Source organism: Amycolatopsis vancoresmycina (assembly GCF_000716785.1).
GTDB classification, from domain to species: domain Bacteria; phylum Actinomycetota; class Actinomycetes; order Mycobacteriales; family Pseudonocardiaceae; genus Amycolatopsis; species Amycolatopsis vancoresmycina.
The window spans coordinates 166,643-222,537 of record NZ_JNYY01000002.1 but is presented as its reverse complement, the minus strand read 5'-3'; the positions used below and the strand labels follow the sequence as shown (position 1 = coordinate 222,537).

The 55,895-nt window shown below is 71.1% G+C and carries 56 protein-coding genes and 1 tRNA gene (2 of these 57 running past the window's edge); 41 read left to right on the top strand and 16 right to left on the bottom strand.

Annotation, left to right across the window (positions count from 1 at the left end; translation table 11 throughout):
* The 4 genes in view from OO60_RS06605 to OO60_RS06590 are tightly spaced (each overlapping or abutting the next) and all read left to right on the top strand, a layout consistent with a single transcriptional unit that may run on beyond the window.
* Positions 1–470: the 3' portion of an ABC transporter permease gene (locus tag OO60_RS06605; RefSeq protein ID WP_003068987.1), read on the top strand. 178 nt of this gene lie to the left of the window's left edge; only the last 470 of its 648 coding nucleotides appear in the window; its start codon lies beyond the left edge, outside the window; its stop codon occupies positions 468–470.
* A complete protein-coding gene (locus tag OO60_RS06600; protein WP_003068983.1) occupies positions 463–1,629 on the top strand; it encodes an ATP-binding cassette domain-containing protein in 1,167 nt (388 codons plus the stop codon). Before OO60_RS06605 ends, OO60_RS06600 begins: the two co-directional genes overlap by 8 nt.
* Complete coding sequence (locus OO60_RS06595) at positions 1,626–2,408, top strand: ABC transporter permease (protein WP_003068980.1); 783 nt, start codon at positions 1,626–1,628, stop codon at positions 2,406–2,408. Before OO60_RS06600 ends, OO60_RS06595 begins: the two co-directional genes overlap by 4 nt.
* A complete protein-coding gene (locus OO60_RS06590; RefSeq protein ID WP_033261020.1) occupies positions 2,405–3,364 on the top strand; it encodes a glycine betaine ABC transporter substrate-binding protein in 960 nt (319 codons plus the stop codon). Before OO60_RS06595 ends, OO60_RS06590 begins: the two co-directional genes overlap by 4 nt.
* Before the next feature lie 71 nt (positions 3,365–3,435).
* Here the strand turns inward: OO60_RS06590 and OO60_RS06585 are convergent, their stop codons facing one another.
* Positions 3,436–3,897: a DUF6474 family protein gene (locus OO60_RS06585; protein WP_003068973.1), complete on the bottom strand. Its 462-nt coding sequence runs from the start codon at positions 3,895–3,897 to the stop codon at positions 3,436–3,438.
* 90 nt (positions 3,898–3,987) lie between these two features.
* On the opposite strand from OO60_RS06585, the gene OO60_RS06580 reads away from it, so the two are divergent.
* From OO60_RS06580 to OO60_RS06570, 3 genes are all read left to right on the top strand, one after another.
* Positions 3,988–5,628 carry a TM0106 family RecB-like putative nuclease gene (locus OO60_RS06580; protein ID WP_033261095.1) on the top strand — a complete coding sequence of 547 codons (1,641 nt, stop codon included), beginning with the start codon at positions 3,988–3,990 and terminating at the stop codon, positions 5,626–5,628.
* Positions 5,629–5,710: 82 nt separating this feature from the next.
* Entirely contained in the window at positions 5,711–6,340 is a 630-nt protein-coding gene (locus OO60_RS06575; protein WP_003068967.1) for a PadR family transcriptional regulator, read from the top strand.
* A 5-nt stretch (positions 6,341–6,345) separates the two neighbouring features.
* Positions 6,346–6,999 carry a class I SAM-dependent methyltransferase gene (locus OO60_RS06570; protein WP_033261019.1) on the top strand — a complete coding sequence of 218 codons (654 nt, stop codon included), beginning with the start codon at positions 6,346–6,348 and terminating at the stop codon, positions 6,997–6,999.
* 43 nt (positions 7,000–7,042) lie between these two features.
* Here OO60_RS06570 and OO60_RS06565 read toward each other — a convergent pair whose 3' ends face one another.
* Positions 7,043–7,801, bottom strand: coding sequence for an SDR family NAD(P)-dependent oxidoreductase (locus OO60_RS06565; protein WP_003075130.1), 759 nt, complete (start codon positions 7,799–7,801; stop codon positions 7,043–7,045).
* A 146-nt stretch (positions 7,802–7,947) separates the two neighbouring features.
* On the opposite strand from OO60_RS06565, the gene OO60_RS06560 reads away from it, so the two are divergent.
* From OO60_RS06560 to OO60_RS06550, 3 genes are read left to right on the top strand one after another with little or no spacing between them, the layout of a single operon-like run.
* The gene (locus tag OO60_RS06560) at positions 7,948–9,252 is read left to right on the top strand and encodes a UDP-glucose dehydrogenase family protein (protein WP_081655799.1); all 1,305 of its coding nucleotides are present in this window, start codon (positions 7,948–7,950) and stop codon (positions 9,250–9,252) included.
* Positions 9,253–9,281: 29 nt separating this feature from the next.
* The gene (locus tag OO60_RS06555) at positions 9,282–9,698 is read left to right on the top strand and encodes a VOC family protein (protein WP_003075124.1); all 417 of its coding nucleotides are present in this window, start codon (positions 9,282–9,284) and stop codon (positions 9,696–9,698) included.
* Between the two features lie 27 nt (positions 9,699–9,725).
* Positions 9,726–11,492 (top strand): gamma-glutamyltransferase family protein, encoded by a 1,767-nt coding sequence (locus tag OO60_RS06550; RefSeq protein WP_003075122.1) that lies wholly within the window; start codon positions 9,726–9,728, stop codon positions 11,490–11,492.
* Here the strand turns inward: OO60_RS06550 and OO60_RS06545 are convergent.
* On the bottom strand, positions 11,489–12,367 hold the full coding sequence (locus OO60_RS06545; RefSeq protein ID WP_003075121.1) for a VOC family protein: 879 nt from the start codon (positions 12,365–12,367) through the stop codon (positions 11,489–11,491). The two genes, OO60_RS06550 and OO60_RS06545, sit on opposite strands and share 4 nt — an antisense overlap.
* Positions 12,360–12,884 carry an RNA polymerase sigma factor gene (locus tag OO60_RS06540; protein WP_003075119.1) on the bottom strand — a complete coding sequence of 175 codons (525 nt, stop codon included), beginning with the start codon at positions 12,882–12,884 and terminating at the stop codon, positions 12,360–12,362. The genes OO60_RS06545 and OO60_RS06540 overlap by 8 nt, the downstream gene beginning before the upstream one ends.
* Before the next feature lie 257 nt (positions 12,885–13,141).
* Between OO60_RS06540 and OO60_RS06535 the strand changes: the two genes are divergently transcribed.
* Both OO60_RS06535 and OO60_RS06530 read left to right on the top strand, forming a co-directional pair.
* Positions 13,142–14,026: a helix-turn-helix domain-containing protein gene (locus tag OO60_RS06535; RefSeq protein ID WP_244885489.1), complete on the top strand. Its 885-nt coding sequence runs from the start codon at positions 13,142–13,144 to the stop codon at positions 14,024–14,026.
* On the top strand, positions 14,013–14,207 hold the full coding sequence (locus OO60_RS06530; RefSeq protein WP_003075117.1) for a DUF397 domain-containing protein: 195 nt from the start codon (positions 14,013–14,015) through the stop codon (positions 14,205–14,207). Before OO60_RS06535 ends, OO60_RS06530 begins: the two co-directional genes overlap by 14 nt.
* On the opposite strand, the gene OO60_RS06525 is transcribed toward OO60_RS06530, so the two are convergent.
* Positions 14,173–15,594 carry an MFS transporter gene (locus OO60_RS06525; RefSeq protein WP_003075115.1) on the bottom strand — a complete coding sequence of 474 codons (1,422 nt, stop codon included), beginning with the start codon at positions 15,592–15,594 and terminating at the stop codon, positions 14,173–14,175. The two genes, OO60_RS06530 and OO60_RS06525, sit on opposite strands and share 35 nt — an antisense overlap.
* A 102-nt stretch (positions 15,595–15,696) precedes the next feature.
* Here OO60_RS06525 and OO60_RS06520 point away from each other — a divergent pair, with 102 nt between their 5' ends.
* The 3 genes from OO60_RS06520 to OO60_RS06510 all read left to right on the top strand — a co-directional run bounded on the left by OO60_RS06520 (position 15,697) and on the right by OO60_RS06510 (position 18,368).
* Entirely contained in the window at positions 15,697–16,530 is an 834-nt protein-coding gene (locus OO60_RS06520; protein ID WP_003075113.1) for a helix-turn-helix transcriptional regulator, read from the top strand.
* 66 nt (positions 16,531–16,596) lie between these two features.
* Positions 16,597–17,703, top strand: a complete 1,107-nt coding sequence (locus OO60_RS06515) for a sensor histidine kinase (RefSeq protein WP_209441374.1) — start codon at positions 16,597–16,599, stop codon at positions 17,701–17,703.
* Positions 17,700–18,368, top strand: a complete 669-nt coding sequence (locus OO60_RS06510) for a response regulator (protein ID WP_004562005.1) — start codon at positions 17,700–17,702, stop codon at positions 18,366–18,368. Before OO60_RS06515 ends, OO60_RS06510 begins: the two co-directional genes overlap by 4 nt.
* Before the next feature lie 163 nt (positions 18,369–18,531).
* Here OO60_RS06510 and OO60_RS06505 read toward each other — a convergent pair whose 3' ends face one another.
* Together OO60_RS06505 and OO60_RS06500 are read right to left on the bottom strand one after the other, a co-directional pair.
* Positions 18,532–19,785 carry a DUF1707 domain-containing protein gene (locus OO60_RS06505; RefSeq protein ID WP_004562003.1) on the bottom strand — a complete coding sequence of 418 codons (1,254 nt, stop codon included), beginning with the start codon at positions 19,783–19,785 and terminating at the stop codon, positions 18,532–18,534.
* Positions 19,786–19,929: 144 nt separating this feature from the next.
* A complete protein-coding gene (locus tag OO60_RS06500; RefSeq protein ID WP_240490936.1) occupies positions 19,930–21,246 on the bottom strand; it encodes an alginate O-acetyltransferase AlgX-related protein in 1,317 nt (438 codons plus the stop codon).
* Positions 21,247–21,310: 64 nt separating this feature from the next.
* On the opposite strand from OO60_RS06500, the gene OO60_RS06495 reads away from it, so the two are divergent.
* Complete coding sequence (locus OO60_RS06495; RefSeq protein ID WP_004561998.1) at positions 21,311–22,702, top strand: SAM-dependent methyltransferase; 1,392 nt, start codon at positions 21,311–21,313, stop codon at positions 22,700–22,702.
* Positions 22,703–22,712: 10 nt separating this feature from the next.
* Complete coding sequence (locus OO60_RS06490; protein WP_033261015.1) at positions 22,713–25,892, top strand: glycosyltransferase; 3,180 nt, start codon at positions 22,713–22,715, stop codon at positions 25,890–25,892.
* Here the strand turns inward: OO60_RS06490 and OO60_RS06485 are convergent, their stop codons facing one another.
* Positions 25,893–27,050: a hypothetical protein gene (locus tag OO60_RS06485; protein ID WP_033261014.1), complete on the bottom strand. Its 1,158-nt coding sequence runs from the start codon at positions 27,048–27,050 to the stop codon at positions 25,893–25,895. It lies immediately after the preceding gene.
* Between the two features lie 225 nt (positions 27,051–27,275).
* Between OO60_RS06485 and OO60_RS06480 the strand changes: the two genes are divergently transcribed.
* Positions 27,276–27,899, top strand: a complete 624-nt coding sequence (locus OO60_RS06480) for a hypothetical protein (RefSeq protein WP_240490665.1) — start codon at positions 27,276–27,278, stop codon at positions 27,897–27,899.
* Here the strand turns inward: OO60_RS06480 and OO60_RS06475 are convergent.
* Positions 27,877–28,560 carry an alpha/beta fold hydrolase gene (locus OO60_RS06475; protein WP_003076868.1) on the bottom strand — a complete coding sequence of 228 codons (684 nt, stop codon included), beginning with the start codon at positions 28,558–28,560 and terminating at the stop codon, positions 27,877–27,879. The genes OO60_RS06480 and OO60_RS06475 overlap by 23 nt on opposite strands.
* A gap of 134 nt (positions 28,561–28,694) precedes the next feature.
* On the opposite strand from OO60_RS06475, the gene OO60_RS06470 reads away from it, so the two are divergent.
* Together OO60_RS06470 and OO60_RS06465 are read left to right on the top strand one after the other, a co-directional pair.
* Positions 28,695–29,234, top strand: coding sequence for a DUF2716 domain-containing protein (locus OO60_RS06470; RefSeq protein WP_003076871.1), 540 nt, complete (start codon positions 28,695–28,697; stop codon positions 29,232–29,234).
* 33 nt (positions 29,235–29,267) lie between these two features.
* The gene (locus OO60_RS06465) at positions 29,268–29,669 is read left to right on the top strand and encodes an immunity 7 family protein (RefSeq protein WP_003076873.1); all 402 of its coding nucleotides are present in this window, start codon (positions 29,268–29,270) and stop codon (positions 29,667–29,669) included.
* An 87-nt stretch (positions 29,670–29,756) separates the two neighbouring features.
* Here OO60_RS06465 and OO60_RS06460 read toward each other — a convergent pair.
* Positions 29,757–29,829 (bottom strand) — tRNA-Gly (locus OO60_RS06460).
* A 187-nt stretch (positions 29,830–30,016) separates the two neighbouring features.
* Here OO60_RS06460 and OO60_RS06455 point away from each other — a divergent pair.
* From OO60_RS06455 to OO60_RS06395, 13 genes are all read left to right on the top strand, one after another.
* Positions 30,017–31,564, top strand: coding sequence for a sigma-70 family RNA polymerase sigma factor (locus OO60_RS06455; protein ID WP_003076876.1), 1,548 nt, complete (start codon positions 30,017–30,019; stop codon positions 31,562–31,564).
* 103 nt (positions 31,565–31,667) lie between these two features.
* Positions 31,668–32,108: a hypothetical protein gene (locus tag OO60_RS06450; protein ID WP_003076880.1), complete on the top strand. Its 441-nt coding sequence runs from the start codon at positions 31,668–31,670 to the stop codon at positions 32,106–32,108.
* Positions 32,109–32,120: 12 nt separating this feature from the next.
* Complete coding sequence (locus OO60_RS06445) at positions 32,121–32,981, top strand: Fpg/Nei family DNA glycosylase (RefSeq protein ID WP_003076884.1); 861 nt, start codon at positions 32,121–32,123, stop codon at positions 32,979–32,981.
* Between the two features lie 101 nt (positions 32,982–33,082).
* The gene (locus tag OO60_RS06440) at positions 33,083–34,399 is read left to right on the top strand and encodes a histidine kinase (RefSeq protein WP_003076886.1); all 1,317 of its coding nucleotides are present in this window, start codon (positions 33,083–33,085) and stop codon (positions 34,397–34,399) included.
* Between the two features lie 80 nt (positions 34,400–34,479).
* On the top strand, positions 34,480–35,325 hold the full coding sequence (locus tag OO60_RS06435) for a S49 family peptidase (RefSeq protein ID WP_003076888.1): 846 nt from the start codon (positions 34,480–34,482) through the stop codon (positions 35,323–35,325).
* 157 nt (positions 35,326–35,482) lie between these two features.
* Positions 35,483–36,871, top strand: coding sequence for a glycoside hydrolase family 16 protein (locus OO60_RS06430; RefSeq protein WP_003076891.1), 1,389 nt, complete (start codon positions 35,483–35,485; stop codon positions 36,869–36,871).
* Positions 36,872–36,953: 82 nt separating this feature from the next.
* Complete coding sequence (locus tag OO60_RS06425; protein ID WP_033261013.1) at positions 36,954–37,787, top strand: LytR/AlgR family response regulator transcription factor; 834 nt, start codon at positions 36,954–36,956, stop codon at positions 37,785–37,787.
* 13 nt (positions 37,788–37,800) lie between these two features.
* Positions 37,801–38,331 (top strand): hypothetical protein, encoded by a 531-nt coding sequence (locus OO60_RS06420; RefSeq protein WP_003076897.1) that lies wholly within the window; start codon positions 37,801–37,803, stop codon positions 38,329–38,331.
* A gap of 31 nt (positions 38,332–38,362) precedes the next feature.
* A complete protein-coding gene (locus OO60_RS06415) occupies positions 38,363–40,153 on the top strand; it encodes a sodium/solute symporter (protein ID WP_003076900.1) in 1,791 nt (596 codons plus the stop codon).
* A gap of 96 nt (positions 40,154–40,249) precedes the next feature.
* The gene (locus OO60_RS06410; protein ID WP_003076903.1) at positions 40,250–40,561 is read left to right on the top strand and encodes a DUF485 domain-containing protein; all 312 of its coding nucleotides are present in this window, start codon (positions 40,250–40,252) and stop codon (positions 40,559–40,561) included.
* The gene (locus tag OO60_RS06405; RefSeq protein ID WP_003076905.1) at positions 40,558–42,177 is read left to right on the top strand and encodes a solute symporter family protein; all 1,620 of its coding nucleotides are present in this window, start codon (positions 40,558–40,560) and stop codon (positions 42,175–42,177) included. The genes OO60_RS06410 and OO60_RS06405 overlap by 4 nt, the downstream gene beginning before the upstream one ends.
* A gap of 39 nt (positions 42,178–42,216) precedes the next feature.
* The gene (locus OO60_RS06400; RefSeq protein WP_003076909.1) at positions 42,217–42,576 is read left to right on the top strand and encodes a rhodanese-like domain-containing protein; all 360 of its coding nucleotides are present in this window, start codon (positions 42,217–42,219) and stop codon (positions 42,574–42,576) included.
* A 2-nt stretch (positions 42,577–42,578) separates the two neighbouring features.
* Positions 42,579–43,616 (top strand): DUF4328 domain-containing protein, encoded by a 1,038-nt coding sequence (locus OO60_RS06395; RefSeq protein WP_003076912.1) that lies wholly within the window; start codon positions 42,579–42,581, stop codon positions 43,614–43,616.
* Here the strand turns inward: OO60_RS06395 and OO60_RS06390 are convergent.
* Positions 43,613–44,203: a TetR/AcrR family transcriptional regulator gene (locus OO60_RS06390; protein ID WP_033261011.1), complete on the bottom strand. Its 591-nt coding sequence runs from the start codon at positions 44,201–44,203 to the stop codon at positions 43,613–43,615. The two genes, OO60_RS06395 and OO60_RS06390, sit on opposite strands and share 4 nt — an antisense overlap.
* A gap of 94 nt (positions 44,204–44,297) precedes the next feature.
* Between OO60_RS06390 and OO60_RS06385 the strand changes: the two genes are divergently transcribed.
* Both OO60_RS06385 and mca read left to right on the top strand, forming a co-directional pair.
* On the top strand, positions 44,298–45,647 hold the full coding sequence (locus OO60_RS06385; RefSeq protein ID WP_240490666.1) for a DHA2 family efflux MFS transporter permease subunit: 1,350 nt from the start codon (positions 44,298–44,300) through the stop codon (positions 45,645–45,647).
* A gap of 186 nt (positions 45,648–45,833) precedes the next feature.
* Positions 45,834–46,676, top strand: a complete 843-nt coding sequence (gene mca / locus OO60_RS06380; RefSeq protein ID WP_003076924.1) for a mycothiol conjugate amidase Mca — start codon at positions 45,834–45,836, stop codon at positions 46,674–46,676.
* A gap of 169 nt (positions 46,677–46,845) precedes the next feature.
* On the opposite strand, the gene OO60_RS06375 is transcribed toward mca, so the two are convergent.
* Positions 46,846–48,012, bottom strand: a complete 1,167-nt coding sequence (locus OO60_RS06375; RefSeq protein ID WP_033261010.1) for a cytochrome P450 — start codon at positions 48,010–48,012, stop codon at positions 46,846–46,848.
* A 53-nt stretch (positions 48,013–48,065) separates the two neighbouring features.
* On the opposite strand from OO60_RS06375, the gene OO60_RS06370 reads away from it, so the two are divergent.
* The 4 genes from OO60_RS06370 to OO60_RS06355 all read left to right on the top strand — a co-directional run bounded on the left by OO60_RS06370 (position 48,066) and on the right by OO60_RS06355 (position 51,070).
* Positions 48,066–48,947 carry a DUF5926 family protein gene (locus OO60_RS06370; RefSeq protein ID WP_003076930.1) on the top strand — a complete coding sequence of 294 codons (882 nt, stop codon included), beginning with the start codon at positions 48,066–48,068 and terminating at the stop codon, positions 48,945–48,947.
* A gap of 129 nt (positions 48,948–49,076) precedes the next feature.
* Complete coding sequence (locus OO60_RS06365) at positions 49,077–49,430, top strand: DUF952 domain-containing protein (protein WP_033261009.1); 354 nt, start codon at positions 49,077–49,079, stop codon at positions 49,428–49,430.
* 279 nt (positions 49,431–49,709) lie between these two features.
* On the top strand, positions 49,710–50,255 hold the full coding sequence (locus OO60_RS06360; protein WP_051767645.1) for a SigE family RNA polymerase sigma factor: 546 nt from the start codon (positions 49,710–49,712) through the stop codon (positions 50,253–50,255).
* A complete protein-coding gene (locus tag OO60_RS06355) occupies positions 50,252–51,070 on the top strand; it encodes a hypothetical protein (protein WP_003076937.1) in 819 nt (272 codons plus the stop codon). The genes OO60_RS06360 and OO60_RS06355 overlap by 4 nt, the downstream gene beginning before the upstream one ends.
* 76 nt (positions 51,071–51,146) lie before the next feature.
* On the opposite strand, the gene OO60_RS06350 is transcribed toward OO60_RS06355, so the two are convergent.
* From OO60_RS06350 to OO60_RS06340, 3 genes are all read right to left on the bottom strand, one after another.
* Positions 51,147–51,701 (bottom strand): ferritin, encoded by a 555-nt coding sequence (locus OO60_RS06350; protein ID WP_003076939.1) that lies wholly within the window; start codon positions 51,699–51,701, stop codon positions 51,147–51,149.
* 145 nt (positions 51,702–51,846) lie between these two features.
* Positions 51,847–53,034, bottom strand: coding sequence for an arginine deiminase (locus tag OO60_RS06345; protein ID WP_003076942.1), 1,188 nt, complete (start codon positions 53,032–53,034; stop codon positions 51,847–51,849).
* Between the two features lie 40 nt (positions 53,035–53,074).
* Positions 53,075–53,887 (bottom strand): CPBP family intramembrane glutamic endopeptidase, encoded by an 813-nt coding sequence (locus tag OO60_RS06340; protein WP_003076945.1) that lies wholly within the window; start codon positions 53,885–53,887, stop codon positions 53,075–53,077.
* 22 nt (positions 53,888–53,909) lie between these two features.
* Here OO60_RS06340 and OO60_RS06335 point away from each other — a divergent pair, with 22 nt between their 5' ends.
* A complete protein-coding gene (locus OO60_RS06335) occupies positions 53,910–54,371 on the top strand; it encodes a PPOX class F420-dependent oxidoreductase (RefSeq protein WP_003076947.1) in 462 nt (153 codons plus the stop codon).
* A 42-nt stretch (positions 54,372–54,413) separates the two neighbouring features.
* Here the strand turns inward: OO60_RS06335 and OO60_RS06330 are convergent, their stop codons facing one another.
* Entirely contained in the window at positions 54,414–55,205 is a 792-nt protein-coding gene (locus OO60_RS06330) for a DUF2470 domain-containing protein (protein WP_003076950.1), read from the bottom strand.
* Between the two features lie 151 nt (positions 55,206–55,356).
* Here OO60_RS06330 and OO60_RS06325 point away from each other — a divergent pair, with 151 nt between their 5' ends.
* On the top strand, positions 55,357–55,895 hold the 5' portion of the coding sequence (locus tag OO60_RS06325) for a hypothetical protein (protein ID WP_003076952.1). 487 nt of this gene lie beyond the right edge of the window; 539 of the gene's 1,026 nt are visible here — the first part of the coding sequence; its start codon is at positions 55,357–55,359; its stop codon lies off the right edge, out of view.

Here is a 55,895-nt window from a genome sequence, read left to right as displayed (position 1 = left end):
TCCTGACGGTCCCGTCGTTCGCCCTCCTGGGCCTGCTGATCCCCCTCTCGGGGCTCGGCCCGACGACCGCCGTGATCGCGCTGGTGCTCTACGGCCTGCTGCCGATCGTCCGCAACACCATCGTCGGGCTCGACGGCGTCGACCCGGCGGTCACCGACGCCGCCCGCGGCATCGGGATGAGCCGCTTCGGCGTGCTCACCCGCGTCGAGCTGCGGCTGGCCTGGCCGGCGATCCTCACCGGGATGCGGGTGGCCACCCAGATGCTGATGGGCATCGCGGTGATCGCCGCCTACGCGAAGGGCCCGGGCTTCGGCGCCGAGGTCTTCTCCGGGCTCACGAACGCGGGGAGCACGAACTCCCTCAACCAAGCCGTCACGGGCACGGTCGGGGTGGTCATCCTCGCCCTGCTCCTCGACGGCGTCTACGTCCTGATCAAGCGCTTCACCGTCTCAAGGGGTGTCCGTGGCTGAGAACGAGGAAGTCTCCGGCGTCGAAATCGAGCTGGAGCACGTGACCAAGCGGTACCCCGGCACCCGCACCCCGGCGGTCGACGACTTCTCGATGGTCGTCCCGGCCGGCAAGATCGTCGTCTTCGTCGGCCCGTCCGGCTGCGGCAAGACCACGACCATGCGGATGATCAACCGGCTGATCGAGCCGACGTCCGGCCGGATCACCATCGGCGGCGAGGACGCGCTGAAGCTCGACGTCGACACGCTGCGCCGCCGGATCGGCTACGCCATCCAGCAGGCCGGGCTGTTCCCGCACTTCACCGTGGCGCAGAACATCGCGGTGGTGCCGGGCCTGCTCGGCTGGGACAAGAAGAAGGTCAACGACCGGGTCGAGGAGATGATGGACCTGGTCGGGCTCGACCCGGCCGACTTCCGCGACCGCTTCCCGCGCCAGCTCTCCGGCGGCCAGCAGCAGCGCGTCGGCGTGGCGCGGGCCCTGGCCGCGGACCCGCCGGTGCTGCTGATGGACGAGCCGTTCGGCGCGGTCGACCCGATCACCCGCGGCAACCTGCAGGACGAGCTGCTGCGGCTGCAGAGCGAGCTGAAGAAGACGATCGTGTTCGTCACGCACGACTTCGACGAAGCCGTGAAGCTGGGCGACAAGATCGCGGTGCTCGGCAACCAGTCGACGATCCTGCAGTACGACACGCCCGAAGCGATCCTGGCGAACCCGGCGGACGACACGGTCGCGGGTTTCGTGGGCGCGGGCGCGTCGCTGAAGCAGCTGACGCTGCTGCGCGTCCGGGACGTCGAGCTGGAGCAGGACGCCCTGACCGTGACCGCCGACGAGTCGCCCGCTTCGGTGCGCGAGAAGCTCCAGTCGTCGCGCAAGCACTTCGCGCTGGTGCTCGACGCGCGCCGGCGTCCGACGCGCTGGGTGCACGTCCGCGAGCTCACGTCGGCGACCTCGCTGGCCAACCTCGGCAAGCCGCTGCGTGACGTCGTCAGCCTGCAGTCGACGCTGCAGGACGCGCTCGAGGCGATGCTCGCCGAGGGCGGGTCGGTGCCGGTCACCGGCGCGCGTGGCGAGTACGCGGGCACCATCCAGCTGGACACCGTGATCGCGACCATCCAGCAGCTGCGCGACGAGCACACGAACGGCGAAGAGGTGTCCGCATGACGACGGCCGCCGTCGACACCGGCTTCAGCACCGAGTCCGGCTCGAAACGCGCGGAACGCGTCCGGCTGTTCGCCCAGCCCGTCGCGGTCCTGGTGATCGTCGCGGTGACGCTGGTCTCGGTGTTCTCCAGCGGGCTGAACGCGACGGAGAAGGAGACGCTCAACGCGTCGTCGCTGCTCACGGCGTTGTGGGACCACGTGCTGATGACGCTCGTGGTGACGGCGATCGTCGTGCTGGTCGCGGTGCCGCTGGGCATCCTGGTGACGCGGCCGTGGGCGCGGTTCCTGGCGCCGATCTTCCTGGCCGTCGCGAACATCGGCCAGGCCGCGCCCGCGCTGGGCGTGCTGGTGCTGTGGTTCATCATCACCGGCTCGACCGGCGGGATCTGGGTGGCGGCGCTGCCGCTGGCGTTCTACTCGCTGCTGCCGGTGCTGCGGAACACGATGGTCGGCATCCAGCAGGTCGACCCGGCCCTGATCGACGCGGGCCGCGGCATCGGGATGTCGGCGGGCGCGGTGCTCTGGCGGGTCGAGCTCCCGCTGGCCGTCCCCCTGATCCTGGCCGGCCTGCGCACGTCCCTCGTGCTGGCGGTCGGCACGGCGACGTTCGGCATGTTCGTCAACGCGGGCGGGTTCGGGCTGCTCATCGACACGGGCTACAAGCTGAACCTGACCTCGGTGCTGGTGACCGGCTCGGTGCTGGCGGTCGCGCTGGCGCTGCTGGTGGACTGGCTGGGCGCGGTCGCCGAACAGTACTTCGGACCGAAGGGGCTGCGATGAAACTCGGCCGGATGGCAGTCGTGGCGCTGCTGGGGGTGACGCTGTCGTCCTGCGGGCTGACGGTCAACCAGGCGGTGCCGTACGACATCAAGCCGGGCTCGATCCAGCCCATCCCGGCACTGCAGGGCGTGAAGGTGACGGTGGGGTCGAAGGACTTCACCGAGAACATCATCCTGGCGTACATGGCCGAGATGGCCCTGACCGCGGCGGGCGCGGACGTCGTCGACCTGTCGGACATCAAGGGGTCGAACTCGTCCCGGCAGGCGCTGCTGTCCGGCCAGACGGACGTGACGTGGGAGTACACGGGCACGGGCTGGATCAACTACCAGGGCAACGAGCTCCCGGTCCCCGGCGGCGAGAAGGCCCAGTACGAGGCGACGGCCAAGGCGGACGCGGAGAAGTTCGGCGTCACCTGGCTGAACTACTCGCCGCTGAACGACCAGTACGCGTTCGCGGTGACGGAGAAGTACGGCGCGGCCAACAACCTGAAGACGACGTCCGACCTGGCGGCGTTCATCAAGCAGAAGCCGGACCAGGCGGTGTTCTGCCTGGAGACGGAATTCACCAGCCGCCAGGACGGCTTCCCGGCCGCCGTCAAGGCGTACGGCTTCCAGAACCCGACGGTGAAGAACTTCGGCATCGGCACGATCTACTCGGCGGTGGCGAGCGGAACCTGCCCGGTGGGCGAGGTCTTCACCACGGACGGCCGGATCTCGGGGTTGAACCTGCGGGTGCTGGAGGACGACAAGAAGGCGTTCCCCCAGTACAACGCGGTGGCGACGTTGCGCACGGAGTGGCTGAAGCAGCACCCGGAGGTCCGCGGGCCACTGGAGAAGGTCAGCGCGGCGATCGACAACGAGCAGATGGTCGAGCTGTGCAAGCAGGTCGACGTCGACGGCCAGGACGCGGGCAAGGTGGCCCACGACTGGATGGTCAAGAAGGGCTTCGTGCAGTAGCCCGCCGGGGCACCCCCCGTTTTCGACTCTACCGGTCGGCACCGATAATTCTGCGGTGCCGACCGGTGCCGTCAGAGACCCAGCCGGTGCAGCAGTTGGCCCTCGAGCCGCTCGAGCTCGCCCGCCACCGCACGGTGCACCGACTTGCGTCGCGCCGCAGGCATCCGCTCCGCCGCCCGCACCGAAGCCGACAGCTGCTCCAAAGTTCCGAGCGCTCCTGCGGCGAACTCCCGGTCCGCGTCCGACGCCTTCTCCGACTTCTGCAGGTCGCGGCAGCCGTCCGCCACTCCCGCGATCCGGGCGTGCAGCGCCGCGCCCCGGCCGGTGTACTCGCCCAGCTTGTCGACCGAAACGCCCAGCTTGCGCGCCTGGTAGCGGTCGTACGCCTCGCGGGCCGCGCCCGCCGCGCGGACCGCCAGCGGTGCCACCACCGGGATCACCGCCGGGCCGAGCACCTTCGCCACCGCGACCGCGTTCTTCGCCCTCTTAGGGGTGAACCTGGCTTCACCCTCGACCTTGGCCTTGCGCGCCATGGCACCTCCTGCGACGTGTCGAGGTCGAACTTACTGGTCGCCTGGGTGGCGGGCATGTCGGCTCGGCGGTGGGAATCTAGAGTGATCTCCATGAACACCGAGGTGGTACTCGACGCGGGTGCGGTCAGCCGCTGCCGTCGCCGGGTGCACCTCGAACACGACCCCGCCATGCGTGAGGTACCGCTTTCGCCGCCCGACCCCACCGCGCAGCAGCGGATCGCCGACGCCACCGCGCACCGCGAGGACATCGTCGCCCGGCTGATGGCCGCCAACGACGACCACTGGGTGAAGATCGGCCGTGACCTGCCGGCCGCCGAGCGCGTCGAGCGGACGCTGCAGGCCTTCGCCGACGGCGCCCGCTACATCTGGGGTGCGCTGCTGCCGGTCGACGCGGCCGGGCACCGGCGGGGCGGCGTCGACCTGCTCGTCCGCAGTGGCCGCGGGTACGTCCCGGTGCTCGTCGTGCGGCACCGCATCACCGACCGCGGGGCCGGCGCCGTCGTCACCGAGCTGACCGACCTCGACCCGGCGCACCGCGCGCCCGACGAGGGCCGCAAGGTCCGCTCGCAGCCGCGTGACCAGCTCCGGCTCGTGCACGTCCGCCGCATGCTGCAGACGCTCGGGCAGGCCGACGAAAGCCGGGCCCTCGGCGGTGTCATCGGCCTCGACGCCGACGTCGTCGTCTGGCACGACCTCACCGCGGCCACCTGGCCCGGCGGCCGCACCGCGCTCACCGAATACCAGGCCCGGTTCGCCGACCGGCTGGCCATCGCCAGCGCGGCCGCGAACGGCGAGGAGCCGCTCGCCGAGCCGTCGCGCGTGCTGGAGTGCCGCCGCTGCCCGTGGTGGCCGACGTGCGAGGTCGTGCTCACCGAGACCCGGGACGTCAGCCTCGTCGTCCGCGGCGAGGACGCCGTCGAGCTGCGCCGCGCCGGCGTGTCCACTGTGGACAAGCTGGCCGCGCTCGACCCGGCGGGCGAGCCGCCCGCGGTGAACTGGACGGGCGTCACGTTCCCCGACGCCGTCGTGCTCGCCCGGGCCTGGCTGGCCGACCTGACGCTGGTGCGCCGCGTCGACCGGGTCGAGGTGCCGCGCGCCGACGTCGAGATCGACGTCGACATGGAGAGCTTCGGCGACGCCGGTGCGTACCTCTGGGGCTGCCTGCTGACCGGCGCCGACATCGGTGTCACGCCGGGCTACCGCGCCTTCGCGACGTGGGACCCCCTGCCCACCGACGACGAGGCCCGCTCCTTCGCCGAGTTCTGGGCCTGGCTCACCGACGTCCGCGAGCGCACCGAAGCGGCGGGCCTGACCTTCCGCGCCTACTGCTACAACGCGCTCGCCGAGAACCGCTGGCTCTTCGGCTCGGTCGAGCGCTTCGGCGACCACCCCGGCGTGCCGTCCAAGAAGGACATCCAGTCCTTTGTGGACTCCGAGCAGTGGGTGGACCTCTTCCGCAGCGTCACCGACCAGTTCCTGTGCTCCCACGGCAAGGGCCTGAAGGTGATCGCGCCGGTGGCCGGCTTCTCGTGGCGCGACCCCGAAGCGGGCGGCGAAGCGTCGATGCGCTGGTACCGCGACGCCGTGGGCATGGACGGCGAGAAGCCGGACGACGACCAGCGCGAGCGGCTCCTGCGCTACAACGAGGACGACGTCCTCGCGACGCGGGCGCTGCGCGAGTGGATCGACGCCCGGGCGCAGGCCGAAGTGCCGTACATGTTCGACCTCTGAGTATTTCGCTGACTAAGACACTTGCCAGCTGGCGCGTCCTGCGTAATACTCGTCTGCGAGTACTCGTGAACGAGGAGTTGAGATGAAGCGGCGGAAAGTCGGCAACGTCCTGGGCCTGGCCGTGCTGTCCGTCGTGCTGGAACGCCCCATGCACCCGTACGAAATGGCGGCCGTGCTCAAGCAGCGCGGCAAGGACGCCGACATGCCGATCAAGTGGGGCTCGCTCTACACCGTCGTCGCCAACCTGGAGAAACACGGCTTCGTCGAGGCCGTCGAGAGCGTGAAGGACGGCGGGCGGCCGGAGCGGACCGTCTACCGGATCACCCCGGCCGGCCGCGAAGAGTTCGAGGACTGGGTCCGCGAGCTCGTCGGCACGGTCGACCGGGAGCCTCCGCGGTTCAAGGCCGGGCTGTCGATGATCGGCGTGCTGGGGCCCGACCAGGCGATCAGCCGGCTGCGGGAGCGGCTGGAGCAACTCGGCGAACGCGCGGAGGCGCACCGCGCGGCGCTCGGGCAGCTGCGGCCGCTCATGCCGCGGCTGTTCCTGGTGGAGGTCGAGTACGACCTCGCGATGACGGAAGCCGAAGCGCACTGGGTGCGCGGCTTCCTCGAAGAACTGACCACCGGCGCCCTGCCGGGCATCGACGCCTGGCGGCGCTACCACGAAACCGGCGAATTCCCGGACGACCTGGGGGAGTTCGTGGAGAGGTAGGAACGATGGAGACGACCCGCAAGCACAAGGTGCCCGAGATGGAAGGCTTCCAGGCCCGCTGGTACGCCAAGAACCGCGGCACCGAGGCCCAGCTCGCGCAGTACCGGCGGCAGGCGGCCGAGGTCACGGCGGGCTGGCCGGAAGGCGCCGAGGTCCTGGAGGTGGCGCCCGGGCCCGGCTTCTTCGCCGTGGAGCTGGCGAAGCGCGGCTACCGCGTCACCGGGCTCGACATCAGCCACACCATGGTCGACATCGCCCGCGAAAACGGCGCGGGGCTTGAGATCGACTTCTTCCAGGGCGACATCACGCAGGCGCCCTTCGACGCCGAGTCGTTCGACTTCGTGGTCTGCCAGGCCGCGTTCAAGAACTTCCGGCAGCCGGTGACGGCGCTGAACGAGATGCACCGCGTGCTGCGCCCGGGCGGTTACGCGGTGATCCACGACCTCAACCACGAGGCCACCGGCGCGGACATCGACCGCGAGGTCGCCCGGATGAACGTCGGCGTCGTCAGCGGCTTCACCGTCCGGCAGACGCTCGGGTGGCTGCGGCGCCGCGCGTTCACACCCGCGCAGTTCGAGGAACTGGCCGCGGAAAGCGCGTTCGGCGGCTGCTCGGTGACGGCCGACGGCATCGGCCTGGAGATCCGGCTGACCCGCTGACCACGACCGCCGGGGGCATCGAGCGTGCCCCCGGCGGGGTGGGTCAGCGCGGGGCCATCCGCAGCGAGCCGTCCATCCGGACGACCTCGCCGTTCAGGTAGTCGTGGTCGATGAGCGACAGCGCGAGCTGCGCGTACTCGTCCGGCCGCGCGAGCCGCTTCGGGAACGGGACGCCGGCCGCGAGGGAGGCGCGGAAGTCGTCGCTGACCGTGGCGAGCATCGGGGTGTCGACGATGCCCGGCGCGATGGTCAGCACGCGGATGCCGTGCGAGGCCAGGTCGCGGGCCGCGGGCAGCGTCATGCCGACGACGCCGCCCTTGGACGACGAGTAGGCGACCTGCCCGATCTGGCCGTCGAACGCGGCGATCGAGGCGGTGTTGATGATGACGCCGCGGGCGTCGTCGTCGAGCGGCTCGGTCTTCGCGATGGCCTCGGACGCGATGGTCAGCACGTTGAACGTGCCGACGAGGTTGATCTGGATGACCTTCGCGTACAGCGCGAGGTCGTGGCGGCCCTTCTTGGACAGGATCCGCGCGGACGGCCCGATGCCGGCGCAGTTCACCACGGTCCGCAGCGGCACGCCGGAGCCGGCCGCGGTCGCGACGGCGGCCTCGACCTGCTCGACGTCGGTGACGTCGGCCTCGACGTAGGTGATGCCGTCGACCTGCTCGGCCTGCTCGATGGACGACGCCAGGTCCAGCGCGAACACCCGCGCGCCCTTCGCCGCCAGGGCCTTCGCCGTGGCCCCGCCGAGGCCGGACGCGCCGCCCGTGACGAGCGCCGCGGTGTCGGTGATCTGCATCAGTGCCGTTCCCTTCGCCTGGTCCGATTCGCCGACCCAGGTTAACGCTCGTTCGCATCGGCGCGGTTCGTGTCTTCGCTCACCGCTCTCAGGCCGGACCGGTTCCGTTAGCGTCGTGGTCAACTCCGGCTGTCACCTTCAGCAGCATGACGCCAGCTCGCATCGTGGTGGTAGGAACCGGATACGTCGGCTTGACCACGGGGGCCTGCCTGGCCAGTCTGGGTCATTGCGTCACCTGCGTGGACGTCGACCGCGCGAAGGTCTCCCGCCTGGCCGCCGGCCGCGTCGACATCCTCGAACCCGGCCTCGACGACCTGGTCAACCGCGGGCTCGCGGCCGGTCGTCTCCGGTTCGTCGTCGGCGCGCGGGACGCCGTCCGCGACGCGCAGGCGGTGTTCCTCTGCGTGCCGACGCCGATGGGGGCCGGCGGCTCCGCGGACCTGCGGGCGGTCGAGGCGGTGACGGCCGAGATCGGCGACGTCCTGCCCGCCGGTTGCGCCCTGGTCACCAAGTCGACCGTGCCGGTCGGCACGTCGAAGCGGATCCGGGAGCTGGTCGGCCGGACCGACGTGCCGGTCGTGTCGAACCCCGAGTTCCTCCGCGAAGGCACCGCTGTCGCGGACTTCCTCGGCCCCGACCGGATCGTCGTCGGGTCGGCCGACCTCGCCGCCGCGCGCTGGGTCGGCGACCTCTACGCCGAGCTCGACGCGCCGGTCGTCGTCGCCGACGCGGCCAGCGCCGAACTGGTCAAGTACGCCGCGAACTGCTACCTGGCGCTGAAGCTGTCCTACGTCAACTCCATCGCCGAGCTGTGCGAACGGCTCGGCGCGGACATCGACCTCGTCACCGAGGGCATGGGGTACGACCGGCGCATCGGGCGGACGTTCCTCAAGCCCGGCCCCGGCTGGGGCGGCTCCTGCCTGCCGAAGGACACCAGCGCGCTGGTCAAGGTGGCCGAGTCGGTGAACTACGACTTCACCATGCTGACCTCGGCCATCGACGAGAACATCGCCCAGCGCGACCGGATCGTCGCGAAGATCGCCGGCGCGGTCGGCGGGACGCTGGCCGGCGCCCGGATCGGCGTGCTGGGCCTGGCGTTCAAGGCGGGCACGAACGACCTGCGCGACTCGCCCGCGCTCGCCGTCTCGTCGGTGCTGGGCGCGCTGGGCGCGGAGCTGACCGCCTACGACCCGGCCGTCGACGGCGAGATCGCCGGGATGACCGTCGTCGACGACGCCTACCAGGTCGCGAAGGACGCGGACGTCGTCGTCGTGCTGACCGAGTGGGCCGAGTTCAAGCACCTCGACTGGGCCGCGATGGCCGAGCTCATGGACGGCATCGACGTCGTCGACACGCGCAACCTGCTGGACCCGCGGGCGATCGTGGACGCCGGCTTGTCCTGGCAGGGTGTCGGGCGGCCGCGGGCGGCGGCGAAAATCAAGGTGTCCTGACCGGGTGGTGCTGGCTACGATCCGGAATCGTGCCAGTATCCGTATCCGTCGAACTCAACCACCTGATCGTCCCGTCCCGGAACAACCGGGAATCCGCCGAATTCCTGGCGACCCTGCTCGGCCTCGAAGTCGGGGAAGAGTGGGGTCCGTTCATCCCCGTCGAGACGCGCAACGGCGTCCGGCTGGACTTCGCGAGTGTCCCCGAAGCGGACCTTCGCCTGCAGCACTACTGCTTCCTGGTCCCCGAAGACGACTTCGACGCCGTCTTCGCGCGGCTCGTCGAATCGGGCGTGACCCATTTCGCCGACCCGCAGATGAAGCAGGCCGGCGAAATCAACCACAACCACGGCGGCCGTGGCGTCTACTTCCTCGATCCCGGCGGCAACGGGATGGAAATCATCACGCAGCCGTACGAGCCGGAACGGCGTCGTCCGACGGCTTGGTAATTCGTTAGCGTTGCGTACTATCGGGGTATGTTCACGACGAGGCCGGAGCTGACCGGCACCTTCGGGATGGTGGCATCGACGCACTGGCTGGCTTCGGCCACCGGGATGGCGGTGCTGGAGGACGGCGGCAACGCGTTCGACGCGGCGGTCGCGGCCGGCTTCGTCCTGCAGGTCGCCGAGCCACACCTGTGCGGCCCGGCCGGCCAGGTACCCGGCCTCTTCGTGACAGCGGACGACCCGACCCCGCGGGCGCTGGCCGGTCAAGGCCCGTCGCCCGCGGGGGCCACCGCCGCGCATTTCGCGTCGCTGGGCCTGGATCTGATCCCGGGCAGCGGCCTCCTCCCGGCGACCGTCCCGGGCGCCTGGGACGCCTGGCTCCTGCTGCTTCGCGACTACGGCACGAAGCCGCTTCGCGCGGTGCTGTCGTACGCGATCGGCTACGCGCGCAACGGCGTCCCGCTGGTGTCGCGAGTCGGCGACACGATCAGCGCGGTGTCCGGCTTGTTCACCGAGCACTGGCCGACGTCCGCGGCGCTCTGGATGCCGGACGGCAAACCGGCGTCGGGCCTGCACCGCAACCCGGTGCTGGCCGACACGTGGGAGCGCCTGCTTCGGGAGGCGGAGTCCGTCTCCGGCCGGGAAGCGCAGCTCGACGCGGGACGTCGTGCCTGGTCACAGGGTTTCGTCGCGGAAGAGATCGAGTCGTTCAGCCGCCAGGCGTTCCGCGACGACTCGGGCCGCGACCACGCGGGCCTGCTGACGGGCGAGGACCTGGCGTCGTGGTCGGCGACGTACGAGGACCCGGCGTACGTGGACGTCGACGACTGGCGCCTGGTGAAGATGGGCGGCTGGACGCAGGGCCCGGCCCTGCTGCAGCAGGCGCTCCTGCTGCACGGCTTCCGCGACGAGTTGTCCTATGTGGACGGCGTCCCGTCGGAGCGCACGGTGCACCTGGCGACCGAAGCCGCGAAGCTGGCCTTCGCGGACCGCGAGGCCTGGTACGGCGACACGGACGTACCGCTGGACGTGCTGCTTTCGCCGTCGTACACCGACGCCCGGCGCGCCCTGATCGGCGATTCCGCGTCCGCTGAGCTCCGCCCGGGCGACGCGCGCGGCCCGGCACGGCTCCCGGCGATCCTCGATTCGCTGCAGGGCGTCGCAGCGGGCGGCGGCGCCACGGGCGAGCCGACGGTGGGCCCCCAGGGCCAGACCCGCGGCGACACGGTCCACCTGGACGTCGTCGACGCGGCGGGCAACCTGGTGTCCCTGACGCCGTCGGGCGGCTGGCTGCAGTCGAGCCCGACGATCCCGTCGCTGGGCTTCTGCCTGGATTCCCGCGGCCAGATGTTCTGGCTGGAGCAGGGCCTGCCCAATTCCCTGGCCCCGCGCAAGCGCCCCCGGATCACGCTGTCCCCGTCCCTGGCCCTGCGCGACGGCGTCCCGACCCTGGCGTTCGGCACCCCGGGCGGCGACCAGCAGGACCAGTGGCAGCTGTGCTTCTGGCTGGCCCACACCTACGGCGGCCTGAACCTCCAGGAGTCGATCGATTCACCGGCCTGGCACACGACGGCGTTCCCGAGCTCGTTCTACCCGCGCGCGTGGAACCCGCGCGAGCTGGTGGTGGAGTCCCGGCTGGGTGCGTCCACTTTGGACGCGCTGCGCGCCCGCGGCCACCGGATCGTGGACGCGGGCGACTGGGCGCTGGGCCGCCTGTCGGCGGTGTCCCGCGCGGACGGCGTCCTGCGGGCGGCCGCCAACGCGCGCGGGATGCAGGGCTACGCGGCGGGCCGCTAGGGCTTTTCCCACAGCCAGAACTCGATGCCCTGGTTGTCCGTGCAGTCGGCGGTGTTCCCGTACGGGTGGTTCTCGACCTCCCCGGTCCGCCCGCCCTGCTCGCGAACCCGCCCCAACGCCGACGCGAGGTCGTCCACCGCGTACATCAGCTTCCAGCCGGTCTGGCGGTCGCCGCCCCACAGACCGCCTTCGAGGGCGGGACCGGAGAAGCCCCACGCGTCCGGTACCGAACCCGGCGTGAACTGCCAGCCCAGCACCGCGCCGTAGAACGTCTTCGCGCGCTCGTCGTCGGGGACTTGGAACGTGAAGTACATGGCTTCGCCGTGCCGCGCCGGCTTCGGGCCCGCGGCCGGCGAAGCGGCTTGGGCGAGCAGCCACTTCTGGCCGAACGGGTCCCGGATCGTGCCGGCGAGGCCGTAACCGCGGTCTTCGACCGGGCGCAGCAGCTCGGCGCCCAGCTCGACCGCCTGCTCGGCCGTCGCGCGCGGGTCCGGGACCTCGATCCGCACCAGCGGGCCGCCTTCGGGCGCCACGACGTGGCCCAGCTCGGGGTACTCCTCGGCCAGCATCAGCACGCTGTCGCCGATGGCCAGTTCGGCGTGCCCGACCCGCCCGTCGTCCATCACGATCGGATCGGCCCGCCGGACCGCACCGAACGCTCCGACGTAGAAGTCGAGCGCGGCGCGGGCGTCCGCCACCACGAGGTAGGGCGTCAGCGAACGCAGTGAGGCGGCGACCGGCGCCTCGGAAGTGGTCGTCATATCGGCTCCGTTCAAGATCAGGCGACGCAGGTCGTCGCGCAGTTCGGCGGCGAAGTCCGGGTCGGGGGCGACCCGCTCGGAGGGACGGCGAAGCGCGTCGAAAGGCTCAGGCATCGCGACCCTCCTTCTCCTCGTAAGCGCGCCGGAACGCGGCGCGGGCGCGGACGAGCAACGCCTCCGTGGCGTGCACGCTGCGCCCCAGGTGACCCGCGACCTCGGGCACGCCGAGACCGTCGACGTACCGCAGGCTCAGCGCGGCCCGGTGGTGCGGCCCCAGCGATTCGAGCACCTGTCTCGCCCGCAGGGCGTCGAGCTGCTCGTCCCACGGGTCCTCGACGTCCGGCTCGCTGTCGTGCACGAGCCGCAGGCCGCGTTCCTCACGCTCCTTGCGCCGCCAGTGGTCGGCGAGCTTGTGCCGGGCGACGCCGATCAGCCACCCGGTGCTCACTGGAGGCGCGTACTCCTTGCGACAGGCGGCGACCGCCCCGAGGAACGTCTCGGACGTCAGCTCCTCGGCGAGCGTGCGGTCACCGCACCGGGACAGCAGGTACCCGTAGACCTCCGGCAGGGCCGTCTCGTACAGCCCGAGCAGCGCGAAGGCCGGGTCCGGTCGTACCCGAGGTTCCGTCACACCTTCATCGTCGCTCCGCGCGCCGCTTTTCCGACGGGTGAACTTCCGATTTTTCCGGCCACGGTTTCCGGAACAGGTGCTTGTCCTCCGTCAGGTGCCGGACCGCCCGGCACCGGTACGGATCACGGCGGTGCTGGTACTCCCGCTCGCCGGGATCGCCGTTGCTGTCCATGCCGGCAAGGTTGCCGACGCGAACCGGCGTGGACGAAGCCGCAAACGGGAATCCCAGATCGGATTGCCCGCTTTACGATCCGTGGTTGACCGACCGCGAGGAGGTGCGCATGGACCGGCCCGCGAAGCCCAACTACCGGCGCCGCCAGCTCGGCCGCACCCTGCGCAAACTACGCGAAGCGGCCGGGTTCAGCCAAGAGGACGCGGGCCGCCCGCTGCGGTTCTCGACGTCGAAGATGAGCCGCATCGAGCAGGGGTACATCCCGGGCTACAACGACTTCCTGGCTCTGCTCGACCGCTACGGCATCATCGCCGCGGACTACGACCAGTACGTGCGGATGTTCGACTACGCCAAGGAGAAGGGCTGGTGGCACGTCTTCGGGCTGAGCGACCGCGGGTTCGTGAGCGTGGAGGCCGAGGCGTCGCGCATCCGCAACTACCAGCTCGGGTTCATCCCGGGGCTGTTGCAGACCGAGCCGTACATGCGCGCGACCTTCGCCGGAACCCGGGACCCGTTCGACGGGCGCAAGCTGGAGATCGAGGTGCAGGTCCGGCTGCGCCGCCAGCGCCGGCTGGTCGAGCCCCCGGAACTGGAGCTGCACGCGGTGATCGACGAATCGGTGATCCGGCGGGCGCCGTGCGACGCCGCACAGCTGCGCCACCTGCTCGAGGCGGGTCAGCTGCCGAACGTCCATCTGCAGGTGCTGCCGCAAGCGGTGGGGTCGCATGACGGCCTGTACGGGAATTTTCTCATCGCGAGTTTCCCAGATCCGTCCGAACCGGACCTGGCCTACGTCTCCTACGGTTTCGGGGCGCTGCAGGTGGAGAAGGACGCGGAGGTGCGCGCGGCCGGACTGATGTTCGACAACCTGGCTCGGCTAGCGTTGGACCAAGCGGACTCACGCACGTTCATCGCTAAGATCCTCGCCGAGAGGCAAGACAGACCGAGAGGCGATCGTGCACTGGCGTAAGAGCAGCTACAGCGGGTCCAGCAGTGGCGAGGACTGTGTTGAGGTCGCCTTCACCGGTGCCACCATCGCCACCCGCGACTCGAAAGCCCCCACGGCCGGGGCACTCGAGGTGCCGCCGGCCGCGTGGTCCGCCTTCCTCGCCGCCGTCACACCCGCGGGTCCGGCAGCCGCCGCCCGGTGATCGCGACCACCGCCGCCAGCACCGCCACCGCGCCGATCACCAGCGCAAACGCCTCGCGTGCGCCCAGCGAACCCGACAACGCCGCATAGAGACTCCCGAGCGTCGCCACGCCCAGCGCCAGCGACGTCTGCTGGTTCGTCGTCATCACGCCCGACCCCACCCCGGCCAGGTCCGTCGGCACGTGCGACAGCACGATCCGGAACAACGTCGTCATCGCCAGCGCGTTGCCCACGCCGATCGCCACCATCGACGGCGCCAGGTCCAGGATCGTCACGTGCGGCCACGCCGACAGCGTCGTGCACAGCAGCGCCACCATGCCCACCGCCGTGATCGCGCCGCCCACCGGGACCACCTTCTGTCCGTACCGCGCCACCAGGCGGCTGCTCAGCATCGACACCGTGAAGTACGCGACCGCCAGCGGGGTCAGCGCGCCACCCGCGCCCAGCGGGCCGTAGTGCAGCCCCTCCTGCAGCGTCATCGCGAACACGAACATGAACGACCCGAACGCCGCGAAGAACGGGATGCCCACCAGCAGGCCGCGCCGGACACTCGGCAGCCGCATCACCGACGGCGGCAGCAGCGGCGTTCCACCCCGGCGCTCCAACCGGCGTTCGACGTGCACGAACGCGGCCGCGGAAAACGGCGACAGGATCAGCAGCGCCAGAGCCCACAGCGGCCAGCCCAGCGCGCGGCCCTCCATCAGTGGGACCAGCAACGACAGCAGCGTCACCGCCAGCAGCGCCGTGCCCAGCCGGTCGACGCCCAGCGGGTTGTGCGCGCGGCTCTCCGGCAGGCGGCGGGCCATGACCAGCACCACCAGGCCGATCGGGACGTTCACCAGGAAGATCGGCCGCCAGCTCGTGCCCCACAGGTCCGCCGCCACCAGGCCGCCGCCGAGCAGCTGGCCGACCACCGTCGAGATGCCGCCCGTCGCGCCGAACAGGCCGAGCGCGCGGGAGCGCTGTTCGCCCGAGGTCGTCGCCTGGATGATCGACAGCACCTGCGGCAGCAGCAGGGCCGACGCCGCCCCCTGCGCGGCGCGGGCCACCACCAGCGTGCCGGCCGTCGGGGCGATTCCGCAGGCCAGGGACGTCAGCGTGAACAGCCAGAGGCCCGCGAAGAACAGCCGCCGCCTGCCGAACGAGTCGCCGAGGCGGCCGCCGACCACCAGCAGGACCGCGTACGCGATGCCGTACGCCGCCACCACCAGCTCCAGGGTGGCGGTGGACGCGTGCAGGTCGGCGTTGATCGTCGGCAGCGCGACGTTGACGATGAAGAAGTCGATGATCGGCAGTGCCGCCCCCAGCAGCACCGTGACCAGGCCGGCGGGGGTCAGTCCCGGCCGGGTGGGGGCGCCGGTGGTGATCGGCGCAAGGGAAGTGCTCATGAGTACTACGATCGACCCGCATCGAAACTGGTACCAGTTGTTGTTTATCCAGGTACCAGCCACTACCTGGTACCAGGTTCCACGGCGTGCCATCCTGGCACCATGACCACCGCCGTCGAACCCGACCTGCGCCGGCAGGAGCTGGCGAGGTTCCTGCGCAGCCGTCGCGAGCGGATCACGCCCGAACAGGTCGGCCTGCCGATCGCCGGCCGCCGACGGACGCCGGGGCTGCGCCGGGAAGAGGTCGCGCAGCTCGCCGGGGTCGGGGTCACCTGGTACACCTGGCTCGAGCAGGGCCGCGACATCAACGCGTCCGAACAGGTGCTGCAGGCCATCGCCCGCACCCTGCGGCTCGACCCGCACGAGCACGTCCACCTCTTCCGCCTGGCCGGGGCGCCCGAGCCGGAGTGCGAGAAGGACAGCCAGGTCATCACGCCGGCGATGGAGCTCATGCTGAAGAAGCTGGAGCCGTACCCGGTCGCCATCCGCAACGCCCGCTGCGACCTGCTCGGCTACAACCGCGGCTACACCTGGCTGATGGGGGACGTCGGCGCGATCCCGTTCGAGGACCGGAACACCCTGGTCCAGTGCCTGCTCAACCCCGAGTGGCGCAAGCGGATGCTCGACTGGGAGACGAACATCCCGCGGGTCATCGCGTCCTTCCGGGCGGCGATGGCCGACCACGTCGCCGAGCCGGCGTGGAAGCAGCTGGTGAAGCGCCTCAAGGCCGAGTCGCCGCTGTTCGCCGAGCTGTGGCCGCACCACGACGTCAACTCGGAGCCGATCCGCACCAAGCGGTACCTGCACCCGGACGTCGGCCTGCTGCAGTTCAACTTCACCTACCTCTACTACGGCCGCCGGTCGGAAATCACCATGTCGACCTACACCCCGGCCGACGAGGAGACCGCGGCGAAGCTGCCGCTCGTGTTCGACTGACGACGTACGCGGGCCGGCCGCTCCGGGACGGACGCGCGGACCGGCCGTGACCGGTAACTTCGCGGCATGAGAAGGCCTCCGTGGGCAGGACGCCTGGCGCGCACCGTCGTCGTCGGCGTCTTCGTGCTGGGGGCGACCAGTGCGTCATCGCGGTGGCAGCCAGGAGCGTCGCCACTGACGCCGATCGGTGTCGCGTGGCTTGCCGCCACCGTCCTCACGCTGCTGTTCGTCCACCGCTTCCCGCTGACGCTGTTCCTGGTCGCGGCCGCCTCCGCGTTCGGCTACTACTTCTCCGGCCTGCCCGGTGGGCCGGTCATCCTGGTCCCGACCATCGCGTTGTTCGTGCTGACCCGGCAGCGCGGGCCGCGCACCGCGGGCATCACCGGCGCCTCGGCGCTCGCCGCCGCCTACGTCGTGCACGTCGTCACGACCAGGTCTTTCGCGGTGGAGGCCGGAGTCGCGTTCATCGTAGTCTGGCTGGTCGCGGTGATCGGGGTCGGCACCGCCGTCCGGTACCAGCTGGACGCGCTCGCCGCCCGCCGCGGCCAGGCCGACGAGCACCGGCACCGGCTCGCCGAGCAGGAACGCCTGCGCATCGCCCGCGAGGTCCACGACGTCGTCGCGCACAGCCTCGCGATGATCAACGTCCAGGCCGGCGTTGCCGCGCACGTCGCCGACCGGCGGCCCGAGCAGGCGAAGGAAGCGCTGCTGAACATCAAGGCGGCCAGCGCCTCCGCGCTCAACGACCTCCGCGCGACCCTGGCTGTGCTGCGCTCCGGCGAGGACAAGGCGCCCGCGCCGAGCCTCGCCCAGGCCGGCGAGCTGCTGGACCACGCCCGCGACGCCGGGCTCACGGTCGAGGTCCACGGCGAGCCCGGCGACCTCCCGGCCCCGGTCGACGCGGCCGCGTACCGGATCCTCCAGGAGTCGCTGACCAACGTCGTCCGGCACGCCGACCGGCCGGAACACGTCGACGTCCGGTTCGACCGGCGCGCCGGGGGCCTCACGATGGAGGTCCGCGACGACGGCCGCGGCACCGCGCAGCCGGCGCCGGGCCACGGCCTGCGCGGCATGGGCGAACGCGCCGCGGCGCTCGGCGGGCGGTGCACCGCGGGGCCGGTCGACGGCGGCTTCGAAGTCCGCGTCGAGCTACCGATCGAGGGAGAAGCATGATCCGCGTCCTGCTGGCCGACGACCAGGTCCTGGTGCGCGCCGGGTTCCGCGTGCTGCTGGAGACCGAAGACGGCTTCGAGGTCGTCGGCGAGGCCGGTGACGGCGAGCAGGCGGTCGCCGGCGCGGTCGAGCACCGGCCCGACATCGTCGTGATGGACGTCCGCATGCCCGGCGTCGACGGCCTGGAAGCGACCCGCCGGATCACCGCCCACCCGGACCTCGCCGGGACAAAGGTGCTGGTCCTGACCACCTTCGACGTCGACGAGTACGTCTACGAAGCCCTGCGCGCGGGCGCGAGCGGGTTCCTGCTCAAGGACACCGAGCCGGTCGAGCTGCTGCGGGCGCTGCGGGTCGTCGCGAACGGCGAGGCGCTGCTCGCGCCGACGGTCACCCGCCGGCTGATCCAGGAGTTCGTCGGGCGGCCGGAACAGCGGCGCATCGACACGAAGGCCGTCCGCGAGATCACCGACCGCGAGCGCGAGGTGCTGGGACTGGTGGCCGGCGGCCTTTCCAACGACGAAATCGCTGCCCACCTGGTCATTTCCACGGCGACGGCCCGCACCCACGTCAGCCGCATCATGACAAAGATCGGCGCCCGCGACCGCGCCCAGCTGGTGGTGCTGGCCTACGAGTCCGGGCTCGTCACACCGCGTCGCCCCGCCTGACCCGGCGCACCACGCGGACCGCACGCACCAGGAACACCACGGCGAGGACGCCGACCAGGCCGATCCAGATCACGGCGCCTCCTCTCCCGGCCGATGCTCTGCTCATAGGGCGTCCGGGAGAGGGACGACGTTCACCGACACGCGCCAACGTCACCCATTAGGGTCAGTTGTTCGTGCGCTCCGTCGGCGGTGCCTTCTGGACCTGCGCGGTCAGCAGCGTCTTGAACGAGCTGAGCGTCGCGTCCTTCGACGGGCCGAACGCGTCGATGATGACGACCCGGCTGTAGAGCACGTAGACCGCGCGGTACACCTGCTGGGTGCTGTCCGCCGCCGAGAACACCTGCACCCCGTGGAGGGACAGGTTGCGGTTGACGGTCAGGCCGCCTTCCTGCTCGGCGTTGCCGTACTCGGCGGCCACCGCGGCGGCGGCCTGCGCGTTCGGCAGCTCCAGCGCGAACAGGCCCAGCGTGACGTCGCCGTCCTTGGTCGTCTTGAGCAGGCCCTCGGTCATGCCGCTCTGCTTGAGCTTCTCGATGACCGTGGTCGGCAGGTACTTGGCCGACTGCAGCTTGTCCATGTCGAACTCGCCGCCGCCGGCGCGGGTGGTGCCGGCCGGGGTGACCAGCGCCGACGAGTTGTCGCCCGGCTCCGGCTTGGCCGCGGGCGGCTCCGGGAGCGGCTTGACGGTCGGCGGGGGCGGCGGCTGCGGGCCGGAGCTCTGCTGGGCGACCGGCGGGGTCGGGCTGCCGCCGTCCTTGATGAACAGCGCCCAGACGCCGAAGCCGAGGCCGGCCACCACGAGCACCGCGACGATGGCGAAGGCGATCTTCTTGCCCTTGCCCGACGACGGCTGCGTCTGGAAGCTCTCCGGGCCCTGGCTGATCCAGTCCGCGTTGGTCGACGGCGGCGCCAGCGGCGGGAACTCCGACCCGCCCCACGGCGGGCTGGCGTCCTGCTGCGGCGCGCCCCACGGGTTCTGCTGCTGCTGCATCGGCTGGGCGAACCCGCCGGCCGGGGAGTGCTGGGCGTACGGGGGCGGCGGCTGCTGCATCATCGGCTGCGGGAACCCGCCCGAGGGCGAGTTCGGGTGCTGCTGCTGTTGCTGCCACTGCGGGACGACCTGGGTCCGCTCGCCGCCGCCGGCGTCGGCCGCGGAGACGACCTGGGTCGCCTCGGCCGCGTTCTCCTGCTGGGCCGGCTGCCCCGGCGGGGACACCGGGGCGATGATCTGCGTGTCGGCGGCGGTGCTCGGCACCTGCGGCTGCGCGGGCTGGGCCGGGGCCTGGGCCTGGTTCGGGTCGCCGGTCGAGACGGCCATGGACAGCACCCGGTCACGACGTGCCCGGTATTCGTCGGCCGTCAGGTTTCCCGCCGCGAGCTCCTCGTCAAGCCTGCGCAGCTCTTCCTGCCAGGTCACCCCGGTACCCCCTTGGGTATGTCGCTTTGTGGGTGCTGCTCACGCGGAGCGTGGCCGCACGGAGTCATTGTGCACGGGTGCGCTCACCTGTTCGTCGCCCACCACCCCGTCGTTACCTCGGCGTGGCAGACGGCTCGCCGCGGGTCAGCGGGGGTGCGCGGCCAGCACCTGGCCCAGCAGGTCGATGGTCTGGTCGCGCAGCAGCGCCGACGATCCGCCGATCACGCTGCGTTCCACCAGCTCGAAGGTGACGATGTCGCGGTCGGCGAACAGGCTCGTCATCTCCGGCGCGCTGCTCTGCGCCACCGTCTCGGCGTGCACGATCGTCACGTCCTGGCAGGTCGCGGCCAGGAACGGGCTGGCGAACTGGGTGAACGAGTCGGCCACGACCGCCATGTTCCTGGCGATCGAACCGGTGGGCGTGGCACCGTCCGGCTGGGTCAGGCGCAGCGGGCTCTTGAAGTCGCTGGCGATGTACCGCGTGCGGTCGGCCCCGCCGTCGGTGGACAGGCTGTACGTCGTCAGCTGCCGCTGCTCGTTGCGGCCCAGCACCCGGGCCAGGTCCGCGGGCCACGGCCGGACGCCGTTCGGCGCGGCCTGCCAGCCCGTGGTGCTGCCGGGCGCGATCGCCGCACCCAGCGCGTACGTCATGACCAGGCCGCCGTCGAACGACCAGTGCGTGTCGTTGCGGTCGTACAGCGGGTGGCCGACGCGCTTTTCGGCGTCGGCGAGCGCGGGCCGCAGGTCGATCGCGCCGGTCTCGCGCGGCACGCGGTTCCAGAACTCGGCGGTCCGCGCCTGCGCGCACGGCTTGCCGACGTAGGTGTCGGGCAGGTGGGCCGGCTCTTCGCTGTACTTGTCCGGCGCGATGACCAGCTCGAACTTGCGGCCCGACTTCTCGACGGCGGCCCGCAGCTTCCGCAGCGCGCCGACGACGTGGTCGGTGTCCATCACCGGACGGCAGCGGGCGTTGACGTCCTCGCCGAGGTACAGCCAGTTGTCCTTGCCCGGCAGCACGGTGGGGTAGACGTACCCCGGGACGTCGCCGTTGTCCGGTTTCCCCTGGTCGACGCCGACCGTGCCGCCGTTGTGGTTCGTGCCCTGGCCCGAGCCGGGCGGGTCGCCGAACACGCCGGTGCCGACGGCGTCGGCGGCCTGGACGCCGGCCTGCCGCAGCGGCAGGTGATCGGTGGCCCAGCCGGACAGGCCGGTGAAGAAGCCCCAGCCCTCGGACAGGCTCGGGAACTCGCGCAGCGGCCGGTTTTCGAAGGCGGCCGGGTGCACGCCGACGGCCGACAGGAACAACGGCGTCACGAAGAAGAAGGCCGCGCAGGCCAGCGCCGTGCGCTGGCGCTTGCTGTGCCGTGGCCGGTAGAGGTTGTGCTCTTTGGGGAGGAACGACTCCGGCGTCCTCGGCAGGCCCGCCTCGGTGGGCAACTGCGACGGAGGACGGAAAGACACAGCCGTATCCTAGCGCCGGGCCGGTGCCGAGCGGCTCGAACGGGTGAACGCGAGGGGACAGGCGATGCGAGGGCCGGGTTACGACCAGCGGCTGGCCAGGGAACGCGAGACCTTCGCCGGCCAGGAGGAGATCCACGGCAACCTGCCGCCGTCGGCGCACCGGTGGTCGAACCGGCACGTGCGCCCGAAGCTCGAAGCGCTCGGCGTCCCGGGCCTTGACGAGCTGATCGTCGGCCAGATCGCCGAACGCGCGCGGAAGCTCTCTCGCGACGCCGTCGTGCTGTCGCTGGGCAGCGGCAACGGCGACCAGGAGCTGGGCTGGCTGCGCGGCCTGGCCGCCGAAGGTCTGGACAACGTCCGGCTGCGGCTGCTCGAACTGAACCCGGAGATGCAGGCCCGCGCCGAGGCGTCGGCCCGCGCGCAGGGCGTGGCCGACCGCGTCGAGCTGATCACCGCCGACTTCAACACCTGGCGCGCCGACGCCGGGCACGACGTCGTCGTCGGGTTCCAGGCGCTGCACCACGTCCTCGACCTCGAACACCTCTACGGCCAGATCAAGGACAGCCTCGCCGCGGACGGTGTCCTGGTGGTGCACGACATGATCGGCCGCAACGGGCACCGCCGGTGGCCCGAGGCGCACGAAGTCGTCGACCGGATCTGGGCGACGCTGCCGCCGGAGCTGCGTCACAACGCGCTGACCGGGCAGATCGACGAGCAGTTCACCGACGTCGACTGCGCCGCGGACGGCTTCGAGGGCATCCGGGCGCAGGACGTCCTGCCGGTGCTCCTCGACTTCCTGCACCCGAGCCTGTTCCTGCCCTACGGCAACGTGATCGACCCGTTCGTCGACCGCATCTACGGCCACAACTTCGACATGGACAACGCCGGGCACGTCGCTCTGATCGACGAAATCGGCGTCCTCGACGACAGCCTGCTCGACCTCGGGCTCGTCACCGGGACGCGGCTGACCGCGCTCTTCCACCCCACGCCGCAGCCGCTGCGCGTGCACGGCAACCGGACGCCGGAGCGGTCGGTGCGCGACACCCGGGTCGTCGACCCCGCGGGCCGCGTCTCGTTCCGCCCCGGCGGGACCAGCGGCGAACGGCTGGTGCGCGGCGCCGGGATCGTGACCGGCCGGATGAACGGCATCGCGCACGACGACTGGGCGGCGCCCTCGGTCGAGTTCCCGGTCCTGACCACGGCCCCGGTCGAGGTGTTCGAGCTGAAGACCTACCTGCCGGACGACGCCACCGAGTACGGCTGCGTCACGGTTTCGGTGGACGGCGTCCCGGTCGCGAAGGCCGACGTCGGGCCGGGCCTGACCGAACTGGTGCTGCCGGTCCGGCTCGAGGCGCACCGGCAGGTGCGGCTTTCGTTCGACGCGGACTGGTCGGTGACGGCCGGTGGCGACCGCCGGACACTGGCGTACGTCCTGGTCGGACTGAGCCTCCGCTAATCTGCCCGCCATGGGCAAGGGGACGAGCGGTGAGCGCCTGATCGAGTGGACCGGCGAGCGGTGCGTGCCGTGGACCGACGACCTCCAGGTGATCTACGAGCACTACCACCGCTACGCGTTCGCGGCCCGCTTCGCCGGCGGCAAGCGCGTCCTGGACCTGGCCGCGGGCGAGGGCTACGGGTCTTCCCTGCTCGCGCGGTCGGCCGCCGGTGTCGTCGGGCTCGAGATCGACCCGACGACCGTCGAGCACGCCCGCAAGCGCTACCCGGGCGTCCGGTTCGAGGTCGGCTCGATCACCGACCCGCAGGCCCTCGACGGCGAGGTCTTCGACGTCATCACCTGCTTCGAGGCCATCGAGCACGTCGACGAGCAGGACCGGCTGATGGAGCTGGTCCGCAACCGGCTCGCGCCGGGCGGGGTCTTCCTCTGCAGCACCCCGGACATCGAGGTCTACACGCACGACCACGGCAACGAGAACCCGTACCACGTGCACGAGCTGACCGAGTCCGCGTTCCGGTCGCTGCTGTCGGCGAGCTTCCCGCACGTCGTCGTGCTCCGGCAGAACGTCGCCGTCGGCTCGCTGATCCACGACAACGGCGCCGGTGCGGGCGCCGAGGTCCTCACCCTGCAGGCCGACGACGCCGACGGCTGGGTCGTCGAAGCCGGGGCGCCGCACACGTACTTCGTCTCGGTCGCCTCGGCCGAGCCGATCGACGTGCCCTCGACGTCGGCCATGGTCGACCCCAAGCTGACGCTCGTCGCCCGCGCCGCCGCCGAAGCGGGCCGGCTGCGCGACGGGCTGGGCCGCGCGGAAGCCGAGCGTGACCGGGCGACGGCGTCCGTCACCCGGCTCACTTCCGAACTCGCCCAGGTCACCGCGGCCGAACAGCGCGCGTCCACCGAACGCGACGAGGCACTCCGGCAGGCCGAGCGCGCCCGCGAAGACCGGCAGCGCGCGGCCGACGAGCTGAGCCGCCTGCAGCTCAAGGCGGGCTACGACCGCGAACGGCTGGACTGGCTGGCCGGCAACAACACCAGCCTCAGCGAGACCATCGGCAGGCTCGCCGCCGAGAACGAGAAACTGCGGGCCGAGACGTCCGCGCTCGTCCAGCGGGCCATCGGGAAGTACCGCGGCGCGATCGAGCGGTACGCCCCGCGCGGCACCCGCCGCCGCGACTTCTACGAGACGGCGCTCGGGCGGCCCGCCGGCGTGCTGCCCGGCGCGCCCGTCGCGGTGCCCGGCCCGGTCGCGGTGACCACCAGCGACCAGCCGATCGTCAGCGTCGTCATCCCGGTCTACGGCAACTGGCGGTTCACCCGCGGCTGCCTCGACTCGATCCAGCGGTACCTGCCGTCGACGCCGTTCGAGGTGATCGTCGTCGACGACAAGTCGCCGGACGACTCCGCCGACCGCGTGGCGGGCTGCGCCGGGGTCCGGCTGGTCCGCGCGCCGCAGAACCTGGGTTTCGTCGGCGCCTGCAACCTCGGCGCCGGGCACGCGCGCGGCGACTTCGTCATGTTCCTCAACAACGACACCGAAGTCCGGGCCGGCTGGCTGGACGAGCTCGTCGCCGTCGTCGAGACGCGGCCGGACGTCGGGCTCGTCGGTTCGAAGCTGGTCTACCCGGACGGCAGGCTGCAGGAGTGCGGCGGCATCATCTGGGCCGACGGCACCGGCTGGAACTACGGCAGGCTGCAGAACCCGGACGCGCCGTGGTTCCAGGCCCTGCGGGACGTCGACTACTGCTCGGGCGCGGCCCTGCTCGTGCGGCGCGAGCTGTTCGAGCGCATCGGCGGCTTCGACAAGCGCTTCGCGCCCGCGTACTACGAGGACACCGACCTCGCGTTCGCCGTGCGGGCGGCCGGGTACCGGACGATGGTCCAGCCCGCGTCGGTCGTCGTGCACCACGAAGGCATCACCAACGGCACGGACGTCTCCTCCGGCGTGAAGCGCCACCAGGAGCTCAACCGCGGTGTCTTCGTCGACAAGTGGAGCGTCCAGCTGCGCGACCACTTCCCCGAGGCGAGCCCGCTCGCGGTGTGGGCCGGGCGGCAGCGCACGAAGGACGGCCACCGCGGCGGCACCGTGCTCGTCGCCGACCACCAGGTGCCGATGCCGGACAAGGACTCCGGCTCGGTGCGGATGTTCCGCATCCTCGAGCTGCTCGTCGGCCTCGGCGAGCGGGTCGTGTTCATGCCGCTCAACAACGCGCTCCCGGAGCCGTACGCCGACGCGCTGTACCGCGCGGGCGTCACGGTGGTGACCGGGCTCGGCGAACAGCTGGAGTTCCTGCGCGACGCCGGGGCCGACCTGCGGCTGGCCGTGCTGTCGCGGCCGCACGTCGCCTGGCAGCTGCTGGAGCAGGTCCGCGAGCACGCGCCCGACTGCGTCATCGCCTACGACACGGTCGACCTGCACTTCGTCCGGCTCAACCGCCAGGCCGACCTGGCCGCGCAGCTCGGCAACACGCGCGAGGAACTGACCCTGCGGCGGCGCGCCGAGGTGCTGCGGGAGTCGGAGCTGGGCCTGACCCGCGCCACCGACGTCACCTTCGTCGTGTCCGATGTGGAGCGTGCGCTGCTGAGCGAGCTCGTGCCGTCGGCGCGGGTCGAGGTGCTGTCCAACGTGCACTACGCCGACGGCTCGGTGGCGGTTCCGGAAGGACGGTCCGGCGTGCTGTTCGTCGGCAGCTTCGACCACCTGCCCAACCGGGACGCGGCGCGCTGGCTGGCGGAGGAGATCATGCCGCTGGTGCGGCGCCGCCGTCCGGACGCGGTCGCGCAGATCGTCGGCAGCAACCCGCCGCAGGAGATGTTCGACCTGGAGCGCGACGGCGTCGTCGTCCGCGGCTGGGTGCCGAACCTCGACAGCGCTTACCGGGACGCCCGGGTCGTCGTCGCGCCGCTGCGCTTCGGCGCCGGGGTGAAGGGGAAGCTGGGGGAGAGCCTCGGCTACGGCGTCCCGGTCGTCGCCACGCCGCTGGCCGCGGAAGGCATGCACCTGACCCACGGGCGGGACGTGCTCGTCGGCGGTTCGGCGCCGGAGCTCGCCGACGAGATCGTCACCGTGCTCGAGGACGACAAGCTGTGGCAGCGGCTGTCCGAAGAGGGCAAGACCGTGGTGGACCGCCTCTTCGGTGCCGACGTCGCCCGGGCCACCCTGGCCGGGGTGCTCGACCGGCGCGGGTGATCAGCTCGGCGGCAGCGCTTTCTTGAACACCGCGACGGCGTTGTCGAGGCTCGTCTTCAGCTCGTTCTTGTCCTTGGCGAAGGGCTGGGACGCCCACAGCACGATGGCGACCTTGCCCGAGGTGTACCAGGTGCCGTCCATCCGCTGGTCGCCGTTGCGGCCGGTGACCATGGCCTGGTCGGCCGGGATCGGGACGAACCCGCCGGCGGCGGCCGCCTCGCGCAGGTAGTCGACGATCGCCTTCGCGCCTTCCTCGTTCTCGGCGGGGATCGCGTAGCCGAGGAAGCCGGTGTCCCCGGCGGAGGAGGCGCGGTACACGAACTGCGTGACGCCGTGCTGCGAGAAGACCTGGGCGGCCTCCTTGGGGTACAGCCCCAGGTCCAGGCCGCGGGCCAGCGACATCGCGGCGCTCTCCGGGTGCTGCAGGCCGGGCAGCGGCGGCACCTGGTCCTCCAGCTGCGGCTGGGCCGCGGCCGCCGGCGGCTGCGTCACGACGGGCGTGAACGTGGCCAGCGCGCTGGGCTGTTTGTCGTCGCCCCCGAGCCAGAGCGTCCCGCCGATGATCATGCCCAGCACCACGAGCACGCCCAGCGCGATGAACGGCCAAGGCCGTCCGGACCGCTCGGACGACTCGCCGTCGGTGGCCCACCGGTGCTTGCCGGACGGCTCGTCGGGCTCGGGGAGCGGCTGCGGCGGGCGCGGTTCGCCGCCCGGCGGCGTGATCGGCGGGAACCGGCTGCCCGGGCCGTGCTCCGCCGGGCCGTCGACGCGCAGGTAGCGGGTGGGCGTGATGTCGGCCGGGCTCGGCGCGGTCGTCATGTGGTCGGGGATGGCCGGCACCTGGCTGGTCGAGAGCGTCTTCGGCAGCCCGGTCCGCTGCCACGGTGGCGGGGGGACCGGCGGCCGCGGTGACTCGATGCGCTGCGGCGGCAGCACCGGGTGGACGGGCTGGACGGGGTGGACGGGCTGGGCGGCGGCCGGGTTCGCGCTCCGCCAGGTTTCACCCGGTCGGCGCAACGGCGACGGCACCGGTGACGGCACCGTCGAACCGGAGGCCTGCGCGAGCAGCTCGTCCCGCTGTTTGCGGTGGTCAGCCGGCTCGATCCGACCTTCGGCAAGCTCCGCGTCAAGACGGCGAAGCTCTTCCTGCCAGCTCATCCTCTGGACCCCCATCCACCGTTCGGGGCATCAGTCTGGCACGCAAGGCCGACCTGCAAGGTTGCGGTTTGAGGTTGATCGGCAACGTAGCGCAAGTCCGGCGTTTGCGGGAGTCCTCTCCCGTCCCCCGCCCGGGTCACCCGTCAGGCTCCGGAAACTGTCGTACATATGTTCTAAAATTGGCGTTGTCCAGGGGAGATGCCACCCGTGAGCGCGGGTGGCGTGATGGAGGAAGGCAGGGCCATGGCCTACATCACCCTGTCCACGTTCGTGGGCTACAGCGCGAGTTCCGGGCCGTCGCGGTCGTCGTTCGTCCGGCGGCAGCGCCGTCAGTACGAAGATCCGGCGCGGGCGGCGTTCAACTACTACCGGCGGGCGGCCAACGCGGTGCGGTCCGGGCGGGCGGCGAACCAGGACGAGGTGGCGCTGCGCGCGCTCGTCAACGCCGCCGACGACCGGACGAAACCGCACTACGCGGCGATCGCCGAGGGCTGGCTGCGGTGGCTCGGCCGGAAGTCGCCGCGGCTGGTCGACGTCGGCCGCGGCCGGTGCCGGATCGGCGAGCTGGAGATCGGCGTCAGCCCGCAGCTGGGGCTGCGCAAGGCCGACGGCCGCCGGTACGCGACCTGGCTCTACTTCAAGGAGGAGCCACTGGCGAAGGATTCGGCGCAGCTCGCGCTGTGGGTGCTGGAGCAGGCGATGCCCGACATCCTGCCCGGCGGCGAGGCGCTGGTGATCGACGTCCGCCGCGCGAAGGAGTACCAGCTGTCCGCCCGCGACCGCGCACGGCTGCGGCCCTGGGCCCGCAGCGAAGCCTCGGCGTTCCTCACGTTGTGGGACGCAGCCTGAGCAGCACGCCGGCCACCAGGTCCGGCTGAGTGACGAAGGGGTGGTGCGCCACCGGCAGTTCGACGACGTCGGTGGCGCGCGCCGCCTGGGCCCGCTGGGTCCCGGGCAGCGTGGCGCGGTCTTCGCCGCAGACGAGGTAGGTCGACGGGACGTCCCGCCACGCCGCCCGGGTCGCCGGCTGGCCGAACACCGCCTCGTTCTGGGCGGTGAGGCGGGTGGCGGCCGCGGCGTAGGTGCGGTCGTCGAAGTCCTGGGCGAACAAGGGGCGCACGAACTCTTCCCGGACGCCGGCGGTGCCGTCGCCGTGGCTGAGGTGCCACGGCGGCGGCTCGCCGGTGCCGAAGTCCGCCAGTGCCTCGCCGACGTCCGGCAGGAACGACGTCACGTAGACCAATCGGTGTACGGCCGGGTGTTCACCGAGTGTGGTGATCACCATGCCGCCGTAGGAGTGACCGACGAGGAGCGCGGGTTCGTCGGAGGCGTCGAGCAGGGCGCGCACGGCCTCGGCGTCGGCGTGCAGATCACCGCGCGGCTCGCTCTCGCAGCTCGGCAGCACCGCCGCTGAACTGCGCAAACCGTGCCGGGCGAGCACGTCGGCCGTCGGCTGCCACCACCAGGCGCCGTCGCGGACGAACGCGCCGTGGACGAAGAGGACCCGCATGGTGACAACTTGGCAGAACCCACCCGGACGAGTGACACAGTTCGCGGCGGGCGGACGGGGACTGGACAAACCGGAGGGCGAACACGAAGCTTTCGCGTGTTCTTCTGTGCCTGGCCGATCTTGAGGTCGTAACCGTGAATGCTGCCTGGGAAGCCGTCTCCCGCGTCGTCGACGAGCCCGCCTGGTACTGGGTGTACGACAAGCTGGCGTTCTGGCCGAGCACCTACGCCCACGCCTGGCCGGGGTTCCGCGAGCCGTCGCCGTCGCGGACGTGGGACCTGTCGCCCGGGAACCTGGACCGGTCGTCCGCCGAGTTCCGCCTCGGCCCGTACGCGGTCGAGGAGCACCAGGTCGGGACGATCGCGCTGGCCGCGTTCCGCGAGGTCTGCGGGCCGGACGACTGGATGTGGGCGCTGCACTGGCAGCACCAGTCCTACCGGGTGCGCCCGCACCTGATGTCCGGGAGCGCCCGGTGGCCGGTGCCGGTGTTCCCGCGCGCGGACTACCACCTGTTCCTGGCGTCGGACTTCTCGTTCGGCACGCTCGGCCACCCGTGGGAACGGACGTTGTGCGTGTTCGGCGAGAAGCTGGTGCCGGCGTTCGAGCGGCTGGGCGAAGGGGTGCTGCCGAACGTGCTGCGCCAGGACGGGAAGCCGTCGGCGCTGGCCCGCTGAGCCGCTGGTTGATCTCTTGCTACCGTTCTGCGGGTGTTCGAATATCACGGCTGGGTGACCATCCAGGCGACCGCGAGCGGCGACGACGACGCGGCGCTCCTGGAGCGCCTGGTCGACCGCGTCCACCGCGCGATCCGCGACGCGGGCGACTTCGACCTGGTCGACCTCCGCTGGAGCGCGGGAATGCCGATGCTCCACATCGCCGGCTTCGACAAGCACGGCGGCCACCTGGCCACCGAAATCCTCAACCTCTTCACCCGGGCAGGTGAATTGGCGCCAGGCTCCTACGGCCTCTTGTACACGTGGGACGACCAGGACACGGAGAACGACAACAACTTCCGCGTCCACCGGATGGCCCGAGGCCAGGTGACCGAGCGCGAAGACCCCCACCTGACCCCGGTGGCCCCGACGGTCCTGGACACCTACGAGCTCTGACGCCGTGGGGTCCGGGGCTCAGCCTCTCGGGTGAAACAGCAAAAGGGCCGCATCGGCGTTTCCCGCCGACACAGCCCTTTGCACGCGAGCGGATGACGGGATTCGAACCCGCGACCCTCACCTTGGCAAGGTGATGCGCTACCAGCTGCGCTACATCCGCGTTGTCTTGCTGATGGGAAGAACTCTATACCCTCCGCGTAGGGGCTCTGTCACCGGGGTCCCCTGCCCTCTGGCCGGTGCTTCGGTGTCACAGCTGGCGTACAAGGGGTGACGACGGCTGTTTCGCTCCGTATGGTGTCTCCATTCGACCGAATGGGGAGACCTTCGGGGAGGAGGTGCCGGGCCGGATGACCGAGCTGGGCACGGTGCCGCCACAAGCGGCCTCGGAATCCGACGAACAGGCACTGCTGCAACGGCTCCGCAACGGCGAGGACGCCGCGTTCGGGGAGCTGTTCGAGTTGCACGCCGCCGCGGTGCGCCGGCTGGCGCAGAGCCTGGCCGCCGACCGGTCCGAAGCCGAGGACATCACCGCGGAGACGTTCTTCCGCGTGCTGCAGGCGCTTCGGCGGGGTGCCGGTCCCCGTGACTACGTCCGCGCCTACCTGCTGACCGTGGCCCGCCGGGTGTCGTGGGAGTGGCACGGCGCCCGCCGGGACGTCCCGGTGTCGGACGACGAGCTGACCTTCCGCGCCGGGGCGGGTGCCGACACGCACGCCCGGACGGCCGAGCACACGCTGATCACGACCGCCTTCACCAGCCTGCCGGAGCGGTGGCGGACGGTGCTGTGGCAGACCGAGGTCGAGGGCGAGCAGCCGGCGATGGTCGCGCCGCACTTCGGGTTGAGCGCGAACGCGACGGCCGCGCTGGCCCGCCGGGCGCGTCAAGGATTGCGTGCGGCGTACCTGCAGGCACACCTTTCGGTGAACCGTGGCCCGGATTCGTGCCGCGCGGTCGTGGAAAAGCTGGGCGGGTTCACCGCGGGCAGCGTGACCGGCGCCGAAGCCGAGCGGATCAAGGCGCACCTGCACGGCTGCCCGTCGTGCCGCGCCACCCAGGACGAACTGCGTGACGTCTGCTCGTCGCTGCGGGCGCACGCCGGGGTGCTGGTGCTGCTGGTGCCGGCCGCCGCGTCCCTCGGTGGCGGCGGGGTGCTGGCCGGCCTCGGCGCGACGATCAAGGGCGTGCTGGTCGGGTCCAAGGTCAAGATCGGGCTCGCGCTGGCGTCGACCGCCGCCGTGGGTGCCGTCGGCGTCGCGGCCGGGCCGGTGCTGTTCGGGTCGACGCCGGTGCAGGACGTCGGGTTGACCGGGGGCGCGCCCGAGCTCGTGGTGGTGCCGCCGTCGAAGCCGCACCAGGAGCCGCCGCCGCAGGGGCAGCCGGAGCCGAGGATCGGCGTCGGGGTGCTCAACGGCCGCGGCACCGGGGTCGCGGTCCCGGCCCGGTCGCGCAGCGGTGACCGGCAGGTGGCCGCGAACGAGGTGCCGGACCTGCCGGTCGCGGGAGACGTCCCGGTCGGGGACGTGAGCGGTCCCGCCGGGCAGCCGCTCCCGCGCGAAGACCTGACCTCGCCGACGTTCGGCTCGTCCGGCCACCCGGCGACGTCGCCGCGGCTGGACACGTCGAAGCCCGACCTGACGATGACGACGGAGTCCACCGACGCGACGTCGCCGAAGGACGCCGAAGTGCCGGAGCTGTCACCGACCAGCCGTCCGGGCGAGCCGACGCTCGCCGAGAAGCCGGCGCCGAAGGACGACGAGCCGAGCGTGGATCCGACGTCGACGGTGACGCCGACCTCGGGCAAGCCGTGCCAGGACAGCGCCGCTTCCGACGTCTCCGGGCCGGGTGAACCGTCGGATCCGGTGCCGACCGCTCCGGCGGAGTCCGAACGTCGGTGACCACTTCCGGCGGGCGGGATGTCCGGTTCCGCCCTCGCGCGGGTGCGGCCGGGCGCGGTACCGTTGTGTCGCTCACCCTGCGGGCGCCCCGGGAGGCAACTGAATGAACCGGCTGGTACGCGGCGAAGACGGCCGCGACTGGGTGGTCCGTGCCCAGATGGAATGGCGCGCTCCGGCGACGGCCGACGACTTCGAGCACGACGTCGCGGGCAGCTACGGACCCGGGATCGCGATGATCGTGGTGACCGCGCTGCTGGCCGTGATCCTCGTTGTGTGGACGCCCGACCAGGTGAACGTTCCGGCGTGGGTGCTGCTCGCGCTGCTGCTGGTGGTGCTGTTCTTCCCGCTGCGGTGGATCCTGCGCCGCCCGTGGACGGTGGTCGCGGAGACCGAGGGCGACGTGACCGGCGACCGGCCGTCCGAGCGCTGGGTCGGCACCATCCGCGGCATGTTCACCGTGCAGGGCGAGGTCAAGAAGATCTCCAAGACCATCCAGCGGCATTCGCTGCCGGACTTCGACGGGCCCCTTCACCCGGTCGAGTAGGACACTGGTGCCATGCCCGAGCTACCCGAGGTCGAAGCACTGGCCCACTACCTGCGCGAAAACGCTGTCGGCCAGACGATCTTCCGCATCGATGTCGCATCGCTGAGCGTGCTGAAGACGGCGACCCCGCCGTGGACCGAGCTGCACGGCCGCGAGATCACCGGCGCGACCCGGCACGGCAAGCACCTCGACGTCGTGGCCGGCGACCTGCACCTCGTCATCCACCTGGCCCGGGCGGGCTGGCTGCGCTGGTCCGACGGACTGGCCGCGGCGCCGCTGAAACCGGGGAAGGGCCCGATCTCGCTGCGCGTGCACCTCGAGTCGGCCACCGGGCCCGGGTTCGACCTCACCGAAGCGGGCACCAAGAAGGGCCTGGCGGTGTGGGTCGTCAAGGACCCGCAGGAGATCGCGAGCGTCGCGCGGCTGGGGCCGGACGCGCTGGCGCTCGACGCCGCCCAGCTGCGTGAGCTGTTCGCCGGCAAGAACACCCGGCTGAAGTGGGCGCTCACCGACCAGTCGCTGATCGCCGGGATCGGCAACGCCTACTCCGACGAGATCATGCACCGCGCGAAGCTCTCGCCGTACGCCACGATCGGCAAGCTCGACGACGGCGCGCTGGAAACCCTCGCCGAGGCGATCCACGAGATCGAGACCGACGCCGTCGAGCGCTCGGTGGGGCAGAAGGCGGCCCGGCTGAAGGGCGAGAAGCGGTCGGGCCTGCGGGTCCACGCGCGGACCGGGCTGCCGTGCCCGGTCTGCGGCGACACGATCCGCGAAATTTCTTTCGCCGACAAATCGTTCCAGTACTGCCCGACCTGCCAGACCGGCGGCAAGCCGCTCGCCGACCGGCGGATGTCGCGCCTGCTGAAGTAGGCGCCGGACGGACGCTCGGTAGGGTCGTGCCCACCCTCAGTCGTCACACTTGGACAGAAAGTGGGATTCAGGCCTTGCACCCGGTTGGTCGAGCGCAGAGCATGGACGCCGTGTCCGGGTTCCCGCTTGCGCAGATCGTCCCGTGGGCTGTCGTGGTGCTGCTCGCCGTCGTGGTGGTCGTGCTGCTCGTGAAACAGCGCCGGCCGGCCAGCGTGGTCGAGGACGCCATGCTGCAGGCGGTGCACCGGATGTCGAAGGCGGCGCCGAACCTCCGGTCCGGCCTGGACGAGGACGCCGCCGACAAGATCACCACCCAGCTGCTGCAGATGCTGGACTGCGTCGCCGTCGGCATCACCGACAGCGAGGGCACGCTGCTGTCGTGGGACGGCGAAGCGAACGAGCACTACGTCGACCTCGTCGAGGCGATCGGGGCGGCGATCCGCAAGCACCGCCGCGAGGTCGTGGCGCACGACCGGATGCCGTGCAACCACCGCGGCACCTGCCGGATGAAGACCGCGGTCATCGTGCCGCTGCTGGTGGAGGGCGAGACCGAGGCGGCGCTGATCGTCGTCGGCCGCACCCGCGGCCGGCTGGTGCAGATGGCCGACGCCGTCGCCCAGTTCGTCTGCACCCAGTTCGAGCTGGCGCGGCTCGACGAGTCGAAGCACCAGCTCCAGCAGGCCGAGATCAAGGCGCTGCGCGCGCAGATCTCGCCGCACTTCGTCTACAACGCGCTCAACACGATCTCCGCGCTGATCCGCACGGACCCCGAAGAGGCGCGAGAGCTGCTTCAGGACTTCGCCGACTTCACGCGCTGTTCGTTCCGGACGTCGGGCATGTTCACCTCGCTCGCCGAGGAGCTGCGCAACATCGACCGCTACCTGACGATCGAGAACGCCCGCTTCGGCGGCCGGCTCGAGGTGCGGATGAAGATCGCGCCCGAGGTGCTCAGCGTCGTCGTGCCGTTCCTGATCATCCAGCCGCTGGTGGAGAACGCGGTCAAGCACGGGCTGGCCAGCAAGCCGAGCGGCGGCTGCGTCACGGTGATCGCGCAGGACTACGGCACCGAAGCGCTGATCAGCGTCGAGGACGACGGCATCGGCATGGACCCGCGGCGGCTCAACGAGCTCAAGAGCGCCCACCGCACCGGCGCCCACGTCGGGCTCGGCAACATCAACCAGCGCATGCAGCAGGTGTTCGGCAGCGACTACGCGGTGATGGTCGAGACCGCCCCCGGCGCCGGCATGAAGGTGACGCTGCGGGTGCCGAAGTTCGTCCCCGGCGTCCGGCCGAACATGCCGGACTACAGCTCCGACGCGGAGGCCGACGTCCCGGCCCAGGGCGGTCCCGCCCAGCTGAACGGCACCGAGGTGAACGGCGTCAACGGCACGCGCTCCGGCATCCTCCCCATGGGCTGAATGCTGTGACATCCGGGGCTTGGCCCCGGGCCGGGGGCTTCGCCACCCGGACCCCCGAAAAATCCGGCTAGCCTGGCTGCATGAGCGTTACGGACAAACTGGCTTCGCGGATCCCGGTCCTCGCCGACCGCGTCGAGCGCAAGGACGTCGTGGCCGTGGTGAAGCTGCACGGCGTGATCACGCCGTCGCCGTCCCCGCTGGCCAGGGGCGCGATCAACCTCGCCGCGATGGAATCGGCGCTGACCAGGGCGTTCGGGCACGACCGGCTGAAGGCGGTCGCGCTGCTGATCAACTCACCGGGCGGCGCGCCGACGCAGTCGGGCTTGGTCGCCGAGCGCATCCGGCAGCTGGCCGACGAGAAGGGCGTCCCGGTCCTGGCGTTCTGCGAGGACGTCGCCGCCTCGGGCGGCTACTGGCTGGCCTGCGCGGCCGACGAGATCTACGCCCACCGGACCTCGATGGTCGGCTCGATCGGCGTGATCAGCGGCGGCTTCGGCTTCACGGGCCTGCTGGAGCGCTTCGGCATCGAGCGCCGCCTGCACACGGCGGGCGCGAACAAGTCGCGCCTGGACCCGTTTTCGCCGGAGAAGCCCGAAGACGTCGAGTGGCTGAAGAAGATGCACTCGCAGCTCCACGAGCTGTTCGTGAACTGGGTCAAGGAGCGTCGTGGCAGCCGCCTGACCTCCTCGGAGGACCTGTTCACGGGTGACGTGTGGCTGGGTGCGAAGGCGGCCGAACTGGGCCTGATCGACGGCCTCGGCAGCCTCCGCCAGATCATCACCGAGCGCTACCCGGAGGCGGAGATCTCGGTGGCCGAGCCGAAGAAGCCCCTCCTGGCCCGGTTGGGCCTGGGCGCCCCCGCGGCAGCGTCGGCGGTCCTGGACGCGGTGACGCAGAAGGCAGCCTGGTCCCGCTTCGGCCTCTGACGCGGGTGTCCGGTTCGAGTACTTTCGGGCACACTTTGTGACCTGCATCACTCAACGCGTGTAACGCCTCTGGAAACGAGGATCGCCCTCAGGTCTCCTTGTCGACGGGCTTTGTTGTGAACGGCAACAAATCCGGTCGACAAGGAGGTCGTCCTCGATGCCCCACTCCCGCAGACTCGCCCTCGGTGCGGTGCTCGGCGCCGCGCTCATCGCCATCCCCCTCACCCTCCCCGCCGCCGCGTCCATCCCGCCGCCCGATTCGGGCTGGACCACCGTCTTCGCCGACGACTTCACCGGCAGCTCCGGAAGCCTCCCCGCGAGCTCGAACTGGATCATCGACACCGGCCACGCCTACCCCGGCGGCCCCGCCAACTGGGGCACCGGCGAAATCCAGAACTACACGGCCAGCACCAGCAACCTCGCCCAGGACGGCGCCGGCAACCTCCGCATCACGCCGTTGCGCGACAGCGCGGGCAACTGGACGTCGGCGCGGATCGAAACCCAGCGCACCGACTTCAAGCCACCCGCCGGCGGGGTCATGCGGATCGAAAGCCGGATCCAGATGCCGAACGTCACCGGTGCCGCCGCGCTCGGCTACTGGCCCGCGTTCTGGGCGCTCGGCGGCCCGTACCGCGGCAACTACTGGAACTGGCCCGCCATCGGCGAGTTCGACATCATGGAGAACGTCAACGGGATCAACTCCGTCTGGGGCGTCCTGCACTGCGGCGTCAACCCGGGAGGCCCGTGCAACGAGACCACCGGCCTCCCCGCCAACCGCGCCTGCCCCGGCAGCAGCTGCCAGTCGGCCTTCCACACCTACCGCTTCGAATGGGACGCGAGCACCAGTCCGCAGGTTCTGCGCTGGTTCGTCGACGGCCAGCAGTTCCACTCCGTGAGCCAGAACCAGCTCGACGCGACGACGTGGAACAACATGACGTCCCACCAGGGCTACTTCGTGCTGCTGAACGTCGCCATCGGTGGTGCGTTCCCCAACAACAACTCCGGCACGACGACGCCGGGATCGGGCATCGTGCCGGGCCGCCCGATGGTCGTCGACTACGTCACGGTGACCACCCGCGGTGGCGGCGGCGGCACGACCACCCCGCCGACCACGACGACTCCGCCCGGAAACGGCGGCAGCGCCTACAGCACCATCCAGGCCGAGTCGTTCAGCCAGCAGTCCGGCGTGATCACCGAGGCCACGACGGACACCGGCGGCGGGCAGGACATCGGCGCGGTGGCCAACGGCGACTGGACCCTCTACCCGAACGTCGACTTCGGCAGCAGCGCGGCGACGAACTTCCAGGCGCGCGTCGCGTCCGGCGCGGCGGCCGGGGTCAGCGGGCTCGTCGAGGTGCGGCTCGACAGCCGGTCCAACGCGCCCATCGGGAGCTTCGCGGTCGGGAACACCGGCGGCTGGCAGAGCTGGCGGACCGTTCCCGCGAACATCAGCGCGGTGACCGGCGTCCACAACGTGTACCTGACGTTCACCAGCGGCCAGCCCGCGGATTTCGTGAACCTGAACTGGTTCACCTTCGTGCATTGAGACGAGGGGCCCGCGGCCCCGGTCGCGGGTTCCCTCACTTAAGGCGGACGGGGGCTGGACATTGCACTCGGCAATGGGCAGGATGCGTTTCACTGTGAGTGCTCACGATGACACCCGGAAACTCGTGGTCCTGGCCGTGGACGACGAGCCGAACGGTCTTGACGAACTCGTCCACTGCCTGCGCAACAGCCCGCACGTGGCCAAGGTGTTCCCGGCGATCGACGCCTCCGAGGCGCTGCGGTTGCTGTCCACCGACGACCCGCGGCTGCGCGAGCGCAAGGACCGCGGCCTGCCGATCGTCGACGCCGTTTTCGCGGACATCGACATGCCGGGCCTGTCCGGGATGGAGATGTCCCGGGTCTTCGCCGCGCTGCGGCCCTCGCCCGCGCTGGTGTTCGTCACCGGCCACGCCGAAGAGGCGGTCAACGCCTTCGACCTCGGCGCCCTCGACTACGTGCTCAAGCCGTACCAGCAGGACCGCCTCGACCGCGCGATCACGCGCGTGATCGACAAGCTGGCGGCCGCCGCGGCGCCCCCGCCCGGCGCGCTGGGCGGCGAGCCGGTGAAGAACGACGACGAGGTCATCCCCGTCGAGCTGGCCGGCACCACCAAGCTCATCCCGCGTTCCTCGGTCCGGTGGGTCGAGGCGCAGGGCGACTACGCGCGGCTGTTCACCACCGAAGGCAGCCACCTGGTCCGCATCCCGCTGGCCCAGCTCGAGGAACGCTGGGAGAAGGCCGGGTTCGTCCGGATCCACCGGTCGTTCCTGGTCGCGCTGCCGCTGATCACCGAGCTGCGCATGGGCCAGGGTGGCTACCAGGTCGTGATCGGCAACGAGGAAAAGGTGCTGCCGGTGAGCCGGCGGCACACCCGCGCGCTGAAGGACCGGCTGGTCGGTTCGGGCCGGAACGGCTGAGCCGGGCCCGGCCATGACCGACGACTTCTACGAGCGCCGCGCGAACGGCGTCCGCGAACCGGATCCGACGCTCGGCAGGCGCGCCCGCCACCGGCCGCTGCCGCAGCCGACGGACCGGGCCGTCGTCGAGTCGCTGCCGCCGGCGCCGGAGAACGAGCCGCCGCCGAAGCCGGAGCACCACGCGAGACCCAAGCGGGAGCGGGTGATCCTCAACGATCCCCGCCGCGGTGCCGGCACCCTGCGCGCCCGCGTCGAGCTGGAGGAGCAGACCAGCTGGGGGAAGCTGCTCGTCCGCGACCACCTGGTGAAGGTGCAGCTGCGGACGGCGCTGCTGCTCGCGCTGCTCGTCGTCGTCGTGTTCGGCTCGCTGCCGGTGCTGTTCTACGCCGTGCCCGGGTTCTCCCGCGCCAGCTTCCTGGGTATCCCGGTGGCCTGGCTGATCCTCGGCGTGCTCCCGTTCCCGTTCCTGTTCGGCGTCGGGATCTGGTACAACCGGCTGGCCGAACGCAACGAACGGGCGTTCGTCGACATGATCGAAAACTAGTTTCGCACTCAGTCGTGCGAGGATTCCCCCCGTGCAGTTGAACCCGTGGGCCTTGACCGGCATCGTGCTGGTCGCCGTGGTGACGCCCTACCTCGGTCACCGCTCCTCGCGGTCGGCGACAAGCACGCACGACTTCCTGGTCGCGCGGCGCACCGTGCGCTCGCGCCGCAACGCCGCGGCGATCTCCGGTGAGTACCTGTCCGCGGCGTCGTTCCTCGGCATCGCCGGGATCGTGCTCAAGGACGGCGCCGACGCGCTCTGGTTCCCGATCGGCTTCACCGCGGGCTACCTGGCGCTGATGCTGTTCGTGGCGGCGCCGCTGCGCCGGTCCGGCGCGTACACGCTGCCCGACTTCGTCGAGATGCGGCTCGGCTCCAAGGGCCTGCGCCGGTTCTCCACGGCGTTCGTCGTGTTCATCGGGATCCTGTACATGGCCCCGCAGCTGCAGGGCGCCGGCCTGACGCTGGCGACGGTCCTGCCGGTGCCGGCGTGGGCGGGCGCGATCGCGGTGATGATCCTGGTCGCGTTCAACGTGATCGCCGGCGGGATGCGCGCGATCACCGTCATCCAGGCCTTCCAGTACTGGCTCAAGCTGTTCGCGATCTCGGTGCCCGCGTTCGTGCTGTGCATGGTCTTCTTCGCCGGCGGCGGCCCGGACGGCTTCCGCCCGCTCGGCGCGGCCGCGCCGCCGGTGTTCACCAGCGACACCACGGTCGACGTGCAGACCGACGTCACCCTGCACGTCACCACCGACACGTTCCTCTACGCCTACGGCCGCACCGACAACGGCCCGGCCGCCGGCCCGACGCACTGGACGCCGCTCGCGCCGCACACGGTGTCCGAAGGCACCAAGCTGAAGTTCCTGGCCGGCACGCCGGTCCCGGTGGTCAGCGACTCGGTCGCGGACAACGCGAACTGGCTGCACCCGGGCTCGGGCAGCCTCACCGACCTGCTCCAGACGTACTCGCTGATGTTCGCGACGTTCCTCGGCACGATGGGCCTGCCGCACGTGCTGGTCCGCTTCTACACCAACCCCGACGGCAAGGCCGCGCGCCGCACGACCGTGCACGTCCTGCTGCTGCTCGGCCTGTTCTACCTGTTCCCGACGCTGCTGGGCGCGCTGTCCCGGATGTACGTCCCGGAGCTGCTGGTCACCGGCAAGACCGACGCAGCGATCCTGCAGCTGCCCTCGGCGATGCTGCCGGGCGTCGGCGGCCAGATCCTCGCCTCGGTGACCGCCGCCGGCGCGTTCGCCGCGTTCCTGTCCAGCACGTCCGGGCTGCTGGTGAGCGTGGCCGGGGTGGTGTCGACCGACCTGCTGCCCGGCCGGGTGCGCGACTTCCGGGTGGCGACCGCGCTGGTCGCCCTGCTGCCGATCGCGCTGGCGGTGGGGCTGCGGCCGGAGGACATCTCGCTGTCGATCGGGCTGACGTTCGCGCTCGCCGCGTCGACGTTCAGCCCGCTGCTGCTGCTGGGCATCTGGTGGCGCAAGCTGTCCTGGCCGGGCGCGCTCGCCGGGATGTTCGTCGGCGGCGGCCTGGTGCTGACCGCGCTGGTGGTCAACGTCGTGAGCGGCTACACCGGCGGCTGGGCGCCCTGGTTCGTCAACCAGCCCGCGCTGATCACCGTCCCGGCGGCCTTCGTGACGACGTACCTGGTCAGCCGCGTGACCGGGTACGGCCGCCCCGAGCACGTCCACGACATCATGCTGCGGCTGCACGCGCCCGATCCGCTCGGTTTCATGCGGGACCGGGCCGTCGCGCGGTTCGGCCAGGCCGAAGAGAAAACCCGGATCGCCGGGCGCGGGCGCCACCGAAAGTAGCGCGCTGACTGTCCGTCAGCCCTGTTTTACCCGATCGAGTGAATTGCCATCTGGTATACCCGATTGGTCGAGAACGGGGAAAGGTGGAGATCCGCGATGACCGATTGGGAAAGTGTCCAGGAAAGCCCCGAATTCACCGAACTGCGGCGCCGGTTGCGGGTGTTCGTGTTCCCGATGACCGCGTTGTTCCTGCTCTGGTACCTGCTGTACGTCCTGCTCGCCGACTACGCGCACGGCTTCATGAGCACCAAGCTGTTCGGAAACATCACCGTCGGCCTGGTCTTCGGCCTGCTGCAGTTCGTTTCGACGTTCGTGATCACCGGCCTCTACGTCCGGTACGCCAACCGGCGGCTCGACCCGGTCGCCGACGAAATCCGCGCCCGGCTCGAAGGGGAGCAGGGCCGGTGAACACCGCCGCGGGTGTCGAAGGCAGCAACTCCACGCTCAACATCGTCATTTTCCTGATCTTCGTCGCGATCACGCTGGTGATCGTGTTCCGGGCCAGCCGCAACACGAAAACGGCGTCGGACTACTACGCCGCCGGCCGCGCGTTCACCGGCCCGCAGAACGGCATCGCCATTTCCGGCGACTACCTGTCGGCGGCGTCGTTCCTGGGCATCGCCGGCGCGATCGCCGTCAACGGCTACGACGGCTTCCTCTATTCGATCGGCTTCCTGGTGGCGTGGCTCGTGGCGTTGCTGCTGGTCGCGGAGCTGCTGCGCAACACCGGCAAGTTCACGATGGGCGACGTCCTGGCGTTCCGGATGCGGCAGACGCCGGTGCGCGCGGCCGCGGCGGTTTCGACGCTCGCCGTGTCGCTGTTCTACCTGCTGGCGCAGATGGCGGGCGCCGGTGGCCTGGTCAACCTGCTGCTCGGCATCTCCGGCGAGGCGGGGCAGGACGTCGTGATCGCCGTCGTCGGCGTGATCATGATCCTGTACGTCCTGATCGGCGGGATGAAGGGCACCACCTGGGTGCAGATCATCAAGGCGGGGCTGCTGATCGCCGGTGCCTTCGCGATGACGTTGTGGGTGCTCGGCAAGTACGGCTTCAGCCTGTCCGGCCTGTTCCAGGCGGCCGTCGACAAGGGCGGCAAGGCGCTGCTCGACCCCGGCAAGCAGTACGGCAAGACGGGCACGACCAAGCTCGACTTCCTTTCACTCGGCATCGCGCTGGTCCTCGGCACGGCGGGGCTGCCGCACGTCCTGATGCGCTTCTACACCGTCCCGACGGCCCGCGACGCGCGCCGCTCGGTGGTCTGGGCCATCGTGCTGATCGGCGTGTTCTACCTGTTCACGCTGGTGCTCGGCTACGGCGCCGGCGCGCTCGTCGGGCCGGACAAGATCTCGCACGCCCCGGGCACGACGAACTCCGCCGCGCCGCTGCTGGCGCTCGAACTGGGCGGCCCGGTGCTGCTCGGGTTCATCTCCGCGGTCGCCTTCGCGACGATCCTCGCGGTGGTCGCCGGCCTGACGATCACGGCGTCGGCGTCCTTCGCGCACGACGTCTACGCCAGCGTGCTCAAGAAGGGCCAGGTCTCCACCGGCGGCGAGGTCCGGGTCGCCCGCGTCACGGCGCTGGTGATCGGGGCGCTGGCCATCGCGGGCGGCATCCTCGCGAAGAGCCAGAACGTGGCCTTCCTGGTAGCGCTGGCCTTCGCCGTCGCGGCGTCGGCGAACCTGCCGACGATCCTGTATTCGCTGTTCTGGAAGCGGTTCAACACCCAGGGCGCCCTGTGGTCGATCTACGGCGGCCTGCTCGTCACGATCGTGCTGATCGTCTTCTCGCCGGCGGTCTCGGGCAAGCCGGTGGACCCGAAGACGGGCAAGAGCGCGTCGATGATCCAGGGCGTCGACTTCCACTGGTTCCCGCTCGACAACCCGGGTCTGGTCTCCATCCCGGCCGCGTTCCTGCTCGGCTGGCTCGGCACGGTCCTGTCGAAGGAGCACAACCGCGCGAAGTACGCCGAGATGGAGGTGCGCGCGCTGACCGGCGCGGGCGCCGAAAAAGCCGTCGCGCACTGACGTCCACCTCACGCGCGGGCAACGCGCCCGCATGGCAGCATGGAGATCGTGGTGAGCCCTGCTGAACTGCCGACCGCCGAGGTCCGCGACCTGCCCAAGGACGGCCTCGTGCTGCTCGACGTCCGCGAAGACGACGAGTGGGCCGCCGGGCACGCGCCCGGCGCGGTGCACATCCCGATGGGGGAGCTGCCCGCGCGCGTCGGCGAACTGTCCGATCTGCCCGACGACCAGCCGATCCACGTGATCTGCCGCAGCGGCGGCCGGTCCGCGCGGGCGGCCGCGTGGCTCAACCAGAGCGGCTGGGACGCGGTGAACGTCGCCGGCGGCATGGGCGCGTGGCAGCGCGAAGGCCGTCCGATGGTCGGCGAGCACCCCGGCATCGAACCCGAAGTGATCTAGCGTTGCACCCGGGGCAGCCTCCGCAGGGCCGGCCGTACCCGCCCGGGTACTGGCCGCGCCCGGCGCCGCCGCCGACCGCCCAGCAGCTGCAGGGCCGGACGCTGGCTGCCCAGCCGGAGCCGTACCCGTACCACCGCCGTCCGGTGCACCGGCCGAAGCTGCGCTGGGTGGCGACCCCGCCGCCCGGCGCGTGGCCGCGCCGCCGCGTGGTGGTGCCCGAGCCGTACCTCGGCCCGCCGTCGTACCCGGTCCCGCCGCGCTGGGGATTCCCGCACCTGGTCTGGCGCCGCCCGACGACGGTGCCCGGCACGGCGTCCGACGAGATCCGCCCGATCGACCGGGTGCCGGTGCTCAGCCGCAGCCTGGTCGTCGTCCTGTTCGCGTTCGCGGTGCTCTGCGCGGTCGCGGCCGGCGCGGAGATCTGGCGGTACGTGCTGCTCGCCGAGGGCCGCGAGTCCGCGCTGTCCCGCTCGGTGGTGGCGTTCTCCGACGGGTTCGTGCTCGCCGCGGGGCTGCTGGCCTCGATCCTCGCGCTGCTGCCCGCCGCGTTGTCGCTCTGGTGGCTGCTGGTCGCCCGCCGGGCGGCGGCGGACGTGTCGGGCGACGACCCGCCGCGGCCGCTGTGGCAGGTGCTGGTCGGCGTGCTCGTGCCGGTGGCGAACCTGCCGATGGCGCTTTCGGTAGTCGGCGAACTCGAGCACGCCGTGCTGGGCCGCTCGCGTGACGCCCGGCCGAAGCCGTCGCGCCGGGTCCTCGTGTGGTGGGGCACCTGGCTGCTGAACTGGATCCTGCTCGGCGTGTCGATCGCCTGGCGCTTCCGCGACGACGTGCAGTCGATGGCCGACAGCGTCGTCCTGGTCGCGCTGACCGACCTGTCCGCGGTCGCGCTGGCGGTGATGACGGCCCTGGTCGTCCGGCGGTTCTCGGCGCTGCTGGCGCCCTCGGACGCCCTGGACGTGCGCGAGATGCGCGTGCTGAAGGTCCAGGGCGCGCCTGAGCCGGAGCTGCGGACTGCGCGGCCGGCCGGCGCCGCGCGCTAGTAGCCGCCGAAAGCCGGTTCGAGCTGGTCGAAGGCTCGTTCCGCGATGGGCCAGAGCTGGTCGACGACGGCCGTTTCGTTCTCGAGGGTCCGGTCGAAGACCTCCTGGAAGAGGATCCGCAGGACCGTGGCCAGGTGCGCGGCGGCGAGCACCGGGGTGACGTCCTCGGCGGGGTGACGGCGGACCAGCAGGTCGGTGAGCACCGCTTCGCGCTCGCGGTGCATTTCGTGCAGCGCGTTCGTCAGGACCGGGCTTTCCTTGATCATGCGCACGAACCCGGGGCCGGAGAAGCCGACCAGCGCGTGTTCGGCGCCGAGGGCCTCGAAGTAGAGCTCGCGCGTGTCGTGGAAGGCGCTGTCGCGGATCAGGGCGGCGGGCCAGGCCGCGAAGTCGGCGCGGATGTCGAAGACCAGGTCCTCCTTGCGCGGGAAGTGGTTCGTCACGGTCATCTTGGCGACCCGCGCCTCGGCGGCGATGTCCGCGATCGTCACGTCCTCGAAGCCGTTCCGGATGAACAACCGGGTGGCCACGTCGGAGATGGTTTTCCTCGTCTCGTGCTTCTTCTGGGCCCTGAGTCCCTCGCTCATGGCGTCACTCTACTGGGTCGGACCCAAGATTGTGCTTGACCCAATCAGTGGGTCGGACCTAATCTGAGGTCCGACCTAATCAACGGGGGTGGGCATGACAACGGCAGTCCGGCCGGACGCGGCGCTGTGGCGGCTCGGCGGCGTCCTGATCATGGGAGCGGTGCTGTCGATCCTCGACGCGACGATCGTGACCGTGGGGATCGACTCGATCGCCCACGACCTGGAGAGCCCGCTGACCACGGTGCAGTGGGTGGCGAGCGCGTACCTGCTGGCGGCTTCGGCGGCCATCCCGCTGTCGGGCTGGCTGACCGACCGGTTCGGCGGCCGCGCGGTGTGGCTGACGGCGGTGGCGATCTTCACCGCGGGCACGCTGCTGTGCGGCTTCGCGTGGTCGGCGCCGGCGTTGATCGCGTTCCGCGTGCTGCACGGACTGGGCGGCGGGCTGATGCAGCCGGTCGGGCAGGCGGTGTTCGCCCAGGCGGCAGGGCCGGCGCTGGGCCGGATGATCGGGGTGATCACCCTGCCGGCGACGGTTGCCCCGGTGCTCGGCCCGATGCTCGGCGGCGCTCTGGTGGCGGACCTCGGGTGGCGCTGGATGTTCTTCGGGATCGTCCCGCTGGGCGTGGCGACGTTCCTCTTCGCCCGCCGCCTGCTCCCGGCGCCTTCGCCGGAAGGCACGCAGGCGCCTTTGGACGTCCGGGGGATCGCGTTGCTTTCGCCCGGGCTCGGGGTGTTCGTCTACGGCTTGGCCGAGGGGGTGGCCGTGGCGTGGATCGCCGGAGCGTTGCTGCTGCTGGCGTACGGCGTCCACGCCTCTCGGACCGCTGCGCCGGTGCTCGACCTGAAGCTGTTCCGGAACCAGGGGTTCGCGGTGGCGAGCGCGAGCACGTTCCTGCTCGGGGCGTCCCTGTACAGCTCGATGCTGCTGCTCCCGCTGTACTACCAGCAGATCGAGCACGCGAGCGCATGGCAGGCCGGCCTGCTGCTCGCACCCCAGGCTCTCGGCTCGGCAGCGGTCCTGCTGGCGAGCGGCCCACTGCTGGCCCGGTTCGGCCCCCGCCGGACGATGCTGGCGGGCATCGGCCTGTCCCTGCTGGGCACAATCGCCTTCACCCAGCTCGGCTCGGCCCCCAGCGGGCTGATGCTGACCCTGTCCCTGCTGATCCGCGGCGCCGGCCTGGGCGCAGCAACGGCCCCGGGCATGACAACGCTGTACGGCTCGCTGGAGCGATCCCGGATCCCCCGGGCAGCAAGCGCGTTCAACGTGGTCAACCGCATCGGCGGCTCACTGGGCACGGCCCTCCTAGCGGCAATCCTCCACGACCACCTCACCACCGCCACGTCCCCACCGGCAGCGTTCGGCACCACGTTCACGTGGGCGCTGGCCCTGTCGGCCCTGACCCTGATCCCCGCACTCTGCTTCCCCTCGAAAGGCCCCCAATGACCCTCCGCCTGCCGTCCGCGGTGTCGGCGCCGGTGCCGGTTCGCCGGAGTGGTCCTGGCAACCCCGGCCGCCCGCTTCTTCCCGCGAGAGGCCCCCGATGACGCTCCGCCTGCCGTTCGCGGCGCCGGTTCGCCGGAGCGGTCCCGGCAATCCGCGCCACCCATTTCTTCTCTCGAAAGGCCCCCAATGACTCTCCGCCTCCTAAGCGTCCACGCCCACCCGGACGACGAATCCAGCAAAGGCGCGGCCACCCTGGCGCGCTACGCGGCCGAAGGCGTCGACGTCCTGGTCGCCACCTGCACCGGCGGCGAACGCGGCGACATCCTGAACCCGGCCCTGGACACGGAAGAGACGTGGGCGGACCTACCGGCGATCCGCCGCCGCGAGATGGCCGAGGCCGCCGCGATCCTGGGCGTCCGCCAGCGGTTCCTCGGCCTGGTCGACTCCGGCCTCCCCGCCGACGGCGAGCCGGTGCCCGACGGTAGTTTCGCCGCCCTCCCGCTACCGGAGGCGGCGGCCCCGCTGGTGGCCCTGATCCGCGAGTTCCGCCCCCACGTGGTGATCACGTACGACGAAACGGGCGGCTACCCCCACCCGGACCACATCCGCACCCACGAGGTGACAGTCGAAGCCTTCGCAGCCGCCCCCGACCCGGCGCGCTACCCGGGCACCGGCTCACCATGGCGCCCCCAAAAGCTCTACTACCAGGCGGTCCTGAGCCGCGCCTGGTTCGAGGCCCTGCACGAAGCAACGGTGGCGGCTGGCCAGGAGTCGGCGATGGCCGAAGTCCTGAACGAGCTCCCACCCGACAAGCTCCCGGTCACCACCCGAATCCGCTGCGAGTCGTACTTCGCCACCCGAGACCGAGCCCTCCTGGCCCACCGAACCCAAGTGGACCCGGCCCACCCGTTTTTCGCCCACTCACGCGAAATCGAGCGCCAGACCTGGCCCTACGAGGACTACCACCTGGCCCACCCCACCCCAGGCCCCCAAACCGAAGACGACCTCTTCACCGGAGTAACCCCATGACCCTCGTGATGCCCCTCCAATCACGCGAGATGCCCTCCCAATCACGCGAGATCCGCCTTCAATCACGCGAGATCCGGCCGCGGCCGCCGTCAGACCCCGACCTCGAGCTCTCCACGCCGGCGTTGAACCGCGGCCTCGTGGGCAAGTCGGGCACGGGGTCGCGGCCCCATCAAACGGTGATCCGAAGCTCCCGCAACCCGCGGATCACGAACTCCGGCCGCCGCCGCGGAGCCTCCGCCAGGCGCAGCCCCGGCAGCTTCTCCGCCAACGCGCTCAGCGCAGCGGCGATCTCCACCCGAGCGAGAGGAGCACCCACGCAGTAGTGAATCCCCAGGCCGAAGCCCAAATGGGCATTGGGCGTCCGGCCGATGTCCAGGCGGTCCGGTTCGTCGAATACCTCCGGGTCACGGGCCGCGGCTCCCAGCAACGCGCCGATCTTCTGGCCGCTGGAAACCACATGTCCACCTATCGACACGTCCTCGGTCGCCGTCCGCTCGAACAGCTGCAGGGGCGCGTCGAACCGGATCAGCTCCTCGACACACGAATCCAGAAGGGCAGGTGAGGCCAGCAGCCGCTCCCACTGGTCCCGGTGCGTGAGCAACGCCGTGATGCCGTTGCCGAGCACGTTGACCGTCGCCTCGTGGCCGGCCATCAGCAGCAACACCGCGGTGGCCACCAGCTCGTCCGGCGTCAGCTCGCTGCGTAGCAGGTCGCTGATGATGTCGTCGCCCAACGCGTCCGCGCGGGCCGAAGCCACCGAGCGGACGTACGAGACGAACTCGGCCGCGGCCCGCTCGGCCGCGTCTCGTCCCTCCGGCGGGAGGCCGTACTCGTACATCTTCACGATCGCGTTGGACAGCTCGACCATGCGCGGACCGTCCGTGCCCGGGACGCCCAGCAGCTCGGCGATCACCGCGACCGGCAGCGGCTGGGCGAGATGCTCGAGGAGGTCGGCGCTGCCGTCCGCGGCGATGGCGGCCGCCAGGTTGTCGACCATGTCGGCAGCCAGGGCGGCGACCATCGGGCGCAGCCGCTGGACGTGGCCGCGGCCGAACGCGCCCGCGATCAGGCGCCTGAGGCGCGTGTGGGCCGGTGGCTCGTTCTCCAGGAGCGAGTTGCGGTGCAGCAGGTTGAACGAGGCGAACCGCTCGAGCGGCTGGGCGTCCTGCCAGATCCGGCCGAGGCCGCGGTGGCGCAGCACCGCCGACGACGCGGCGTGTGACACCGCGATGGCGATGCCCAGCCCTTCGTGGAAATGGACTTCGCCTTCGGAACGCAGCGCGGCGAACGCCGGGTACGGGTCTTCCAGGAACACAGGATCGCGGGGGTCGAACACGTCGCGAGACTAACCCTTCGATAGCGTCTGAAGCCGAGCCAGAGGAGGCAGCAGTGGGCAAGGGCGCGCGCAAGAAGGGTCCCAAGCAGGCGTCGGACCGCAAGCCGAAGGTGCGCGACGTCTTCGTCGGCCAGCCGTTCGAAGGGCTGGTGGCGGAGCCCGAGCTCATCGCGCTGCGCGAGTTCGTGCCGTCCGCGACGGCCGAGCTCACCCTCGCCGACGGCGGCGAAGTCACCCTCGGGACCGTGCTGCCGATGGCGGCGGCCGCGTTCGTCCGCTCGGACGGGCGGCGCTACCTCGGCCTGCAGGTGCAGACCCGCTCCTCCGACATCAGCCGTGACCTCGGCCGGTCGCTGAAGTGGCTGCTGGACGCCAAGGAAGGCGACGTCCTCGGCGTGCCGGACACGACCACCCCGCCTGCCGCGGACGAGCACGCGCGGCTCCAGGACCTGCTGACCCCCGGCGCCGAACTCGACGTCACGCTGCACCAGGACTTCGGCTGGTGGCTGCCGGAGGACGCGGACGCCACCGGTGACGTCGCCGTTTCCCTCGAACGCGCGAACGCCGCCATCATGCCCACCGAACGGCTCGGCGCGGGCGCCTACTGGGTGCTCGCCGGCGAGAAGGCGCACCTGCGCTGGGTCCGGCCGGAGCCGGAGAACCTGCTGCTCCAGGCGCTCGCCCGGCTGTCCGCGGCCGGTGAGCTCGGCCTCGGCGAGGGCTCGCGGTACGCGGGTTCGTTCCGGGCGCACGGCCTGCTCGTCCCGGTCTGGGACCTCGATCCCGAAGCCCACGCCCGCGAGTGGGCCGAAGCCAAGGACGCTCTCGGCGCCCGGCTCGAGACGGCCCTGAAGTCGCTCGACGACGAGCCGCTGAACGCGACCGAGCGGCGGGCGCGGGACGGCCTCATCGGCCGTCAGCTCACCCTGCGCTGACCCCGTCGGCGGGCGCCGGACCGCCGGTACGGACCGGCGGTCCTCCACTCGCTCGATGAGCGTTCAACCAGGCGTTATGTGGCGCACGAGACACCGCCGCCGGATCGCGCCGGTGGGACGATTCTCGGCGTGATACTTCACATCTGTGGGGCGGCCGACTGGGCCGAAGTGGGCGAGGGCGGCGTGTACCGGCCGGCTTCGCTGGGGGAGGTCGGGTTCATCCACTGTTCCGACTTCGGCACGGCGACCCTGCCTGCCAACATCCGTTACCGGGGCCGCACCGACCTGGTGCTGCTCGAGATCGATCCGGTGAAGGTCGAGGCGCCGGTCCGCTGGGAAGACGGCGCGCCGCCGCACCCGGAGGGGATCTGGTTCCCGCACGTCTACGGCCCGGTCCCGCACGCGGCGGTCGTCGGCGTGCACGAATTCCCCGAGTCCGACGGCGGCGGTTTCCGGCTGCCCGACTCGCTCGCCCACCGCTGACGTGGGCAGATCACTACCCGGCCGGGTGATCGCGAACTCGGCCGGGAACGCGGGCAACCTGAGGGGGCTGTGATGCGTGTTGGGGAGGAAGGCGGCTCGGCTGCCGGCTACCCGACCCCGATGGGAGGCGATACGGTGACCGCTGCGGCACCCGTCTTCACCGGGGGAGATGCTCTGTCGACCGGTAGCGATCCGGCCAGTGTCCACGGCGGGATCGGTGCCGGCGAGCGGATTGACTCCGGGCCGTGCCCGCCTGCGTTCGGCCGGATCGTCACTCCGATGACCAGCGCAGGCCGAGGGAGGACCGCGACGTTGCCTGGCGAGTTCGTCGACTTCGGCGACTTCGTGCAGGCCACCCTGCCTGGGCTGCTGCGGTACGGCCACGCGCTCACCGGCAACCCGCACGATGCGGCGGACCTGGTGCAGACCGTGCTGGAAAAGATCGGTTCCCGCTGGACGTACGTCCACGACAAGACCGGTGACCCGCTGGCCTACGTCCGCCGGTCGATGGCGAACGCGCACGTGAGCCGGTGGCGCCGCACGCGCCGCGAGAACCTCGTCGCGGACCTGCCGGACACCAGCCCGCACGTGCCGGACGACCCGTTCGAGCACGAGCCGCTGTGGCGTGCGTTACGAACGCTGCCGCCGAGACAACGTGCCGTGATGGTGCTGCGTTACTACGAAGGTCTCTCGGAAGCGGAGATCGCCGGTGCGCTCGGCATCACCCAGGGCACCGTGAAGAGCCAGGCCAGCAAGGCGATCGCGTCCCTTCGGACGAAACTGAAGGCGGCCGACGGCGAAGGCGAAGGGAGTGGTGCGGGTTGAACATCTCCGAGGACGAACTGGAGCAGCGGCTGCGCACGCTGTTCGCCGACGAGCGGCTGGACTTACCCCCGCCGCCGGACGCCGGCACGGTCATCGTCGCCGGTGCGCGACGGCGTCGCCGTCGTCGCCACGTCGTGCAGGCCGTGGCCGGGGTCGCGGCGGCCGTGGTCGCCGTCTCGGGTGGGCTGACCATGGTCCGGCTCCACACCGAGGACGGCACCGCGGTGATGTCCGCCGACGGGACCGAAAGCAGCGTCAAGCCGCCCGAAAACCTCACGCAGGGCCGGCCGCCGGAGCCGTCGACGCCCGGGCCGACCAGCACCCATGACATCCGCGGTTCGCAGCCCGCTGGCTCACCGCCGTCGAAGACGCCGCAGTCGTCGGACCCCTCGCCGTCGAGGCTGCCGCCCGTGGTGACTGGGCCCCGGCTCGACGTGGACGGGTTCGGCACCGTCAAGCTGGGCATGTCCGACCAGCAGATCGCCGCGCAGGGTGTCACGCTCAGCAATCCGAACCCCGTCGCCACCTGCACCGTCTACAACGCCACCGGCGGTGGGGTGCCCGCGCCCGCGACCATCGTGGTCTCGAAGTCGGCGGGGCTCCTGGTCATCACACCGGACCAGGCGGTGCACACAGCCGAGGGCATCGGCAACGGAGCCACGAGGCAGCAGGTCCTCGCGGCCTACCCCGGAGCGAAGGAACAGCCCGGCGCGATCACCGCCCCGGCTGCCACCGCCGAATTCGAGTTCCTGCTGGAAGACTCCGTGGTCACGCACACGAGCCTTTCGGTGGTCAACGCGGACTGCGCCGGCTGAGGGCCGGCCGCATGCGGAAAACCCGGGCCGTCCACAGGGGGAGGGCCCGGGTTTCTCCGTTCGAGCGCCGGAAGCGTCAGAGCTTGCCGCCGGCCACCGGGGGCATCTGCGAGTCGGTGCCGCCGTCGCCGACGGACTCGCGGTACAGGTGGTTTTCGACCTCGAACAGGTTGCCGTTCGCGCGCTTGACGACGTTCAGCAGGGTGCTCATCTGCGAGATCTCTTCGACCTGCTCCTTGAGGAACCACTGCGTGAACTGCTCGCTGATGTAGTCCTCTTCGGCACGCGCGGCCTTCGCCATCGCGGAGATGTCGGCAGCGACTTCCTTCTCCTGTTCGAGCGCGAGCTCGATGACTTCGGTGACGCCGGAGAAGTCGTTGCGCACCTCACCGGTGCCGGGGATCTCGACGTGGTGGTCGCGGTCGAGCATGTACTGCACGAGCGCCATCGCGTGGTTGCGCTCCTCGACGGACTGCTTGTAGAAGTGCTTCGCCAGCTGCGGCAGGTCCTCGGCGTCGAACCACACCGCGAGCGCGATGTACTGCTGGGACGCGTTGAACTCGTTGTGGATCTGCGCCTGCAGCAGTTCGTAGAACTTGGAGCGCGGTTCTTTCTTGGTGATGAGGGCCATGCAGATCAGAATAGATCAAGTTTGGCGTAATCGCCACCCGCCACTGGTGATCTGCCCCCTATTAGGGTTACCATTCCTAAAGAAGACCAACCTTATTTAAGTAAGCCTTCCCTAAATGCGTGCAGCAATTTAGGGAAGGCTTCATTCACTTCAGCGAGTCGCGCCGCACCGGGCAGGACATGCACCGCGGGCCGCCGCGGCCGGAGCCCAGCTCGGAGCCGGCGATCGGCAGCACCTCGATGCCGGCCGCCTCCAGCCGCTCGTTCGTCTCGACGTTCCGCTCGTAGCCCACGACCACGCCCGGCGCCAGGGCGAGCGTGTTGTTGCCGTCGTCCCACTGCTCGCGTTCGGCCGTCACCGGGTCGAGGCCGGTGTCGATGACGCGCAGCCGGTCGATCTCCATCGCTTCGGCCGCGGCCACCAGGAACGGCGCCGGGCCCGTGACCTTCACGCCGCCGTCGCCGGTCGGGCGCAGCGTGAACGCCGTCAGCGAGTCGCGCGCCAGCGGGTACATCACCACCGCGTCGGCGTCGACCATCGTGCACACCGTGTCCAGGTGCATGGTCGCGCGGGACTGCTCGATCGGCACCGCGAGCACGGTGTGCGCGATGCCGTCGGCGAACACCGACCGCGCCAGCGACTCGGCGCCGGCGGCCGTCGTTCGCTCGCCGACGCCGATGGCGAGCACGCCCGGAGCCAGCAGCATCACGTCGCCGCCTTCGATCGGCGCCGAATGGGCGCCGTACGCGCGGGCCGCGTGCCGGAAGTACGGGTGGTAGGCGTAGATCAGGTCCAGCACCGCGGTTTCGCGGCGGCGCGCGGGCATGGTCAGCGACGAAATCGCCACCCGGTCGGCGATCCACGCCGAGGAATCGCGGGTGAACAGCAGGTTCGGCAGCGGATCGACGGCGAAGTCGTGCGGGTGGTTCATCATCCGCACCAGCGACGCGCCTTCCGCGGACGGCAGCTCCTCGAACGTCATCCCGGCCATCAGCACCTCGGCGAGGCCGGCCGCGTCGACGCTCGACAGGTGCGACCGCAGCGAGTCGGCCAGGTCGCCGCCGAGCCGCCGGTCGTCGACCGCCGCGTGCACGCCCGCCGCGTGGGCGCGGTCGTCGTCCAGTGCTGTCCGGAGCGCGTCGGCCAGCAGCAGGACGTCGACCCCGCGGCCGCGCAGCACCTCGGCGAACGCGTCGTGCTCGTCCTGGGCCCGGTCGACCCACGGGATCGAGTCGAACAGGAGCTGGTCGTTGTTGCGGGGCGTCAGCCTTTTGAGCTCGTTGCCGGGCCGGTGCAGCAGCACCGCGCGCAGGGGTCCGACTTCGCTGTCCACCCGGGGAGGTGCCGTCTCGTCGATCACCCCCCGATCCTAGTCAGGGGAGCCAGGAAACGTGCCCCTTCAACAGGGCGTATCCGACGAACGACACGAAGTCGAACAGCGTGTGCGCGGCGACCAGCGGCCACAGCCGGTTCGTCTTCTGCCACAGCCGGCCGAACACCAGCCCCATGACGAAGTTACCGACGAACCCGCCGAACCCCTGGTACAGGTGGTAGGACCCGCGCAGCACGGCGGCGCCGAACACCGCGGAGTTCTCCCGGACGCCGAGCTGCCGCAGCCGCGTCAGCAGGTAGCCGATGACCAGGACCTCCTCGGCGAAGGCGTTGCCGAACGCCGAGAGCGTCAGCGAGATCGGCCGCCACCAGGTATCGCCCAAAGTGGACGGTTGCACGGCCAGGCTGAACCCCAGGTGGTACGAGACGAAGTAGAGCGCCAGGCCGGGCACGCCGATCAGCGCGGCGAGCACGACCGTCAGCAGCGCGTCACGGCCCGGTGACCGGCGGTCGAGGCCCAGTTGCGCGACCTTGATGCCCGCGCGCCACAGCAGGTACAGCCCGAGCGCGCCCCAGCCGACCAGCTGCGCCGCCGACAGCAGCTGCTTGAGCAGGTCGATCAGGCTCGCCGCGGCCTGCGGGACGTTCAGCTGGGTCTGCTGCTGCGCCAGCGGCACCGGCTGCAGCAGCGAGTCCACAAGGGACAGCAGGCTGCGCACGCCGGACAGGCCCAGCGTGATCCCGAAGACGATCAGCAGCTCGAGCTTGACCGCGCGGCGCTCGGCCGGGTCCTCGATCGTCCCGGGGAACTCGGGGCGGGCCGGGGCCAGCCACGATCGCGCGGTGAACGTCATGTCCGCACGCTACCGTCGGGGTATGCCGAGGAGCATCGCCACCAACGAAACCGTCGACCGCGCCGCCCTGGTCGAGTTCCTGTCCACCCGCCACCGCGCGATCCTGCTGACCACGAAGGCCGACGGCGGCCCGCAGCTCTCGCCGGTCACGTGCGGTGTCGACGCCGAAGGCCGGCTGGTCGTCTCGACCTACCCGAAGCGCGCGAAGGTCGTCAACGTCAAGCGCAACCCGAAGGTCTCGGCCTGCATCCTCTCCGACGAGTGGAACGACCAGTGGGTGCAGCTGAACGGCACCGCCGAGGTGCTCGACATCCCGGACTCGGTCGAGCCGCTCGTCGAGTACTTCCGCGCCATTTCCGGCGAACACCCGGACTGGGACGAATACCGCGAAGCCATGGTCAAGCAGGGCAAGAGCATCATCCGCGTCACGATCGAAAGCTGGGGCCCGATCGCGAAGGGCGGCTTCCCGGCCGAACTAGCCTGACGCCTCGTGAGTGGTAAGGAGGGTTCTAACCCTCCTTACCACTCACGAGCCGCCGCGCAGGAACGGGCAACCGACCAGCCGGCGCAGCTCCGACGCGAGCTGCGCCGGGTTGTCGACCGATCGCGAGAACGCCAGCCGGACGTCGTGGTCGCTCGTGTCGGCCTCGACGCGCAGCCGCAGCCCGAACCGGTCGAGCCCGAGCGGCCGGATCCGGCCGCCGCGCAGGTCCGCCGGCAGGTGCTTGGCCAGCCGGCCGACGACGTCGGCGTGGTCGGCTTCCAGGTGCCGCAGCCAGTGGGCTTCGTAGTCGTGGAACGGGTCGGGTGTCGCCGCGCTGAACATGTGCGGGCGCAGCGAGTGGGTGCCCTCGGCGTCGGCGAGCACGAGCGACGCCGGGGTGAGCCGCAGCAGCGTCACGCCGTGGCCGACGTCGAGGAGCCGCTCGTCCGGCCGCGTCTCGGCGATCGCCACCGCCCGCGCGCGGGCCGACACCGGGGACAGCGGCCGCAGCCAGCCGGTGATCCACAGCAGCCCGCGGATGGGTTCGCGCAGGGCGACCGGGGCCTGGTCGGCGAGCTCGACCATCACGGCCAGCTCGCCGCGCTGGGTCTGCTTCGCCGCGCGCACCAGCTGGTGGTCGTCCGGCAGCAGCACGCTGACGCTGCCGCTGTGGTGCACGTGGTGCAGGAGCGGCACGACCCGCTCGCCGTCCAGGTCCGCGCGTTCGCACGTCGGCAGCAGCGACGCGGGCCCGGTGCGGGTCGCGATCGTCTTGGCGCGCTCGGCGGGGTTCGGCGCCGGCGGGCGGCGGACGGATGTGGGTGCCTCGGTCACGGCTCACCTCCTACTTAGGTGAGCCTAACCTGAATCCGGCGGTCTGGGTAGTCGTGGCGATTACGTCCGTTCCGCGGAACGACACATCCGGTAACGCCGGTGCCCAGTTTGTCGAAAAGCGGGTAACTACCCGACCCCGTGGGGGTTCCGCGTGCCGATCGTCCCGGTCCCCGAGCGCGTCCGCGCGTTCGAGCTCGACCCCGCCATGCCGTCCGGGGCCCTGCCGATCTTCGGCGAGTACCTCGACCGCCTCGGCCGCAACGCCGCGAACCAGCGGCTGCTGTCCTGGTTCTTCCTGGCCTTCGGGGTTGCCCAGTTCTTCACCGGCGCCGGCGTGCTGCTGCCCGTCGGCATCCTCGCGCTGGTGGGCGCGGTCGAAGCGCGGTGGCTGTACCGCGCCTACGTCCGCGTTCCGGAGACGCGGCTGAAGCGCGAGGCGTTCCGGCAGGTGGACATCGCCGCCGACGGCCTGGTCGCCGCCGGGCGGTCGGTCGGGGTGCGGCTGCCCGACGGCCGGTGGCTGCGCGTCCGCCTCGACGAGCCGTATCGCCTGCTGCTGGCCACGCACCGGCGGGTGTGGCTGCTCGGCCGGGGCCCGAAGGTGTTCGTCGGGTTCCCCGGCGTGATGCGGGTCCGCCGCGCCCGGATCTTCGACGCGCCACCGGCGGAAGCGGCCGCCGTGCCACCGGC

Coding starts and splice junctions, on each gene's coding strand:
- OO60_RS06595 (WP_003068980.1), top strand. CDS start 1,626: ATGACGACGGCCGCCGTCGACACCGGCTTCAGCACCGAGTCCGGCTCG.
- OO60_RS06590 (WP_033261020.1), top strand. CDS start 2,405: ATGAAACTCGGCCGGATGGCAGTCGTGGCGCTGCTGGGGGTGACGCTG.
- OO60_RS06585 (WP_003068973.1), bottom strand. CDS start 3,897: ATGGCGCGCAAGGCCAAGGTCGAGGGTGAAGCCAGGTTCACCCCTAAG.
- OO60_RS06580 (WP_033261095.1), top strand. CDS start 3,988: ATGAACACCGAGGTGGTACTCGACGCGGGTGCGGTCAGCCGCTGCCGT.
- OO60_RS06575 (WP_003068967.1), top strand. CDS start 5,711: ATGAAGCGGCGGAAAGTCGGCAACGTCCTGGGCCTGGCCGTGCTGTCC.
- OO60_RS06570 (WP_033261019.1), top strand. CDS start 6,346: ATGGAGACGACCCGCAAGCACAAGGTGCCCGAGATGGAAGGCTTCCAG.
- OO60_RS06565 (WP_003075130.1), bottom strand. CDS start 7,801: ATGCAGATCACCGACACCGCGGCGCTCGTCACGGGCGGCGCGTCCGGC.
- OO60_RS06560 (WP_081655799.1), top strand. CDS start 7,948: ATGACGCCAGCTCGCATCGTGGTGGTAGGAACCGGATACGTCGGCTTG.
- OO60_RS06550 (WP_003075122.1), top strand. CDS start 9,726: ATGTTCACGACGAGGCCGGAGCTGACCGGCACCTTCGGGATGGTGGCA.
- OO60_RS06545 (WP_003075121.1), bottom strand. CDS start 12,367: ATGCCTGAGCCTTTCGACGCGCTTCGCCGTCCCTCCGAGCGGGTCGCC.
- OO60_RS06525 (WP_003075115.1), bottom strand. CDS start 15,594: ATGAGCACTTCCCTTGCGCCGATCACCACCGGCGCCCCCACCCGGCCG.
- OO60_RS06520 (WP_003075113.1), top strand. CDS start 15,697: ATGACCACCGCCGTCGAACCCGACCTGCGCCGGCAGGAGCTGGCGAGG.
- OO60_RS06515 (WP_209441374.1), top strand. CDS start 16,597: ATGAGAAGGCCTCCGTGGGCAGGACGCCTGGCGCGCACCGTCGTCGTC.
- OO60_RS06510 (WP_004562005.1), top strand. CDS start 17,700: ATGATCCGCGTCCTGCTGGCCGACGACCAGGTCCTGGTGCGCGCCGGG.
- OO60_RS06495 (WP_004561998.1), top strand. CDS start 21,311: ATGCGAGGGCCGGGTTACGACCAGCGGCTGGCCAGGGAACGCGAGACC.
- OO60_RS06490 (WP_033261015.1), top strand. CDS start 22,713: ATGGGCAAGGGGACGAGCGGTGAGCGCCTGATCGAGTGGACCGGCGAG.
- OO60_RS06485 (WP_033261014.1), bottom strand. CDS start 27,050: ATGAGCTGGCAGGAAGAGCTTCGCCGTCTTGACGCGGAGCTTGCCGAA.
- OO60_RS06480 (WP_240490665.1), top strand. CDS start 27,276: ATGGAGGAAGGCAGGGCCATGGCCTACATCACCCTGTCCACGTTCGTG.
- OO60_RS06475 (WP_003076868.1), bottom strand. CDS start 28,560: ATGCGGGTCCTCTTCGTCCACGGCGCGTTCGTCCGCGACGGCGCCTGG.
- OO60_RS06455 (WP_003076876.1), top strand. CDS start 30,017: ATGACCGAGCTGGGCACGGTGCCGCCACAAGCGGCCTCGGAATCCGAC.
- OO60_RS06450 (WP_003076880.1), top strand. CDS start 31,668: ATGAACCGGCTGGTACGCGGCGAAGACGGCCGCGACTGGGTGGTCCGT.
- OO60_RS06445 (WP_003076884.1), top strand. CDS start 32,121: ATGCCCGAGCTACCCGAGGTCGAAGCACTGGCCCACTACCTGCGCGAA.
- OO60_RS06440 (WP_003076886.1), top strand. CDS start 33,083: ATGGACGCCGTGTCCGGGTTCCCGCTTGCGCAGATCGTCCCGTGGGCT.
- OO60_RS06435 (WP_003076888.1), top strand. CDS start 34,480: ATGAGCGTTACGGACAAACTGGCTTCGCGGATCCCGGTCCTCGCCGAC.
- OO60_RS06430 (WP_003076891.1), top strand. CDS start 35,483: ATGCCCCACTCCCGCAGACTCGCCCTCGGTGCGGTGCTCGGCGCCGCG.
- OO60_RS06425 (WP_033261013.1), top strand. CDS start 36,954: ATGCGTTTCACTGTGAGTGCTCACGATGACACCCGGAAACTCGTGGTC.
- OO60_RS06420 (WP_003076897.1), top strand. CDS start 37,801: ATGACCGACGACTTCTACGAGCGCCGCGCGAACGGCGTCCGCGAACCG.
- OO60_RS06410 (WP_003076903.1), top strand. CDS start 40,250: ATGACCGATTGGGAAAGTGTCCAGGAAAGCCCCGAATTCACCGAACTG.
- OO60_RS06400 (WP_003076909.1), top strand. CDS start 42,217: ATGGAGATCGTGGTGAGCCCTGCTGAACTGCCGACCGCCGAGGTCCGC.
- OO60_RS06390 (WP_033261011.1), bottom strand. CDS start 44,203: ATGAGCGAGGGACTCAGGGCCCAGAAGAAGCACGAGACGAGGAAAACC.
- OO60_RS06385 (WP_240490666.1), top strand. CDS start 44,298: ATGACAACGGCAGTCCGGCCGGACGCGGCGCTGTGGCGGCTCGGCGGC.
- mca (WP_003076924.1), top strand. CDS start 45,834: ATGACTCTCCGCCTCCTAAGCGTCCACGCCCACCCGGACGACGAATCC.
- OO60_RS06360 (WP_051767645.1), top strand. CDS start 49,710: ATGACCAGCGCAGGCCGAGGGAGGACCGCGACGTTGCCTGGCGAGTTC.
- OO60_RS06350 (WP_003076939.1), bottom strand. CDS start 51,701: ATGGCCCTCATCACCAAGAAAGAACCGCGCTCCAAGTTCTACGAACTG.
- OO60_RS06340 (WP_003076945.1), bottom strand. CDS start 53,887: ATGACGTTCACCGCGCGATCGTGGCTGGCCCCGGCCCGCCCCGAGTTC.
- OO60_RS06335 (WP_003076947.1), top strand. CDS start 53,910: ATGCCGAGGAGCATCGCCACCAACGAAACCGTCGACCGCGCCGCCCTG.